51 protein-coding genes (2 of these 51 only partly in view) are annotated in these 56,532 nt (G+C 71.6%); 27 read left to right on the top strand and 24 right to left on the bottom strand.

Features of this window, described 5'->3' with window-relative positions; genetic code table 11:
• Positions 1–823 carry the 5' portion of an MFS transporter gene (locus OG456_RS05625; protein ID WP_266557801.1) on the bottom strand. The gene continues 647 nt to the left of window position 1, outside the view, so only the first 823 of its 1,470 coding nucleotides appear in the window; the start codon lies at positions 821–823; the stop codon falls past the left edge of the window.
• Between the two features lie 333 nt (positions 824–1,156).
• Between OG456_RS05625 and OG456_RS05620 the strand changes: the two genes are divergently transcribed.
• Positions 1,157–1,747: a TetR/AcrR family transcriptional regulator gene (locus tag OG456_RS05620; protein ID WP_266557799.1), complete on the top strand. Its 591-nt coding sequence runs from the start codon at positions 1,157–1,159 to the stop codon at positions 1,745–1,747.
• Between the two features lie 82 nt (positions 1,748–1,829).
• On the opposite strand, the gene OG456_RS05615 is transcribed toward OG456_RS05620, so the two are convergent.
• Positions 1,830–2,870: a hypothetical protein gene (locus OG456_RS05615; RefSeq protein ID WP_266557797.1), complete on the bottom strand. Its 1,041-nt coding sequence runs from the start codon at positions 2,868–2,870 to the stop codon at positions 1,830–1,832.
• A complete protein-coding gene (locus OG456_RS05610; protein WP_266557795.1) occupies positions 2,867–3,913 on the bottom strand; it encodes a phosphatase PAP2 family protein in 1,047 nt (348 codons plus the stop codon). Before OG456_RS05610 ends, OG456_RS05615 begins: the two co-directional genes overlap by 4 nt.
• Positions 3,914–4,062: 149 nt before the next feature.
• Between OG456_RS05610 and OG456_RS05605 the strand changes: the two genes are divergently transcribed.
• Positions 4,063–4,683 (top strand): TetR/AcrR family transcriptional regulator, encoded by a 621-nt coding sequence (locus OG456_RS05605; protein WP_266557793.1) that lies wholly within the window; start codon positions 4,063–4,065, stop codon positions 4,681–4,683.
• 195 nt (positions 4,684–4,878) lie between these two features.
• Here OG456_RS05605 and OG456_RS05600 read toward each other — a convergent pair whose 3' ends face one another.
• Positions 4,879–5,949: a DUF2510 domain-containing protein gene (locus tag OG456_RS05600; RefSeq protein WP_266557791.1), complete on the bottom strand. Its 1,071-nt coding sequence runs from the start codon at positions 5,947–5,949 to the stop codon at positions 4,879–4,881.
• A gap of 174 nt (positions 5,950–6,123) precedes the next feature.
• Here OG456_RS05600 and OG456_RS05595 point away from each other — a divergent pair, with 174 nt between their 5' ends.
• On the top strand, positions 6,124–8,796 hold the full coding sequence (locus OG456_RS05595) for an AAA family ATPase (protein WP_266557789.1): 2,673 nt from the start codon (positions 6,124–6,126) through the stop codon (positions 8,794–8,796).
• A gap of 17 nt (positions 8,797–8,813) precedes the next feature.
• Here OG456_RS05595 and pcaD read toward each other — a convergent pair whose 3' ends face one another.
• From pcaD to OG456_RS05560, 7 genes are read right to left on the bottom strand one after another with little or no spacing between them, the layout of a single operon-like run.
• Complete coding sequence (gene pcaD, locus OG456_RS05590; protein ID WP_266557787.1) at positions 8,814–9,977, bottom strand: 3-oxoadipate enol-lactonase; 1,164 nt, start codon at positions 9,975–9,977, stop codon at positions 8,814–8,816.
• Entirely contained in the window at positions 9,974–11,320 is a 1,347-nt protein-coding gene (gene pcaB, locus OG456_RS05585; protein WP_266557785.1) for a 3-carboxy-cis,cis-muconate cycloisomerase, read from the bottom strand. Before pcaB ends, pcaD begins: the two co-directional genes overlap by 4 nt.
• Positions 11,317–11,895: a protocatechuate 3,4-dioxygenase subunit alpha gene (gene pcaG / locus OG456_RS05580; protein WP_266557783.1), complete on the bottom strand. Its 579-nt coding sequence runs from the start codon at positions 11,893–11,895 to the stop codon at positions 11,317–11,319. Before pcaG ends, pcaB begins: the two co-directional genes overlap by 4 nt.
• Entirely contained in the window at positions 11,892–12,662 is a 771-nt protein-coding gene (pcaH, locus tag OG456_RS05575) for a protocatechuate 3,4-dioxygenase subunit beta (RefSeq protein WP_266557781.1), read from the bottom strand. Before pcaH ends, pcaG begins: the two co-directional genes overlap by 4 nt.
• An 18-nt stretch (positions 12,663–12,680) precedes the next feature.
• Entirely contained in the window at positions 12,681–13,922 is a 1,242-nt protein-coding gene (locus OG456_RS05570; RefSeq protein WP_266557779.1) for a thiolase family protein, read from the bottom strand.
• The gene (locus tag OG456_RS05565) at positions 13,919–14,563 is read right to left on the bottom strand and encodes a CoA transferase subunit B (protein ID WP_266557777.1); all 645 of its coding nucleotides are present in this window, start codon (positions 14,561–14,563) and stop codon (positions 13,919–13,921) included. The genes OG456_RS05570 and OG456_RS05565 overlap by 4 nt, the downstream gene beginning before the upstream one ends.
• The gene (locus OG456_RS05560) at positions 14,563–15,345 is read right to left on the bottom strand and encodes a CoA transferase subunit A (RefSeq protein WP_266557775.1); all 783 of its coding nucleotides are present in this window, start codon (positions 15,343–15,345) and stop codon (positions 14,563–14,565) included. The genes OG456_RS05565 and OG456_RS05560 overlap by 1 nt, the downstream gene beginning before the upstream one ends.
• Positions 15,346–15,627: 282 nt before the next feature.
• Here OG456_RS05560 and OG456_RS05555 point away from each other — a divergent pair, with 282 nt between their 5' ends.
• Positions 15,628–16,089: a MarR family winged helix-turn-helix transcriptional regulator gene (locus OG456_RS05555; protein WP_100591650.1), complete on the top strand. Its 462-nt coding sequence runs from the start codon at positions 15,628–15,630 to the stop codon at positions 16,087–16,089.
• 28 nt (positions 16,090–16,117) lie between these two features.
• Here OG456_RS05555 and OG456_RS05550 read toward each other — a convergent pair whose 3' ends face one another.
• Positions 16,118–17,059, bottom strand: coding sequence for a DUF3048 domain-containing protein (locus OG456_RS05550; RefSeq protein WP_266557770.1), 942 nt, complete (start codon positions 17,057–17,059; stop codon positions 16,118–16,120).
• 171 nt (positions 17,060–17,230) lie between these two features.
• Entirely contained in the window at positions 17,231–18,292 is a 1,062-nt protein-coding gene (locus tag OG456_RS05545) for an ATP-dependent DNA ligase (RefSeq protein WP_266569070.1), read from the bottom strand.
• Between the two features lie 80 nt (positions 18,293–18,372).
• Here OG456_RS05545 and ligD point away from each other — a divergent pair, with 80 nt between their 5' ends.
• Complete coding sequence (gene ligD, locus OG456_RS05540; RefSeq protein WP_227298320.1) at positions 18,373–19,398, top strand: non-homologous end-joining DNA ligase; 1,026 nt, start codon at positions 18,373–18,375, stop codon at positions 19,396–19,398.
• A gap of 39 nt (positions 19,399–19,437) precedes the next feature.
• Here the strand turns inward: ligD and OG456_RS05535 are convergent, their stop codons facing one another.
• Positions 19,438–21,639 carry a family 16 glycoside hydrolase gene (locus tag OG456_RS05535; protein ID WP_266569068.1) on the bottom strand — a complete coding sequence of 734 codons (2,202 nt, stop codon included), beginning with the start codon at positions 21,637–21,639 and terminating at the stop codon, positions 19,438–19,440.
• A gap of 2 nt (positions 21,640–21,641) precedes the next feature.
• Complete coding sequence (locus OG456_RS05530; protein ID WP_266569066.1) at positions 21,642–24,074, bottom strand: ThuA domain-containing protein; 2,433 nt, start codon at positions 24,072–24,074, stop codon at positions 21,642–21,644.
• A 295-nt stretch (positions 24,075–24,369) separates the two neighbouring features.
• Here OG456_RS05530 and OG456_RS05525 point away from each other — a divergent pair, with 295 nt between their 5' ends.
• Positions 24,370–25,326, top strand: a complete 957-nt coding sequence (locus OG456_RS05525) for a multicopper oxidase domain-containing protein (protein WP_266557766.1) — start codon at positions 24,370–24,372, stop codon at positions 25,324–25,326.
• A gap of 20 nt (positions 25,327–25,346) precedes the next feature.
• Here OG456_RS05525 and OG456_RS05520 read toward each other — a convergent pair whose 3' ends face one another.
• Positions 25,347–26,126, bottom strand: coding sequence for an IclR family transcriptional regulator (locus tag OG456_RS05520; RefSeq protein ID WP_266557764.1), 780 nt, complete (start codon positions 26,124–26,126; stop codon positions 25,347–25,349).
• A gap of 243 nt (positions 26,127–26,369) precedes the next feature.
• Between OG456_RS05520 and OG456_RS50440 the strand changes: the two genes are divergently transcribed.
• From OG456_RS50440 to OG456_RS05485, 8 genes are all read left to right on the top strand, one after another.
• Positions 26,370–26,483, top strand: coding sequence for a putative leader peptide (locus OG456_RS50440; protein WP_323136301.1), 114 nt, complete (start codon positions 26,370–26,372; stop codon positions 26,481–26,483).
• A gap of 111 nt (positions 26,484–26,594) precedes the next feature.
• Positions 26,595–27,641, top strand: coding sequence for an ABC transporter substrate-binding protein (locus OG456_RS05515; protein ID WP_266557762.1), 1,047 nt, complete (start codon positions 26,595–26,597; stop codon positions 27,639–27,641).
• 10 nt (positions 27,642–27,651) lie between these two features.
• On the top strand, positions 27,652–28,650 hold the full coding sequence (locus tag OG456_RS05510; protein WP_266557760.1) for an NrtA/SsuA/CpmA family ABC transporter substrate-binding protein: 999 nt from the start codon (positions 27,652–27,654) through the stop codon (positions 28,648–28,650).
• Positions 28,647–29,507 (top strand): ABC transporter permease, encoded by an 861-nt coding sequence (locus OG456_RS05505; RefSeq protein WP_266557758.1) that lies wholly within the window; start codon positions 28,647–28,649, stop codon positions 29,505–29,507. Before OG456_RS05510 ends, OG456_RS05505 begins: the two co-directional genes overlap by 4 nt.
• Positions 29,504–30,223, top strand: coding sequence for an ABC transporter ATP-binding protein (locus OG456_RS05500; RefSeq protein ID WP_266557756.1), 720 nt, complete (start codon positions 29,504–29,506; stop codon positions 30,221–30,223). The genes OG456_RS05505 and OG456_RS05500 overlap by 4 nt, the downstream gene beginning before the upstream one ends.
• Complete coding sequence (locus tag OG456_RS05495) at positions 30,224–31,090, top strand: ABC transporter substrate-binding protein (RefSeq protein WP_266557754.1); 867 nt, start codon at positions 30,224–30,226, stop codon at positions 31,088–31,090. It abuts the gene before it with no gap.
• Positions 31,091–31,095: 5 nt separating this feature from the next.
• Positions 31,096–32,178 (top strand): LLM class flavin-dependent oxidoreductase, encoded by a 1,083-nt coding sequence (locus OG456_RS05490; RefSeq protein ID WP_266557752.1) that lies wholly within the window; start codon positions 31,096–31,098, stop codon positions 32,176–32,178.
• 95 nt (positions 32,179–32,273) lie between these two features.
• Positions 32,274–33,863 carry a GMC family oxidoreductase gene (locus tag OG456_RS05485; RefSeq protein ID WP_266557750.1) on the top strand — a complete coding sequence of 530 codons (1,590 nt, stop codon included), beginning with the start codon at positions 32,274–32,276 and terminating at the stop codon, positions 33,861–33,863.
• A 12-nt stretch (positions 33,864–33,875) separates the two neighbouring features.
• Here the strand turns inward: OG456_RS05485 and OG456_RS05480 are convergent, their stop codons facing one another.
• A complete protein-coding gene (locus OG456_RS05480) occupies positions 33,876–35,102 on the bottom strand; it encodes a glycoside hydrolase family 64 protein (RefSeq protein WP_266557748.1) in 1,227 nt (408 codons plus the stop codon).
• Positions 35,103–35,403: 301 nt separating this feature from the next.
• Between OG456_RS05480 and OG456_RS05475 the strand changes: the two genes are divergently transcribed.
• Both OG456_RS05475 and OG456_RS05470 read left to right on the top strand, forming a co-directional pair.
• A complete protein-coding gene (locus OG456_RS05475; RefSeq protein WP_266557746.1) occupies positions 35,404–36,195 on the top strand; it encodes a VOC family protein in 792 nt (263 codons plus the stop codon).
• 104 nt (positions 36,196–36,299) lie between these two features.
• Entirely contained in the window at positions 36,300–36,548 is a 249-nt protein-coding gene (locus tag OG456_RS05470; RefSeq protein ID WP_266557744.1) for a WhiB family transcriptional regulator, read from the top strand.
• Between the two features lie 74 nt (positions 36,549–36,622).
• On the opposite strand, the gene OG456_RS05465 is transcribed toward OG456_RS05470, so the two are convergent.
• The 3 genes from OG456_RS05465 to OG456_RS05455 form a co-directional block, all read right to left on the bottom strand.
• Positions 36,623–37,600, bottom strand: a complete 978-nt coding sequence (locus OG456_RS05465; RefSeq protein ID WP_266557742.1) for an acyl-ACP desaturase — start codon at positions 37,598–37,600, stop codon at positions 36,623–36,625.
• Positions 37,601–37,764: 164 nt separating this feature from the next.
• Positions 37,765–38,541, bottom strand: a complete 777-nt coding sequence (gene ddaH, locus OG456_RS05460; RefSeq protein ID WP_266557740.1) for a dimethylargininase — start codon at positions 38,539–38,541, stop codon at positions 37,765–37,767.
• A 186-nt stretch (positions 38,542–38,727) separates the two neighbouring features.
• Positions 38,728–40,362: an ABC-F family ATP-binding cassette domain-containing protein gene (locus OG456_RS05455; protein WP_266557738.1), complete on the bottom strand. Its 1,635-nt coding sequence runs from the start codon at positions 40,360–40,362 to the stop codon at positions 38,728–38,730.
• 304 nt (positions 40,363–40,666) lie between these two features.
• On the opposite strand from OG456_RS05455, the gene OG456_RS05450 reads away from it, so the two are divergent.
• Both OG456_RS05450 and OG456_RS05445 read left to right on the top strand, forming a co-directional pair.
• Positions 40,667–41,392: a GPP34 family phosphoprotein gene (locus tag OG456_RS05450; protein ID WP_266557736.1), complete on the top strand. Its 726-nt coding sequence runs from the start codon at positions 40,667–40,669 to the stop codon at positions 41,390–41,392.
• 80 nt (positions 41,393–41,472) lie between these two features.
• Positions 41,473–42,318, top strand: coding sequence for an isocitrate lyase/phosphoenolpyruvate mutase family protein (locus OG456_RS05445; protein ID WP_266557734.1), 846 nt, complete (start codon positions 41,473–41,475; stop codon positions 42,316–42,318).
• 27 nt (positions 42,319–42,345) lie between these two features.
• On the opposite strand, the gene OG456_RS05440 is transcribed toward OG456_RS05445, so the two are convergent.
• Positions 42,346–42,762: an SsgA family sporulation/cell division regulator gene (locus OG456_RS05440; protein WP_266557732.1), complete on the bottom strand. Its 417-nt coding sequence runs from the start codon at positions 42,760–42,762 to the stop codon at positions 42,346–42,348.
• 248 nt (positions 42,763–43,010) lie between these two features.
• Between OG456_RS05440 and OG456_RS05435 the strand changes: the two genes are divergently transcribed.
• Positions 43,011–44,159: an oxidoreductase gene (locus OG456_RS05435; protein WP_266557730.1), complete on the top strand. Its 1,149-nt coding sequence runs from the start codon at positions 43,011–43,013 to the stop codon at positions 44,157–44,159.
• Between the two features lie 10 nt (positions 44,160–44,169).
• On the opposite strand, the gene OG456_RS05430 is transcribed toward OG456_RS05435, so the two are convergent.
• On the bottom strand, positions 44,170–44,469 hold the full coding sequence (locus OG456_RS05430) for a YciI family protein (protein WP_266557728.1): 300 nt from the start codon (positions 44,467–44,469) through the stop codon (positions 44,170–44,172).
• A gap of 54 nt (positions 44,470–44,523) precedes the next feature.
• On the opposite strand from OG456_RS05430, the gene OG456_RS05425 reads away from it, so the two are divergent.
• On the top strand, positions 44,524–45,228 hold the full coding sequence (locus OG456_RS05425; RefSeq protein WP_266557726.1) for an endonuclease V: 705 nt from the start codon (positions 44,524–44,526) through the stop codon (positions 45,226–45,228).
• A 225-nt stretch (positions 45,229–45,453) separates the two neighbouring features.
• Here the strand turns inward: OG456_RS05425 and OG456_RS05420 are convergent, their stop codons facing one another.
• Entirely contained in the window at positions 45,454–46,656 is a 1,203-nt protein-coding gene (locus OG456_RS05420) for a trans-acting enoyl reductase family protein (protein ID WP_266557724.1), read from the bottom strand.
• Between the two features lie 211 nt (positions 46,657–46,867).
• Between OG456_RS05420 and OG456_RS05415 the strand changes: the two genes are divergently transcribed.
• The 6 genes from OG456_RS05415 (at position 46,868) to OG456_RS05390 (ending at position 54,201) form a co-directional block, all read left to right on the top strand.
• Entirely contained in the window at positions 46,868–47,188 is a 321-nt protein-coding gene (locus OG456_RS05415) for an MmcQ/YjbR family DNA-binding protein (RefSeq protein WP_266569064.1), read from the top strand.
• 188 nt (positions 47,189–47,376) lie between these two features.
• Positions 47,377–48,513, top strand: a complete 1,137-nt coding sequence (locus tag OG456_RS05410; RefSeq protein ID WP_323136300.1) for a CaiB/BaiF CoA-transferase family protein — start codon at positions 47,377–47,379, stop codon at positions 48,511–48,513.
• Positions 48,513–49,538: an LLM class F420-dependent oxidoreductase gene (locus tag OG456_RS05405; RefSeq protein WP_266557722.1), complete on the top strand. Its 1,026-nt coding sequence runs from the start codon at positions 48,513–48,515 to the stop codon at positions 49,536–49,538. The genes OG456_RS05410 and OG456_RS05405 overlap by 1 nt, the downstream gene beginning before the upstream one ends.
• A 20-nt stretch (positions 49,539–49,558) precedes the next feature.
• On the top strand, positions 49,559–50,701 hold the full coding sequence (locus OG456_RS05400) for an acyl-CoA dehydrogenase family protein (RefSeq protein WP_266569060.1): 1,143 nt from the start codon (positions 49,559–49,561) through the stop codon (positions 50,699–50,701).
• Between the two features lie 67 nt (positions 50,702–50,768).
• Positions 50,769–51,983 carry an acetyl-CoA C-acetyltransferase gene (locus OG456_RS05395; protein ID WP_266557720.1) on the top strand — a complete coding sequence of 405 codons (1,215 nt, stop codon included), beginning with the start codon at positions 50,769–50,771 and terminating at the stop codon, positions 51,981–51,983.
• A 37-nt stretch (positions 51,984–52,020) separates the two neighbouring features.
• Positions 52,021–54,201: a 3-hydroxyacyl-CoA dehydrogenase NAD-binding domain-containing protein gene (locus tag OG456_RS05390; RefSeq protein WP_266557718.1), complete on the top strand. Its 2,181-nt coding sequence runs from the start codon at positions 52,021–52,023 to the stop codon at positions 54,199–54,201.
• A 26-nt stretch (positions 54,202–54,227) separates the two neighbouring features.
• Here OG456_RS05390 and OG456_RS05385 read toward each other — a convergent pair whose 3' ends face one another.
• Positions 54,228–54,968 (bottom strand): MerR family transcriptional regulator, encoded by a 741-nt coding sequence (locus tag OG456_RS05385; RefSeq protein WP_266557716.1) that lies wholly within the window; start codon positions 54,966–54,968, stop codon positions 54,228–54,230.
• 344 nt (positions 54,969–55,312) lie between these two features.
• On the opposite strand from OG456_RS05385, the gene OG456_RS05380 reads away from it, so the two are divergent.
• Positions 55,313–56,532, top strand: the 5' portion of a protein-coding gene (locus OG456_RS05380) for an amino acid permease (RefSeq protein WP_266557714.1). It continues 253 nt past the right edge of the window; only the first 1,220 of its 1,473 coding nucleotides appear in the window; its start codon is at positions 55,313–55,315; its stop codon lies beyond the right edge, outside the window.

The following is a 56,532-nucleotide window of genomic DNA, read 5'->3' as shown; positions in this document are numbered from 1 at the left end:
GCAGCGCGGCCGTGTTCGTGGTCCACACGGCGGGCAGCCGCATGACGCGCAGGTCGATCAGCGGGCTCGCGGAGCGGGCCTCGGACAGCACCCACGCGGCGAACAGGACCACGGCGGCGGCCAGCAGACCGACGACCTTGATCGATGCCCAGCCCCAGGACGTGGCCTGGCTGATGGGCAGCAGAAGGGCGACGAGCCAGCCGGAGAGCAGCACGGAGCCGAGCCAGTTCACGCGTCCCGTGCCGCGCGTCGGCGACTCGGGCACGTAGCGGTGCGCGATCAGGGCCGTCACCGCGACGACGGCCGCGGGCAGCCAGAACAGCCACCGGTAGTCGAGCGCGCCCACGATCGGTCCGGCCGCGACCATGCCCACGCCGCCGCCCGCCGCGATGACGGCGGACAGGTTGCTGATGCTGGGGCTGACCCGGTGGCCGGGGAACTCGTCGCGGATGATGCCGAACGACAGCGGGAAGAGCGCGCCGCCGATGCCCTGGACGACCCGGGCGACGATGAGCACGGTGATGCTCGGGGCGAGGGCCGCGAGGAGACAGCCCACGGTCAGCGCGACGAGCGCGGCGACCATGGTGCGCTTCTTGCCGACGAGGTCGCCGACCCGGCCGAGTATGGGCGTGAAGATCGAGGCGGACAGCAGATAGGCGGTCATCACCCAGGTCGAGGTGGCCTGGCTGGTGTGCAGCGCGTGCTGGACGGTGGGCAGGGCCGGGGCGACCAGCGACTGCATCATCGAGAAGACGCCGGCACCGGTCGCGAGGACCGCGAAGGTGAGGCGGTTGGAGCTTCTGGGTGCCGGGCTCGGTGCCATGGGGATCCCGGACGTGGGATTCCCGGGCAGAGGTTTCCTGGTCGTACGGCGAGAGGGCGTGCGATTCCGGTTCAAGGCGGTGTCTCTCTGAACGGAAGGTGGCCGGGCACGCCGGCGTGACCTGTGGCAAGGGCCGTGGTCACGGGCGCGCACGAGCTGGGAGGATGTGGGATCCGGCCGTTTCGGCCGGTCTGCCCGCAGCGCTGTGCGGCGGGGCGCGGGGTGCGTCGACTGTTAAAGTGGAGGCACCCCTCGACTTGGATAACGATAGCGGAGGGAAGCCTCCGGTACAACCTCGGCAGCCCGCGCTGCCTCACCCCGGGAGTGGCACGCATGACGGACAGGGAACTCGTCGGCGGGATCGTCGCGGCACAGCGCCCGCGCCGCGCGGACGCGCGCCGCAACTTCGACGCACTCCTGGCCGCGGCCCGCGACGCGTTCGCCGAGAAGGGCGCGGAGGCGTCGCTGGAGGACATCGCCCGCCAGGCCGGCGTCGGCATCGGCACCCTGTACCGCAACTTCCCCACGCGCAGGCACCTCTTCGAGACGGTCTACGCGGAAGAGGTCGACGCCCTGTGCCGGCTAGCCGACGAACTCGCGGACGCCCCGCCGTGGGACGGGCTCGCCACCTGGCTGCGCCGCTTCGTGGACTACACCGTCACGAAGCGCGCCATCAGGGACGCGCTCAGCGGGGAGTCCGACATCTTCGTCGCCTGCCGCCGCGCCATGCTCGACGCCGGCGAACCGCTGCTGCTGCGCGCGCAGGCCGCCGGGGAGGTCCGCTCGGACATGTCGTTCGACGACCTGCTCCGCCTGATCTCGGGCGTCACCGGCGCGGCCTACGTGGACACCGAGCAGCGCGACCGGGTCTTCGGGATCACGCTCGACGGGATGAGGACGCGTCCCGCGCCCGGCAAGCCGTGACGCGGAACCCGTGATGCGGAACCCGTAAGAAGGCGCTAGTCATGCGGAAATCGTCATCCGGACCCCTTAAAAGGGATCGCGCTCAGGATGCCTGGAGCGCGCCCGGCGCCGGCTCCGACTGCGTCGGGATCGACGGCAGAACGACCACCGTGCCGGGCAGTACGGGCATCGGGGGAAGTCCCTGAAGGTCCGGCGGGGTCGCGATCGGCCCCGTCTCCGTCACCCGGGACGTCAGCTCGGGCCGGCGCCCCGCCGCGATGAGCGACGGTTGCGGTCGGGGCTCCTGCGTCTCCTGTGTCTCCGGCGACGTACGCGTGAGGAGCAGGACACCCCGGGCCGCGAGCGTCGCCCCCGCCGCCGCGAGCAGGATCCCCGTGATCCCGCCCTGGAGCCGCTCGCCGAGCAGCGTGACGCCGATGATGGCCGCGGCCACCGGGTTGGAGAGAGTGACCAACGCGAGCGGGGCGCCGAGGCCACCCCGGTAGGCGATCTGGGACAGGAGCAGGCCGCCCGCGGCGAACGCCGCGATCAGCACCGCCACGACGATGACCTTGACGCTGAGCAGCGGCCCCGTCCGGTCGGTGACCGCGACGGTCACGGTCTGGGCGAGCGCCGAGGCGATGCCCGAGGCCAGACCGGAGGCCGTCGCGTGCCGCAGTCCCGGCTTCGCGCCGCGCCGCGACAGGAGGCCGATCAGCGCGGCCGTCGCACCGGCGACGGTGAGCGCCTCGCCGAGGCTGAGTGTGTCGTCGGGGGCCGGGCCCGAGGCCGTGAGCAGGAGCGCGCCGAGCCCGGCGAGCGTGAGCGCGGTGCCGCGCCATTCGACGGACAGGACGCGCCGCCCGGCCATGCGCGCCCCGAGGGGCACCGCCGCGACGAGCGTCAGCGCGCCCAGCGGCTGTACGAGGGTGAGGGGGCCGTACTTGAGGGCCGCCACATGCAGCAGCGCGGCGGACGCGTTGAGCAGGACCGACCCCCACCAGGCGCCGGTGCCGAGCAGGCGCAGGATGCCGGATTCGGTCCCCGCGGTGCGTGACGCGAGGCGTTCCTGGGCGACGGCGGCAGCCGCGTAGGCGACCGCCGAGACGAGGGAGAGCGCGACGGCGAGGAGGGTGGCGTTCACCGGTGTGCTCCCGTCGCCGTGAGGACCGTGCGGCCCGGACCCACCGCTCCCGACGTGACCGGAGCGTCGACGGCGGACGCCGAGCCCGCGGCCACCGACACCGGGATGCGTGCGAGCACTTCGGACGCGGAGAGGGATCCGCCGCGCTGGTGCGCCGGGGTCCACGGGGCGGGCAGTACCGCGCCCATGGTCTCCGCCGTCGCCATGAGCGAGGCGGCGGAACGCGGGGCGGGCAGCAGACGCCGGCCGATGGACTGTCCGGGCTTCGCGGCCGGTGTGATGCCGGGCAGCCGGATCACCGCGAGCACGATGCCCAGCAGAGCCGTCGCCACGATCGTGTCCAGCCAGTAGTGGTTCGCCGTGCCGACGACGACGAACAGGGTGAGCGCCGGGTGCAGCAGCCACAGCCAGCGCAGCCGGGAGCGGGTCGCGGCGATGAGGCCGACGGCGACCATCAGGGCCCAGCCGAAGTGGAGGGACGGCATCGCGGCGAACTGGTTCGCCATCGAGTCGGTCTGCGGGGTCGCGCCGTAGACGGTCGGCCCGTACACCTGCCCGGTGTCCACGAGGTGCGCCGCGGCCAGCATCCGGGGCGGCGCCAGCGGGAAGGTGAGATGCAGCACAAGGGCCGCGGCGGTGAGGGCGGCCAGTGCCCGGCGCGTCCATATGTAGTGCCGTGGCCTGCGCAGATACAGCCAGATCAGAAAGGCGGCCGTCGCCGGGAAGTGCACCGTCGCGTAGTAGGTGTTCGCGATGTGTACGAGGTCTTCGCTGTGCAGCAGCACGTGCTGGACAGCGCCCTCGCCCGGCAGGTGGACGGCGCGTTCGAGGTCCCACACGCGGTGCGCGTTGTGGAACGCCTCGTCGGTGTGGCCATTGGCCAATTGCCTGCCGAACTTGTAGACGAGGAACAGTCCGACGACCAGCAGGAGCTCCCGGACCAGGGGCGGGCGGGCGACGACGTCCGGCTGGTGGCCGACGGCGTCCGTCTCGCGGCCGGCTGTGTCCGGCTCCGGTTCGGCAGGCTCGGTAAGGGAATTCATCCCCCGGCCCCTTTTCATGACGACTGGGTGGTGCGGTGATGCGGAGGTGAGCACGGCGTGAACCGCGCTCATCGATACGCCAGTGTACCGAAACGCTGGCGTACCGGTACACTGGCGTATCGATAGCGAAGATCGCGAGGAGAAGAGCCATGACATCCCAGGAGCAGGCAGGCACATCAGTGACCACTTCGCGCCGCTCCAAGATCACTCCAGAGCGCGAGCGGGAGTTCTACGACGCGGTCCTCGACCAGCTCCGGGAGAACGGCTACGAGGCGCTCACGATGGAGGGCGTCGCGGCCCAGGCGTGCTGCAGCAAGTCCACGCTCTACCGGCAGTGGAAGACGAAGCCGCAGCTCGTGGCCGCCGCACTGCGGGCGGGGCGCTGCGTGAAGTTCGCCAGTGTCGACACGGGTACGCTCGCCGGGGACCTGCGCTCGGCCGCCCGCGCGGCGGCGCAGCAGGCAGGACGTGACACTCAGCTGGTCCAGGCCCTGGGCCACGCGGTCCTCAGCGACGAGGAACTCCAGGGGGCGCTGCGCGAGGCCCTGGTCGAGCCGGAGCTGGCCGCGCTCGGGGAGATGATCGACCGGGCCGTGGCGCGCGGCGAGATCGCCGCGGACCATCCGGCCGTCGAGTTCCTGGCCGCCCAACTGCTCGGGGTGCAGCGCATCCGCCCGGTCATCGAGGGCCGGTACGCGGACGCGGACTACCTCACCCGCTTCGTCGACGCCGTGGTGCTGCCCGCACTCGGTCTGAGCGAAGCCACCTGAACGGGAGACCGCCGTCTGTCGGGATGACCGGACGGCGGTCTGCCCGCGCCGCACCGTGGGGACGGGCGCGGCGCGCACCCCCGGGCCGGGCGGGTCCCTCCTTGAGCGGAGGGGGACCTGCCCGGCCCCTGGGCTTTCTCCCCGATGACGCCCCCGCGTGGTTCACGGGGGTCCCGCACGTCTTGCCGCGGGGTCCTACACGTTCTGCCCGTTGCCGCCGCCCTCGGCGATCGCGGACTTCTTGATGCCCTTGGTGATCTTGTCCATCGACGTCACGTCCGGCGCCTTGTCGTTCACGTCGATGCCGAAGCGGACGACGACGAGCGACTTGGGGTTGGCGGGCGCGGGGAAGACCAGCGACTCGACGTAGCCGTCGTCGCCCTTGGCCGTGACGACCTGCCAGCGCACCAGGTAGCCCTTCTGGCCGGCCACGGTGACGGCCTCGGACGCCAGTTCCTTGTGCGAGGTGATCTTTCCGTAGATCGCGCCGCCGTACGACGCCTGCGCGTTCTTGGAGATGTCCTCCTTGGCCGCGGCCTCCGCGCCCGTCGCCTTCAGCTTCAGCGCCTCGGCCGACGCCGAGAACGCGCCGCCGCGCACACACTGCTGCTTCGTGTCGCCGGGGCAGGCGTACGGGCCGGTCGTCACCCCCGCGTTGCCGCCCTTCGTCGTGCCGCCGGTCCAGCCGTCGAGCACGGGCATCGACACCCCGTTGACGAGGTCGGCGGCGAAACCGCCGCCCGGACCCGGCGCCTGCGGAGCGCCGCTCTCCCCACCGGAACCGCCGGAGCCGCCGGTGTCACCACTGCCCCCGCTCCCGCCAGGGCCGTCACCCGGCGCCTGGGGAAGTCCCGGAGAAGCAGAGGGACTTGACGACGAGTCGGCCCGGTCGCCCTTCCCGTCGCCGTCACCGGAGGTCAGCGCGTACACCCCGCCGACGATGCCGCCGAGCACCACCACGGCGACACCGGCGGCGATGGCTATCTTGAGGCCGCGCCTCGGCTTCGGCTCCGGGTACGCGGGGTAGCCCGGGTATCCGGGGTGGCCGAACTGCCCCGGATACTGCGAGGTCTGAGGATAGCCGTACGCCTGCGGATGCGCGTCGGGAGCTGCCGGCGCGTACGCGGGCGGGCCCGGCGCGGCGCCGGTCCCGGCGGCACGGGTCTGCTCCGTCCACACGCTGCCGTCCCACCAGCGTTCGGTGCGGGGGCCTTCGGGCTTCTGGCCGGGATCGGGGTACCAGCCGGGGGGAGTCACCTGGGTCATGGGCGCCACAGTATGAGGCGCGCGTGAAAGAGGCATGAGAGGGGGCAGGTCCGGTTCCGGACGGGCACCCTCCCACTTACGGCGAAGACCTGCGCAGACCCCCACCCGCAACCCCCCGGCTCCGGCTACTCTCGACATCTGTACGTCGATTGAGCGACTTCGGGAGGATGCGGGATGACGCAGAGTCGGCCTGAAGGAGCCGCCTCGGCCGCCCTGTGGGAGCGGGACAAGGAGATCGCGGACGTCGAGCGGGCGCTCGGCGAACTCTGCGGGGACGCGGCGTCGTCGGGCAGCCTCGTCGTGTTCAGGGGCGAAGCGGGCATCGGCAAGACCGCCCTCCTCGAAGAGGTGCGCCGCATCGCGGCGGGACGGGCCACGGTCTGGTCGGCCCGCGGTGGTGAGACCGTCACCTCCGTCCCCTTCAACGTCGTACGCCAGTTGTTGCAGCCCGCCCTCCTCGCGCTCTCGCAGGAGGAGGCCCGCGAGTACTTCGGCGACTGGTACGAGATCGCCGGCCCCGCCCTCGGCATAGCCGAACCGGGCGGCCGCCAGGCCGACCCGCAGGGTGTGCGCGACGGACTCGTCGCGGCCGTGTCCCGGCTCGCCCGGCTGCACTGGCCGCTCGTCCTGCTCGTCGACGACGCGCAATGGGCCGACGAGGAGACCCTCCACTGGCTCTCCGCGTTCGCCGAACGCCTCGACGACCTCCCCGTCCTCGTGGTCGTCGCCCACCGCGACGGCGAGGCGACCGCCGCCTCCACCGGACACCTCGAAGCCGTCGGCGCCGCCGCCCGGCCCCGCACCACGCTGTACGCCCTCACCCCCGACGCCACCGCCGGACTCACCCGCGCCACCCTCGGCGAGCACGCCGACGCCCCCTTCTGCCGCGAGGTGTGGGCCGTCACCGGCGGCAACCCGTACGAGACGGTCGAGCTCCTGGCCAAGGTCCAGGACAGCGAACTCGAACCCGCGGAGGGCTCGGCCGGCGAGCTGCGCGCCCTGAACAAGTCGGCGCGCGGCCGCGGCCTCGTCGACCGCCTCGAAGGCCTCGGCACCGACGCGACGCGCTTCGCCTGGGCCGCCGCCATCCTCGGCACCCGGATCGCCCACGACCTCGCGGCGCGACTCGCCGGGATGACGCCGGGCGAGGCCGGCCGCTGCGCCGTGCGGCTGCGCGCCGCCCGCATCCTCACCGACGCGACGTACGAAGACGGCTCCGTGAGGCTGGAGTTCGTGCACCCGCTGATCGCGAGCGCCGTGTACCGCTCCATCCCGGCGGCCACCCGCACCGCCATGCACGGGCAGGCCGCCTGGGCCGTCACGGCCTCGGGCCACGGCGCCGCGGCAGCCTCCAGGCATCTGCTCCAGGTTCACCCGGACGACGACCCCGAACTCGTCGAGCAGCTGCGCACGGCGGCCGGTGAACACCTCGCGGTCGGCGCCCCGGAGGCCGCCCGCCGCTGTCTGGAGCGCGCCCTCCAGGAGCCGCCGCTGCCCGACGTACGGTCCGAACTCCTCTATGAGCTGGGCTGCGCCACCCTCCTCACCTCGCCCGCCGTCACCATCGGCTACCTGCGCCAGGCCCTCGACACCAACCCGGGGCTCGACGGGGACGCGCGCGTGGACGCCGTGTGCCGGCTGTCCCAGGCCCTCGTCCACAACAACCAGCTGGAAGAGGCGCTGCGCGCGATCGACGCCGAGGCCGCGCGGCTCGACCCGGGTCCGGCCCGCCTCCGGCTCCAGGCCATGCGCTACATGTGGGAGGGCATCCACGCCGGCGAGGAGGACTCCCCGGGGCGCTCCCGCAGCCTCGCCGCGCTGGCGGGCTCCCTCACCGGCCGGGACAACCCCGAGCGGGTCCTGCTCGTCCTGCGCGCCTTCGACGCGATGACGCGCGGCGAGAACGCGGAGGTGGTGGTCGAACTCTGCGACCGCTCCCTCGTCAACGAACGCCTCGCGCCGGGCCTCGGCTGGACCGACCCCGAGTGGGGCTTCGAACTCCTCGCGATGCTCGGCAGCGCGTATCTCTTCTCCGACCGGCTCGACCGCGCGGAGAGCCTGTTCACCGAGGCCGTACGCGCCTACGAGACCGCCGGCTGGAGCGGCGGCCATCTGGCGCTCGCGCACGCCTTCGTCGGCTACGTCCACCGCAGGCGTGGCCGCCTCACCGACGCCGAGGCCGTCCTGCGTGAGAGCCTGCGCCTGGCCGACCGCGTCGGCCGCGGCCTGCCCATGCACTGGGACGCCGCGTGCATGCTCATCGACACACTCGTGGCCCGCGGGCGCATCGGCGAGGCCATGGAGATCGCGGAACGCTACTCCTTCCGCCCGCCCTACCCCTCCACGATCGTCCTGCCCGACGCGCACTCCGTCCGCGGCCGCCTGCTGATCGCCGCGGGCCGCACGGAGAAGGGCGTCAGCGAGCTGGAGGCGGCGGCCAAGGCGGCCACCACCCGCGGCGGACACAACACGATCATGGCGCCCTGGGCCTGCGACCTGGCCCGCGCGCTCGCCACCGAGGACCCCGAGCGCGCCAGGGAACTCGCCGCCGACGCCCGGCTCCAGGCCGAGCGCTTCGGGACGGACACGGCGATCGGGGAGGCCCTGCGCTGCGAGGCGGCGCTGGAGACCGGTCAGCGCTCCCTCACCCTGTACGCCAAGTCGGTCACGTACCTCGAAGCGTCACCCTGCGCGTACGAACACGCGGCGGCCCGCGTCGAGTACGGCATCGCGGCCCGCTCGGTCGCGGAACTCACCCGCGGCCTCACCCTGGCCAAGTCGTGCGGCGCCGACGGTCTGGCCGCCCGCGCCCGCGAGGTACTCGACACGGGACGCGGCCTGCGCTGACCGTCGGCGCGCGGGGTTCAGCCCGCGGCCGGGTCCTCTCCGGTCTCCTCGGCGAGGACCCGCTGAGCCACCGCGAACGCCGAATTGGCCGCGGGGACACCGCAGTACACCGCGGTCTGCAGCAGTACGGCGCCGATCTCGTCGGGTGTCAGGCCGTTGCGCAGCGCGGCGCGCACGTGCATCGCCAGCTCGTCGTAGTGGCCGTGGGCCACCAGCGCGGTCATCGTGATCATGGAGCGTTCGCGGCGCGCCAGCGTCGGGTCGGTCCAGATCTCGCCCCACGCGTAGCGCGAGATGAAGTCCTGGAAGCGGGCCGTGAAGGGGCTCTGCCGGGCCTGGGCGCGGTCGACGTGTGCGTCGCCGAGCACCTGCCTGCGCACCTCCATCCCGCGTTTGGCGCCCCCGCCGAGCTGGGCGCGCAGCGCCGTGATCACGGGTTCGGGGCACTGGGCGGGGGCCAGGTGCGAGGCGCCCGCGATCTCGAGGAGCGACGAGCCGGGCACCGCGTCGGCGATCTCCCGCAGATGCGCGGGCGGCGTCGCCGGGTCCTCGCGGCCCGCGATCAGCAGCGTGGGAGCCGTGATCAAGGAGAGGTCCTCGCGGATGTCGAACGCGGCGAGCGCGTCGCAACAGGCCGCGTACGCCTCGGAGTCGGCGGTGCGGTGGTCCTCGACGAGGGCCGGCACGGTGAACCCGGGGGTGAACCAGCGCCGGTCGGCGGTCTCGGCGACCGGGCCGAGCCCCTCGCGGCGTACCAGCGCGGCCCGCTCCTCCCAGGGCTTCGAGCCGCCGAAGTGCGCCGACGAGCAGATCACCGCGAGGCTCGTGACCCGGTCCGGGTGGTGGACCGCGAGGTACAGGCCCACCGCGCCGCCGAGCGACACCCCCGCGTACGCGAAGCGCTCGATGCCGAGGGAGTCGGCGAGGTCCAGGACGAGACCGGCCAGCTCGGCGACGGTCGCGCCGGGGCCGATCAGCGCGGCCGGGGACTTGCCGTGCCCCGGCAGGTCCCAGCGCACCACCCGGTGGGTGACGGACAGTTCGGGGGCGACGGCGTCCCACAACGCGGTCGAGGTGCCGAGCGAGGGGCCCAGGAGGAGCGGGGGCGCGGTGGCGGGACCTTCGGCGCGGTGATGCAGCAGCTCGCCGTGCGTGACGTGGTCGGGGGATGCAGTGCTCAACGTCGCTCCAGAGCGCGGTCGGTGAGGGCTCCGGCGGAGCCGGTGTAACGGATGGGGTCGGTGAGGTCGGCCAGGTCGACGCCCTTGAGGTCGGGCTCGTCGGCCAGGATCCCGGCCAGCGTCCTGCCCTCGGCGCGGGTGCGCCGCGCCGCCTCGGTGAGCAGGGCCTTCGCGCGGGCACGCCCGAGGAGGGGCGCGAGCTCGGCGGCCAGGCGCTCCGAGACGATCAACCCACGGGTGGCGAAAAGGTGTTCACGCATCACGTCCGCGTGGACCTGAAGCCCTTCGGCGAGCTCGGCCGCGTCGCGTGCCGCGCCGCCCACGAGCCGCAGGAGGTCGCGCAACGGCTCCCACTCCGCGTGCCAGGCGCCGGCCGGGCGCTCGTCCTCGGCCGCCATCGAGGCGTACAGCGTCGCGGCGAGCGCGGGGGCGCGGCGGGCGGCCGCCGCGACGAGCGTGGCCCTGACGGGGTTCGCCTTGTGCGGCATCGCGGAGGAGCCGCCGCCAGCACCCTCGCCCAGCTCGCCGATCTCGGTACGGGACAGGGTGAGCACGTCCGCCGCCGGCTTGCCGAGTGCGCCGGCCGTGAACGCGAGCGCGCCCGCGAGGTCGGCGACCGGGGTGCGCAGGGTGTGCCAGGGCAACACGGGTGCGACCAGGCCGAGTTCGGCCCCGTACGCCTCGGTCAGCTCACCGGCGTGCGTGGCACCGAACACGCCGAAGGCCGCCAACGTGCCCGCCGCGCCGCCCAGTTGGACAGGAAGTGAGGCCCGTACGGCGCGCAGCCGGTCGCGTGCGTCGAGGACGAGGGAGCGCCAGCCCGCCGCCTTCAGGCCGAACGTCGTCGGCACGGCGTGCTGCGTGAGCGTACGGCCCGGCATGACGGTGTCCCGGTGCGCGGCGGCGAGCCGCCCGAGCGCACTCTCCGTGCGCGCCAGGTCGCCGAGCAGCCCGTCCAGCGTCCGGGCCGCGACCAGCATGAGCGCCGTGTCCAGGATGTCCTGGCTGGTGGCGCCCCGGTGGACGTACGGGGCGTGCTCCCCGGCCACCGCGGCCGTCAGGTCGGCGACCAGCGGGATCACCGGGTTCCCCCCGGAGCGGGCGCGCAGCGCGAGGTCACGGGCGTCGAAGCGCCCCTCGTCCGCGGCGGCCCGCGTCACCGCGTCCGCCGCGGCCGCGGGCGCCAGGCCCAGGGCGGCCTGCGCCCGGGTGAGCCCGGCTTCCGCGTCGAGCAGGCCGCGCAGGACCGCCGAGTCCGAGGTGGCCGACTCGGCGGGGGAGCCCGCCCGGCCGGGGGAGAGCAGCCCGGCGTCGGGATCGGCGTCAGGATCGACGTGTGTCACTGGAACTCCAGGAAGACCGTTTCGCCTTCGCCTTGAAGGCGGATGTCGAAACGGTACGTGCGGTGCGCGTCTTCCTGCGGCTGCGCGAGCAGCGTCGCGCGCCGCTCTGCCGGCAGGGCGGCGAGCAGCGGGTCCGCGCCGTCGGCGAGGTAGGCGCGGGTGAACAGGTGGTGCAGCAGTCCGCGCGCGAACACGCACACGCTGATGTACGGCAGTCCCGCGTTGCCCGGCGGCAGTGTGAAGAGCGCGTAGTGCCCGTCGGCGTCCGTGGCGACCCGGCCGAACCCGGTGAAGTCCGTACCGTTGCGGCCGAGGTATCCGCCGGTCGTGGTGTCGCGGCGCAGCGAGCCCGGCGCCCCGGCGAGCGAGCCGTCGGGTCCTGCCTGCCAGAACTCGAGGATGGCGTCCGGCACCGGGTCGCCCTGACCGTCGAACACGTAGCCGTGCAGGGCGATCGTGTCGGGATGCCCCTTCGGCGCGACCTGCTCGCCCTCGGGGAAGGGCAGGGCGTAGCCGTAGAACGGGCCGACGGTGTGCGACGGCGTGGGGAGCAGCTTCTCGGGCACGGAGGTCATCGGCCTTCCTCGATCCAGGTGGCGGAGGGACCGTCGAGGACGATGTCCCACTCGTAGCCGAGAGAGAACTCGGGCTGCGACAGGTCGTGGTTGTACGCCGCGACCAGACGGTTGCGGGCTGACTCGTCCGTCACCGAGCGCAGGATCGGGTCGTAGCGGAACAGCGGGTCGTTCGGGAAGTACATCTGCGTCACGAGCCGCTGGGTGAACGCGTCGCCGAACAGGGAGAAGTGGATGTGCGCGGGGCGCCACGCGTTGGTGTGGTTGCGCCACGGGTACGCGCCCGGCTTGACGGTGGTGAAGGAGTACCGCCCCTGATCATCCGTCAGGGTCCGCCCCACGCCGGTGAAGTTGGGGTCGAGCGGTGCCGGGTGCTGGTCGCGCAGATGCGCGTACCGGCCGGACGCGTTGGCCTGCCAGATCTCCACGAGCTGGCCGCGCACCGGGCGGCCGTCGCTGTCGAGCAGCCGTCCGGAGACGGTGATGCGCTCGCCGAGCGGCTCGCCCGCGTGCTGACGCGTCAGGTCCTGGTCGATGTCGGTGATGTCCGTGGCGCCGAAGACGGGCCCGGACAGCTCGACGGTCTCCGGGTCGCCGCCGTTCACGGCGACGAGCGGCTGCTGCGGGTGGCGCAGCAGCGAGCTGCGGTACGGCGCGTAGTCACGCGCCGGGTGGTGCTGGACGGGCGCGCCGCCCGCGAGCGCCTTGTCGTACGCGCTCTGGAGGTCCGCGACCTCGACGTCGATGTCCGACTGGGTGAGTGCCATGGTGGGTTCCTGAGTCCTTCAGCGTTCGAGGACGAGCGCGAGGCCCTGTCCGACGCCGATGCAGAGGGTGGCGACGCCGGTCCCGGAACCGGCGGCCTTGAGCTGGTGTGCGACGGATCCGGCGAGCCGGGCGCCGGAAGCGCCGAGCGGGTGGCCGATCGCGATGGCGCCGCCGCGCGGATTGAGGATCGCGGGGTCGAACTCGGGCCACTCGGCGACACAGCCGAGGACCTGAGCGGCGAACGCCTCGTTCAGTTCGAGCGTGGTCAGGTCGCCGAAGCCCTTGCCGGCCCTGGCGAGCGCGCGGTCGACCGCCTCGACGGGGCCGAGCCCGAAGTAGTGCGGGTCGATCGCGGCGACCCCGGAGGCCGTCACCCGGGCGAGCGGCTCGCGGCCGGTGGCCTTCAGTCCCTCCTCGTCGACGAGCAGCAGCGCGGCGGCGCCGTCGTTGAGCGGGGACGCGTTGCCCGCCGTCACCGTCCCTCCCCCAGCCTCTGGCCGGAGGGACCCCCATCTCGCTTCGCTCGCGGTGCGGAACGACGGCTTGAGCTTGGCCATGGTCTCCAGCGACGCGCTCTCGCGCACACACTCGTCGCGTGCGACGACGAGCGGGTCGCCCTTGCGCTGCGGGACGGCCACCGGCACGATCTCGGCGTCGAACAGTCCGTTCTTCTGCGCGGCGGACGCCTTCACGTGGGAGGCGAGCGCGTACGCGTCCTGCTGCTCACGGGTGATCGCGTGCTTGTCGGCGATCAGCTCGGCCGACTCGCCGAGCGGCACGGTCCACTGCGGTTCCATCCGCGGGTTGACCATGCGCCAGCCCAGGGTCGTCGAGTACAGCTCCGCGTTGCCCGCGGGGAACGGCCGGTCGCTCTTGGGCAGCACGTAGGGGGCGCGGGTCATCGACTCGACACCGCCGGCCAGGGCGATGGAGACGTCGCCGAGCGCGATGGCCCGCGCGGCCTGGATGACGGCTTCGAGGCCGGAGGCGCACAGCCGGTTCACGGTGACACCGGGCACGGAGGTGGGCAGCCCGGCGAGGAGCCCCGCCATGCGGCCGACGTTGCGGTTCTCCTCGCCCGCGCCGTTCGCGTTGCCGAAGTACACGTCGCCGATCAGTGCCGGGTCCAACTGCGGTGTCCGCGCGAGCAGTTCACGGATGACATGCGCGCCGAGGTCGTCCGGGCGTACCGGGGCGAGGGAGCCGTTGTACCTGCCGAACGGGGTGCGGACGGCATCGACGACGTAGACGTCCTTCATCGGGCTTCCTCCGGGATGCGGACCTTGGCCGCGGTCCTCGCGGTGACGTCGGCGGCGGTGACGCCGGGGGCCAGCTCGACGAGTTCGAGCCCGTCGGCGGTGACGTCGAGGACGCAGAGGTCGGTGATGACGCGGTTGACGCAGGCCTTGCCGGTCAGGGGCAGCGTGCAGTCCTCGACGATCTTGGGTGTGCCGTCCTTGGCGGTGTGGGTCATGGCCACGATGACCGTCCGCGCGCCGTGGACGAGGTCCATGGCCCCGCCGATGCCGGTGATCATCTTGCCGGGGACGGCCCAGTTGGCGAGGTCGCCGCGGGCGGAGACCTGCATCGCGCCCAGCACGGCGACGTCGATGTGGCCGCCGCGGATCATGCCGAAGGAGAGCGCCGAGTCGAAGTAGGAGGCGCCGGGCAGGACGGTGACGGTCTCCTTGCCGGCGTTGATGAGGTCGGCGTCGACCTCGTCGTCGGCCGGGTAGGGGCCGACACCCAGGATGCCGTTCTCGGATTCCAGGATCACCTCGACGCCGGGCGGCAGGTGGTTCGGGATGAGGGTCGGCAGGCCGATGCCGAGATTGACGTACTGGCCGTCGCGCAGCTCGCGGGCGGCGCGCGCGGCCATCTCTTCGCGGGTCCAGGCCATCAGTTGCTCACCGTTCCTCGTGCCACAGGCGCGGAGACGGTGCGCCGTTCGATCTGCTTGTCGGTCGCCTGCTCGGGCGTCAGCGCGACGACGCGCTGGACGAAGATGCCGGGCAGGTGCACGGCGTCGGGGTCGATGTCGCCGGGTTCGACGAGTTCCTCCACCTCGGCGATGGTGATGCGTCCCGCCGTCGCGGCGAGGGGGTTGAAGTTGCGGGTGGACTTGTTGAACACGAGGTTCCCGTGGCGGTCGCCCTTGGCGGCGCGCACGAGGGCGTAGTCGGTACGGATGCCGTGTTCGAGGACGTAGTCCGTGCCGTCGAAGGTGCGGACCTCCTTGGGCGGGGACGCCAGCGCCACGCCGCCCTGACCGTCGTAGCGCCAGGGGAGCCCGCCCTCGGCGACCTGGGTGCCGACGCCGGCGGGCGTGTAGAAGGCGGGGATGCCTGCGCCGCCGGCCCGCAGGCGCTCGGCGAGGGTGCCCTGCGGAATCATCTCGACCTCGACCTCGCCGGACAGGTACTGGCGGGCGAACTCCTTGTTGGCGCCGATGTACGACCCGGTGACCCGGGCGATCCGTCCGGCCGCGAGCAGTACGGCCAGGCCCGAGTCCATCGCCCCGCAGTTGTTGGAGACCACGCTCAGGCCCGTGGTGCCGCGCTCGTGGAGCGCGCCGATGAGCACGTTCGGGACGCCGACAAGACCGAACCCGCCGACCGCGAGGGATGCCCCGTCCCCCACATCGGCGACCGCTTCCGCGGCAGTCGCCACCACCTTGTCCATCCGAGCCAGCCTCTCCACGTACGTCAACCGATCACTCGCCACCCAATTGCTCAGCGCACTGAGTATTTATGTGACTGGCGCTTACGGTGCCACCGCATGCCCGGACCGTCAATAGTCCAGGGTAATGACGGTTGATGTGGGGGAGTCGACTCGACACGGGCCACCCCATGGTCGAGTATTGGTCAGTACACACTCGAAAAGCGGGCCATGGATCAGACGCCCCTGCACGACGCGGGGGCGGCGCGACCGGGAAGCCCTGCCGACTCAGACCGGAGGACCGCGATGGCCGCGGTGGATCTGACCACCCACCCGGGGCACCTGGCCCGGCGCCTCCAGCAGGCGCACTACCTGCTGTGGAACACGATGGTCTCCGAGGAGATCACCTCACCGCAGTTCGCCGTCCTGAACGCGCTCGTCGCCGAGCCCGGCCTCGACCAGCGCACCGTGGGCGAGCGCGTCGGCCTCGACCGCTCGACCATCGCCGAGGTCATCAGCCGCCTCAGCCGCCGCGGACTGATCGACAAGGTGCGCGACCCGCAGGACGGCCGCCGCTCCCTGCTGCGTCTCACCGACGACGGGACGCGCGTCCACCGCAAGCTGACCGTGCGCACGGCCCGGATGAACCAGATCTTCCTCGCCCCGCTGTCGGCCGACGAGCAGGCCGTCTTCTTCGACCTGATCCAGCGCGTCTCGGACGCCGCTGAGGGACTCCGCAACCCGACGGAGCCGCTCGCGAAGGCCTGACGACGGCGTCCCGGGCGAGCCGGGTCTCTCACCGCTCGGCGAAGAGGACCCACACCTGTCCGGGCGCGAACGTCATGCGCTTGCCGTCGGCCGCCGTCGTGAACCGTGTGCCGTCGGCCGCCGAACGCCGCTCCCACCGCACGTCGTAGGACCGCCCGTCCCGCAGCACCGTCGCCTTGCCCGCACCCACGGTGTCGGAGAACGGCGACGTGCTCCCCGACCGGTCGTGGAACCGCGAACCGCGGACATCCACGTACTGGACCACGACGGTCGAAGCGTTCAGCGCCCCGCCGTCCGTGGTGCGCGCCCGGGTGCCGTCCATCGACACCTGCCAACTGCCGCTCTGTGCCGACCAGTTGAAAGTGAAACGGGCCGCGGGGAAGCGCACCGTGAGGGCGTTCTTCGCCTGCCCGCCCGCCGGGGGCGCCCCGAACGTGACCCCGGCCGCAGCCAGCGCGCCCGCCTTCGGCGTCACTCCCAGCTTGGCGGGGCGGAGGTAGAGGTTGTGCGGCGCCGGCCTGTCGCTGCCGCGGAAGTACGCCGCGGCCGGCGCCTTGCCGGGCGGGAGCGCGGTGAGCGGGGCCTCGGCGATCAGCGGCAGGAGCTTCGACTGGGCGCCGGAAAAGGCGAGTGCGGGGCGGTCGAACTGCCGCAGCAGTTCGAGATCGGTCTCACGGGCACTCCGCACGGGGCCGACCACGGGCGGCAGCCGGGTCGCGTACACGGCCATCAGCCGGCTCAGGCCGCTCTCCACCTGCTCGGCGTAGATGATGTCCGCCCGGCCGATGCCGGTCTGCGGGCGCGCCGGACCCACGTTGTCGATCTTCACCGCGAGGACGGGGCCACGGGCTTCCTCGACGGTGGGGTGGGCGGAGTGGCCGTCCGGCGGGTGCCCGTCGCCCACGGTGCATCCGGCGGCCGTGGCGGCCAGGACCGCCGCGACGATCGCGGCCCGCCGTACACGCGTCACCCGCATCCGTCGTATTCGCACGTGTGGGTGATACCCGCCCAGGGGCGGATCGATCAGGTCAGGTCGAACATGTTCGAAACAGTGCTCAGTGCTGGGCGGTGAGGTAGTCCGTGATCAGGGCACCCGAGTGCCCCCAAAACTGCCCTCAGACACAGCCGTCCAGCACAGACCTCAGCGCAGCACATCCGCCAGGTCGTACCGGACCGGCTCGTCCAGCTGTGCGTACGTGCAGCTCTCGGGCGTCCGGTCCGGGCGCCAGCGCCGGAAGCGGGCCGTGTGGCGGAAGCGCGCGCCGTTCTCCATGTGCTCGTACGCCACCTCGGCGACGAGCCGCGGTTCGAGCGGTACCCACGAGAGGTCCTTCTTGCCGGTCCAGCGGCTCGTCGCCCCGGGCAGCCGGGCCTTCTCGTGCGCCGACTCCTCGGTCCACGAGGCCCACGGATGGTCCTGCGCCGACTCGAGCCGCAGCGGCTCCAGCTCCGCGATCAGCTCCGTACGCCGTTTCATCGTGAACGCCGCGCACACGCCCACGTGCTGGAGCACGCCCTCGTCGTCGTACAGGCCGAGCAGCAGGGAGCCGACCACCGGGCCGCTCTTGTGGAAGCGGTAGCCGGCCACGACGCAGTCGGCGGTCCGCTCGTGCTTGATCTTGTACATCAGTCGTTCGTTCTCGCGGTAGCGCAGGTCGAAGGGCTTGGCGATCACCCCGTCGAGGCCGGCGCCCTCATACTGCTCGAACCACGTCTGCGCCAGCTCGGCGTCGGTCGTCGACGGGGCCAGGTGGACGGGTGGTGTCGCGCCCGACAGCGCCTCGGCCAGGCGGGCCCGGCGGTCCACCAGGGGCGTGTCCATCAGCGACTCGTCGCCGAGCGCGAGGACGTCGAACGCCACGAAGGACGCCGGGGTCCGCTCCGCCAGCGTCTTGACCCGGGACGCGGCCGGGTGGATGCGTTCGGTGAGCGCGTCGAAGTCGAGCCGGCCGTCCCGGGCGATCACGATCTCGCCGTCGAGGACGCAGCGCTCGGGCACCCGGTCGAGGAGCGCGGTGACCAGCTCGGGGAAGTAGCGGGTCAGGGGCTTGCCCGTGCGGCTGCCGATCTCCAGGCCGGCGCCGTCCCGGAACACGATCGCGCGGAAGCCGTCCCACTTCGCCTCGTACTGCATCCCCGGCGGGATCTTCCCGACGGACTTGGCGAGCATCGGCTTCACGGGCGGCATCACCGGCAGATCCATGACCATGAGCCGATTCTGACGCGATACGCCCCCGCCCGCCCGGTATGCGCAAGTCGGCCGATGCGCCTAGCGTGACCCGCATGGGCAAGTCGAACGGCGCGGCGGTGGAGCTGGAGGCTGGGGAGCGGACGGTACGCCTGTCCAGCCCGGACCGGGTCATGTTCCCGGAGCCCGGCTACACCAAGCTCGACCTCGCCCGCTACTTCCTCTCCGTCGGCGACGGCATCGTGCGCGCCCTGCGCGACCGCCCCACCACTCTCCAGCGCTACCCCGAGGGCCTGGACGGCGAGTCCTTCTACCAGAAGCGCGCCGCCAAGAACCTGCCCGACTGGATCCCCACCGGCACCATCACCTTCCCCAGCGGGCGCCACGCGGACGAGATGTGCCCCACCGAGATCGCCGCCGTCATCTGGGCGGCCCAGTACGGCACCCTCACCTTCCACCCCTGGCCCGTCCGCCGCGCGCACCCCGACCACCCCGACGAGCTGCGCATCGACCTCGACCCGCAGCCCGGCACCGACTACACCGACGCCGTCCGCGCCGCCCACGAGCTGCGCTCCGTCCTGCATGACTTCGGCGGCCTGCGCGGCTGGCCCAAGACGTCCGGCGGCCGCGGCATGCACGTCTTCGTGCCGATCGCCCCGCACTGGACGTTCGTCGAGGTGCGCCGCGCGGCCATCGCCTGCGGCCGCGAGCTGGAGCGGCGTATGCCGGACCGGGTCACCACGGCCTGGTGGAAGGAGGAGCGTGGCGAGCGCATCTTCGTCGACTTCAACCAGACCGCGCGCGACCGCACCATCGCCTCCGCCTACTCGGTACGGCCACGGCCGAACGCCCCCGTCTCCGCGCCGCTGCGCTGGGACGAGGTCGACGACGCGCGCCCGGCCGACTTCGACATCGGCTCCATGCCGGCCCGCTACGCCGAACTCGGCGACGTCCACGAGGACATGGACGAGCACGCCTTCCGGCTCGACGCGCTCCTCGAACTCGCCGACCAGGACGAACGGGACCGAGGCCTCGGCGACATGCCCTACCCGCCCGAGTACCCGAAGATGCCGGGCGAGCCCAAGCGGGTACAGCCGAGCCGGGCCAGACACGAGGACTGACCCGGCTCACCTGTTCAACTCACTAACCGATACTGCCTGTCACAGCTCCTTGACGCGGATGTCCCGGTACGAGATGACGTCCGTCGTGCTGTGGACCTGGAGCCCGACATAGCCGGAGGAGAACCGCCGGCCGTCCGTGCCCGGGTCGTCCCCGCGCGGCGGCTCGAAGACCTGCCCGCCCGTGTTGTCGAACTCGTTGATCAGGACGCCGTTGCGCAGGATCGAGAAGTGCTGGCCGACCACACGGATCTCGTAGTCGTTCCACGTGCCCTTCTGCGTGACGCCCGCGCCCGCGAGGCCCACCCGGTCGAAGCCGTAGATCGAACCCGTCTTGTACATGTCGCCGTCGGGCTTGTCGAGCACCTGCACCTCGTGCCCGTACTTGATGGCGACCCACTCCGGCCGCGACTCCTCCGGGTGGTCGTGGACCCACGGGAAGCGCACGAAGACACCGCCGTTGGCGTTGCCCGTGCCCGGCGCGTCGTCCCGCCACTGGAGCTTCAGCGAGAAGTCGCCGTACTTGCGCTGCGGGAACCACAGCATGCCCATGCCCTCGACCGTGGTGCTCGACGTGATCGAGCCGTCCGCGTTCAGGCCGAACCTGCCGCCGCCGACCTGCTCCCACTTGTCGAGCGAGCCCTGTGTGCCGTCGAAGATCTTGCGGTAGCCCTCGGTCTGGCCGGGCTTGCCGATCCCCGATTGCTTGGCGGCGCGGTTGATCTTGTTGTACTCGCGCTGGTCGATCACACCTTCCTTGAGGAGCTTGTCGGTGACGGTCTTGACGTGCTTGAGGAAGAGGGCCTGCGAGGTCCACTCGCGCTCGTCCTCGATCAACTCATTGATCCGGCATCGGTTGTTGGTGACCCGGTTCGGGATGCCCGTGTCCACCGTGCCGACGATCACCGTCAACCGCTCGTCGAACTCGGCGCAGTTGGGCGCCGGGACCCCGCCGCCGGTCGTGACCGTGAAGGCCTCCGACTTCGCCGCCGACGTGTTGCCGGCCTTGTCGCTCGCCCGGTACGCGACCGTGTGCGCGCCCGCCCGGTCCACCACGACCGGCGCCGTGTAGGCGAGGTAGGGTCCCGCGTCGAGCGAGTACTCGATCTTGTCGACACCCGAGTCGGCGTCCGTGGCGGAGACCGTCACCTTGGCGCTCTTGAGGTACGCGCCGTCGGAGTTCTTGTCGCCGTCGACCTTCGCCGACACCTCAGGCGGCGTCTTGTCCTGCACGGGCGGCGCGACCACGGTGAAGTCGACGGACTTCTCGGCGGCCACGTTCCCCGCCTTGTCCGCGGCCCGGTAGCGCACGGTGTGGGCGCCCACCTCGTGCACCATCACCGGTGAGGTGTACGGCTGCCAGGCGCCGTCCGAACCCACCGCGTACTCGATGGAGTTGACGCCGGATCCGGTGTCGGAGGCCGTCACCGTGACCGTCGCCATCGAGAGGTACTCGCCCTTGTCGTTCTTCTCGCCGCTGACCGTCGCCGAGGTCTCCGGCGGAGCCTTGTCGTCCGTCGGCGGCGCGACCACGGTGAAGTCGACCGACTTCTCCGCCGCCACGTTCCCCGCCTTGTCGGACGCCCGGTAGCGGATCTTGTGCGCCCCGACCTGGTCGACGACCACCGCGGTCGTGTACGGCTGCCAGGCGCCGTCGGCGCCCACCGCGTACTCGACCTTGTCGACACCGGAGCCCGCGTCCGTCGCCGTCACGCCGACCGTCGCCGAACCGACGTACTCCCCTTGGGCGTTCTTCTGCCCCTCGACCGTCGCCGAGGTCTCCGGCGCGGCCGTGTCCTCGCCGCCGCCCTCGGTCACGATGAGGATGCCCTGCATGGCCTCGTGGCCGGGGATCGAGCAGTGATAGCGGTAGCGGCCCGGGGTCAGGGTGACCTCGACCGAGTGCTTGCCGCCCTCACTGTCGTTCGGGTTGGCCAGGATGTTCACCGACACGTCGTTGTTGTACTCGGGGTCCGACGTGTCGAACGTCAGCGTGTGCGGCATGCCCATGGTGTTGCCGGTCGCCGCGCTGTTCTCGAAGACGATCGTCGTCGCGCCCGCGACCGCCGTCGTCGGCGCCGAGGCGTACTTGGTGATGTCGTCGCTGCCGGTCCAGTTCAGGACCTGCTGAGCGGCGGCGACCGGGGCGTCCTGCCCGAACGCGACGGGGGAGCCGAGTCCGAGCGTCATCAGCAGGGTGGCGAACAGCGCCGTCCACAGTCTTCGCCGGTTCATGCTGCGCATCCTCATCGCTGCGCCTTCCTGGCCAGGTCACCGGCCGCAGGGGTCGCCTCGCCGCCCAAGTAAGTCACCTTCCACAGGGCCGACTTGGCGTCCGAGGTGAAGAAGCCGCGGCCGTAGTCGAGGACGTAGAGCGCGCCATCGGGGCCGAACTTCCAGTCCATGAGGTTCTTGATGCCGTCGTTGCCGACCGGCACGATCTTCTTGAGGTTCTCGGCGTGCACCGGGATGCCGCCGTCGCCGGCCGTCTTCGGGTCGGTGATCACCGCGTGCCGCGGCTGCGTGGCGTCGTAGAAGTCACCGACGAACCACTTGCCGTCCCAGTAGCTCGGCCACTTGTCGGCGTTCGGGACGGACGCGTCGTAGCGGTAGACGGGACCGTCCATCGCGGCCTGACCGCCGCCCTTCAGCCACGGCAGGAGGTACTTGGCCTCCTCCTTCTTGTACGAGGGGATGCCGTTGGCGTCGCGCGGGTAGTCGGGCGCCCCGCCCTGCGGCGAATACCAGATGTTGTTGGCGGTCATCGGCGGGAGGTTGACGAGACCGTCGTTGTTCGGCGACTCGTTCTTCAGGTGGTCGCAGTCGTACCAGCCGAGCGGCTTCGTCGGGTCCGGCAGATTGCGGTCGCGGTAGGGCTGCTTGTTGCCCATGCAGTAGGGCCAGCCGCGGTTGGACGCCTTGGTGATGACGGCGAACGTGTCGTACTTGGCCGGACCCCAGGTCGTCGACGGCTCACCGGCGTCCGGGCCGACCCAGCCCGCGTACAGCGTGTCGGTCTTCTTGTCGACGGAGATGCGCGCCGGGTTGCGGACGCCCATCACATAGATCTCGCCGCGTGTCTTACCGCCGCCCTCGGCCGTCTCCTTGCCGGTGAAGAGGTTCCCCTCCGGCAGCGTGTACGTGCCGTCGGCCTCCGGGTGGATGCGCAGGATCTTGCCGTTGAGGTTGTTCGTGTTGCCGGCGGTGCGGCGCGCGTCCGCGAAGGAGACGCCCTTGTAGTTCGGCTGCGGGTTGTTGCCCGAGTAACCGTCGCTGAAGCCGGAGGAGTTGTTGTCACCGGTCGCGATGTACAGGTTGCCCTTGGAGTCCCAGGCCATCCCGCCGCCCGCGTGGCAGCAGCTGTGGATCTGCACCGGCCACTTGAGCACCACCTTCTCGCTGCCCATGTCCAGCTTGTTGGTGGTCAGGTCGAGCGTGAAGCGCGAGACGCGGCGCTCGGCCATCTGCTTGTCACGGTCGATCTGCGAGTGCGGCGTGTAGTGCAGGTACACCCAGCCGTTCTCCTCGAACTTGGGGTCGAGCTCGATGCCGAGCAGTCCCTCCTCGACCTTGGTCAGCTCGTCGCCCCCGCCCTTGTTGCCGAAGACGGTCAGCGCCCCGGCCTGGGTGACCTTCTTGGTCTTCGGGTCGTAGACGTGGATCTCGCCCTTGCCCTTGCCGACATCGGGGTTGTTCCAGTCGGTGATCACCGGCTGCGAGGAGTCGGCGCCGCCGCGGCCGATGTAGAGGACGCGCCCGTCGGGCGCGGTGACCAGGCCGTGCGGCTCGCCGATCTGGTCGTTCTGGCCCGCCTGGTTGGGCTGGGTGAGGCGCTCCGCCTTGTAGTTGGAGTCGATCGCGGCCTTGCAGTCGGCGCGCACGATGCGGCTCGTCCACAGCAGGGCGCCGCGCAGATGCGACTGGAAGTCCACCTCGTCGTAGCTGGAGGCCGTGCCGCCCATGCCCGTGTAGAAGGAGCGTCCGCCGTCGTAGTCGCGGCACCAGGACACCGGGTGGTCCGCGCCGTTGGCGCTCGCGCCCGGCTGGTACGTCGACTCGCGGACCCGGGCCACGGTGTGCACCGAGCCGGACGGGTTCTTCACCCAGTTCAGCCACTGGTCGGGCCGCTTCCACTGCACGGGAAGGTCCTTGGTGGCCGGATGCTGACGGTCACCGACCTCGACGGTGGCCCGCTGGACGTTCGCCGGGCTGTAGTCCGCCGGGCGCGCGCCGATCAGGCCGGTGAACCAGTCCGAGTACGGCTCGGCGCGGGCCGCGTCGTGGATGCCGACGAATCCGCCGCCGGCCTCCATGTACGACTCGAGCCCCGCCTCCTGGTCCGGGTCGAGCACGTCGCCGCCGCCGGTCAGGAAGACGACCGCGTTGAAACGGCCCAGCTTGGTGGCGTTGGTGAACACGGACGCGTCGTCCGTCGCCGTGATCTTGAAGCGCTGGGCGGCGGGGCCGCTCTGGCCGATCTTCTCGATGGCCGCGATGCCCGCGTTCACCACCGGTGACTCGTCACCGCCCGCGGCGGAGCCGTAGTACACCAGGACGCGCACGTTCGCCCCGCCGGGAGGTGACGGCAGGGACATCGTTGTCACGGATGGTTCGGGGAACGGACGCGCGTTGGCTGCGGGCCCGGTCAGGAGCCCGGCGGCGACCGCCCCGGACGCCAGGACCGCGGCAACGGCGCGCCGTCGTCTGCGTCTGTCTCTGTCCAACCCTCTTACGTCCAAGGGTTTTTGATGCGGCGTGGACCGCATGAGTTCACCCACCCCTCGTCGGTCACAGGTACGGCGCGGATGAAGCTAGACCTCTTTTCGCGGCTCGCCAATAGGTATGGCCGCAGTGGCGCGAACTTTGTCCTGAGTGTGGATAAACGAAGATCACCCGGTTACCGTCTCTCTGGCCGTCACGCGAGGCTCTGGTGGCACGTCCGCGTAAGTCCCGTACGAGAGTGGGGAGTTCGACATGGACAGACGCAGCTTCAACCGGCGGGTGCTGATGGGCGGGGCCGCCGCCGCGACGACGGCGACATCGTTGTCACTCATCGCGGCGACGGATGCCGCCCCCGCGGACGGCCCGGTGCGCACGGCCCCGGCCGGCGGTGAGGTCAAGCACATCAAGATGTACGCCGAGAAGCTCGCGGACGGGCAGATGGGCTACGGGTTCGAGAAGGGGAAGGCATCCGTACCCGGCCCCCTCATCGAGCTCAACGAAGGCGACACGCTGCACATCGAGTTCGAGAACACGATGGACGTGGCGGCCAGCCTGCACGTCCACGGTCTCGACTACGAGGTCTCCAGCGACGGCACCAAGCTCAACAAGAGCGACGTCGAGCCCGGCGGCAAACGCACCTACACCTGGCGCACGCACGCCCCGGGCCGGCGCAAGGACGGCACGTGGCGCGCGGGCAGTGCGGGGTACTGGCACTACCACGACCACGTCGTCGGCACGGAACACGGCACCGGCGGCATCCGCAAGGGCCTGTACGGGCCGGTGATCGTCCGGCGCAAGGGCGACGTCCTCCCGGACACCACGTTCACGATCGTCTTCAACGACATGACCATCAACAACGAGCCGGCGCACGAAGGCCCCGACTTCGAGGCCACGGTGGGTGATCGCGTCGAGATCGTCATGATCACGCACGGCGAGTACTACCACACCTTCCACATGCACGGTCATCGCTGGGCGGACAACCGTACGGGCATGCTCACCGGTCCGGACGACCCGAGCCGGGTCGTCGACAACAAGATCGTCGGCCCCGCGGACTCGTTCGGCTTCCAGATCATCGCGGGCGAGGGCGTCGGGGCGGGCGCCTGGATGTACCACTGCCACGTCCAGAGCCACTCCGACATGGGGATGGTGGGGCTCTTCCTGGTGAAGAAGGAGGACGGCACGATCCCGGGGTACGAGCCGCATCACTAGGTAGGCACACCGCGCTGTGCCTACTGGTCCTGCCGGCGCTCCCCGGGCGGCAGCAGCAGCACCTCCAGGGCGCGGGCGCAGGTCCGCGCCCGGTCGAGGAACCACTCGGTGCGCCCGTCCGTGATCAGCTCGGGCGTCGCCCGGACCGCGAGGGCGAACCGGGCGTGCCCCGCACGGTCGAGAACCGGCACGGCCAGGGTGCGCACGCCGTGCGCCGACTCCCCGTCGTTGAGCGCGTACGCCTCGCTCCGCACGCGCTCCAACTCGGCTGCCAGCGCGGCCGGTTCGACGATCGTGCGGTCGGTGAAGGCGCGCAGCGGCGGCAGCGAGTCGAGGTCCGACCCCCCGGGCCGCCCCCAGGCGAGCAGCACCTTGCCCAGTGCCGTGGAGTGCAGCGGCCGCCGCAGGCCGACCTTCGGCGTGACCGAGCCGCCCGCCACGATCACGGCGTGCGGCCCGCTGCGCAGCGCCAGATCCGCGGTCGCGCCGGTGCGCTCGGCCAGATCGGCCAGTTCCGGAGCGGCGAGGTGCAGCCCGCGCTGGTGGTAGGAGAGCCGCCCGAGCTCCGTCACGGCCGGGCCGAGCCGGTAGCGCGCCGTACGGAAGTCCTGCTCGAGGAAGCCCGCGCCCAGGAGGGTGCGGGCGAGACGGTGCGCGGTGGAGACGGGCAGGGTGAGGCGGCGCGCCAGGTCGGACGCGCTGAGGTCGGGCCCGTTGTCGTGGAAGCAGTGCAGGACGTCCAGAGCGCGCTGAACTGCCTGCGCGCCGCCGGGAGTGCGGGGCGCGGTGGGGGCGGTCACGGTGGGGGCTCCCTACGGGTCGTACGTGCATGTGCTCGGGCTCCGGGTTCCCACATTACGGCAGCCTCGACGGGCCCCAACGGCAGTCGTGGCGGACCCAAATGGCTATCAGAAACACTCCGTTCACGCTCGTTCCCACATGATGGGAAGCGGCTTGCCGGTCCGGCCGACGGCGTGCCACTGTGCACCCGTCACCACCGCGCCACGAGCACGGACCGCACGAACGCAGAGGGGAGCAGAGCCATGACCGGTCGCCTTCGCCGCGCCGCCGCGCTCGCCCCGCCCCTGGTCGCGTCCCTGTTCACGCTGCGCCGGCACATCGACCTGGCGCGCGTGTCCAGCGCCACCTGTCGCTGACACCGCAGACCCTCACCGGCAGGACCGCGAGCCTGCCTCCCCGCGCGGCGCCCGCACGCCGCCGCGGCCCGCGCTCCCCGCCTCCATGCCTCTCCACCCCGGGAACCCGCCATGACGCATGCCCACGCCCGGACGTCGACCGCCACGACCGCCGTCCCGGACACCCTCTGGTTCACCCGCTGTCCCGTGCCCACCGCGACCGGTATCGCCGCCGACCAGCAGTGGCTCACCGCCGAGTTCGCGCCGGACGGCATCGCCGTACGGTCCCTTCAGGACGCCGACCGGGATGTCGACCGCCGCACGCACTACACGCACGCGCTGCCCGGCCTCTTCCGCGAGGGCGGCAACGTCCCCGCCCTGTGGGCCCGTTCGCGCGGCGAGGAGACACGACTCGTCGGCCTCACCTGGATCGAGGAGCGCCAGACGATCCTGGTCGCGCCCGGCTCGGGCATCAGGGGCGCCGCCGCGCTGCGGGGCCTGCGCATCGCCGCGCCCCGCCACCGCGTCGCCATCGACTTCTGGCGGGCGATGGCCCTGCGCGGCTTCGAGGGCGCGCTCGCCTCGGCGGGGCTCGGCCTCGACGACGCCATCCTCGTAGACGTGCCCGCAGAGGGGCACACCGGACAGTGGGCCGCGGAACTCGCCGCTCTCCAGCGCGGCGACGTCGACGCCGTCTACGTCAAGGGAGCGCTCTCCGTCGAGGCGGCCCGCCGGATCGGAGCCGAAGTCGCCCTGGAACTAGACGAGTTGCCCGACCGTAGGCACCGCGTGAACAACGGCACACCGCGGCCCATCACCGTCCACCGCCGTCTCCTCGACGACCACCCGGACCTCGTCGACCGGTTCCTCGCCGTGCTCCTGCGCGCCGCCGACTGGGCCGCGGACCGGCCCGACGACGTGGCACGCATCCTCGGCGCCGAGACCGGCGCGGGCGCCGAGGGCGTTGCCGGCGCCTACCGCACCGGCACCCACCGCACCCTGCACCCCGACCTCTCCGAGGACCGCCTCGCCCTGCTCGCCCAGCAGTCGGCGGCCCTGCACGCCCACGGCTTCCTGCCCGAGCCCGTCGACGTACGGGACTGGGCCGACCCCGCTCCGCTGCACCGCGCCCGCCTCCTCCACCCCACCCCGCCCGCCTCCAGCCGGCCCGCCCTCTAAGGACCCCGTCATGCGTATCCCGAAGACCCTGTCGGCGCTCGCCGCACTCGCCGCGCTCACGGCCGTCGCCGGCTGCGGCACGTCCGAGGCGGACTCCGGTTCCGGCGCTGCGGCCGAGGTCACCGTCCGCATCCCCGACCCCGGGAACTCCGGAGTCCTCGCCCTCGGCAAGAAGGACGGCTCCCTCGCCAAGGCGCTCGCCACGGTGCACGCCAAGGTCGAATGGACGGGCAGCGCCGGTCCGTTCGCTCCCGCGGCTCAGGCGATGAACGCTGACCAGCTCGACATCGCGACCGGCTCGATCACCTCGGGCATCACCTCGCTCGCCCAGACCCCCGGCTTCAAGTTCTTCACCGCTACGGCCCCCGACCCGGTCGGCGAGGGCATCCTCGCCAAGAAGGGCTCCGGGATCGAGAAGATCGAGGACCTCGTCGGCAAGAAGGTCGCCGTCAATCAGGGCGGCACCGGCGAGTACCTGCTCCTCAAGGCCCTGGCCGACCACCACATCCCGGCCGGCAAGGTCGAGCGCGTCTACCTCCGCCCCGACCAGACCGCCGCCGTCTTCAACACCGGCAAGGTCGACGCCTGGGCGGTCTGGTCGACGTACGCGGTGGCCGAACTCGGCAGCGGGAAAGCGGAGTTCATCGCCGACGGCAAGGAGATCGGCTCCGACAACTACAGCCTGAACGCCGTCCGTACGGGCTTCGCCGACAAGCACCCCGAGGTCGTCAAGGCGCTCTACGCCTACCTCCACGAGGGCAGTGTCAAGGAGAAGAAGGACCCGGCCGCCTATCTGAACGTGAACACCGACGCCGGACCGCAGGCCGTAACCGGTGAAGCCAGGCGCATCCAGACCGGGTTCACCGCCGAGGGCGGCACCGTCGAGCCGATCACCGACGCCGACATCAAGCGCTTCGAGGAGGTCGCCCGGTTCTACGCCGATCAGAAGGTGACCAAGACGAAGGTCGATGTCGCGGCACACCTCATCGACGTGGAGAAGATGTCGTGACGCTCACCGACCGGCGGGCGCGGAGCACGGAACAGGCGGCACCGCACGGTCTCGTCACCCCGCGCCCGCCGTCCGGCAGGCACCGTCCCCGCGCCTACTCCGTCACCGTGAGGGCCCTCGGGCCTGTCGTCCTCCTCGTTTTGTGGTGGGTGGCGTCCGCGACGGGCCTGCTGACTCCCGATGTCCTCGCCTCACCACCCCAAGTCGTCGATGCGGTCGGTGAGTTGTGGGGGAACGGCCAGCTGCCCGACGCGCTCACGACCTCCCTCACCCGCTCCGGACTCGGCCTCGCCCTCGGGCTCGTCACCGGCCTCACCCTCGGCATCACGACCGGCTTCACGCGGCTGGGGGACGAGCTCCTCGACTCCTCCCTGCAGACCCTGCGCACCATCCCGTTCCTGTCCCTCGTGCCGCTGTTCATGGTCTGGTTCGGCATCAACGAGACCGCGAAGATCCTCCTCATCGCCGTCGCCACCACCTTCCCCATGTACGTCTCCACGTCCAGCGGCGTCCGCAACACCGACCGCAAACTCGTCGAGGCCATGCGCAGCTTCGGCATGAGCAGGCTCGGCATCGTCGGGGAGGTCGTCCTGCCCGGCGCCCTGCCGTCGCTGCTCGCGGGCCTGCGCCTGTCGATGACCCTCAGCGTCATCGCGCTCATCGCCGCCGAGGAGATCAACGCCACGGCCGGCATCGGCTACCTCATGTCCCAGGCGCAGAGCTACGCGCGCACCGACATCCTGGCCGTCTGCATCCTCGTCTACGGCCTGCTCGGCCTGATCGCCGACGGGGTCGTACGGCTCCTCGAACGCGGACTCATGCCGTGGCGCCGCGCCGTACAGGGGGCCGCCCGATGAGCACAGCGGTCAGCATCACCGGCCTGCGCCGCGCCTTCGGTGACCGCGCCGTCCTCGACGGGCTCGATCTCACCATCCACCGGGGCGAGTTCGTCGCCCTGCTCGGCGCCAGCGGCAGCGGCAAGACGACGCTCCTGCGCATCCTCGGCGCGCTCGACGGGGCCGACGGGGGAGAAGTCCTCGTCCCGGAGGCCCGCACGATCGTCTTCCAGGAACCACGCCTCGTACCGTCCAAGAAGGTCCTCGCCAACGTGACGGTCGCGCTGCCGCGCGGGCAGTCCGCACGCGGACTCAAGGCCCTGTCGGAGGTCGGCCTCGAACGCCACGCGGACGCCTGGCCCGCCACGCTCTCCGGCGGCGAGGCCCAGCGCGTCGCGCTCGCCCGGGCCCTCGTGCGCGAACCCGAACTCCTCCTGCTGGACGAGCCGTTCGCCGCCCTGGACGCCCTGACCCGCCTCAAGATGCAGGACCTGGTCGGCGAGCTCTGCCGCGCGCACCGGCCGGCCGTCCTCCTCGTCACCCACGACGTCGACGAGGCCGTACGCCTCGCGGACCGCGTCTGCGTCCTGCGCGACGGGCGCCTCGTCACCGACGAACCCGTCGGCGTCGACCACCCCCGCGACCCCGGGGACCCCGCCTTCGCCGCCCTCCGCCGGCGCCTCCTCGCCGATCTCGGCGTCCACAGCCGCACCCCCGCAGAATCCGGAGTGATCTGAATGACCGTCATCATCGGTGTCCACAACAGCAATCCGTCGCTCTACTACCTCTCGCGCCTGGACTTCGCGCAGCAGGAGCTGGCCGCCGTCGGTGAGAGCGCCGTCTTCCACTCCTACGTCAACGGCGTCCGCACCGGCGAACTGCTGACCCAGGGCGTCATCGACTTCGGCGGCACCGGGTCGACCCCGCCTGTCACCGCCCAGGCCGCCGGCCACGACATCGTCTACACGGCCGTCTCGGCGCCCCGCCCCGACCACGGCGCGCTCCTCGTCCCGGAGGACAGCCCGGTCCGCACGGTCGCCGACCTCAAGGGCGGCACCGTCCACCTCGCCATCGGCTCGTGGCAGACCCACCTCATCGCCAAGGCCCTGGACGACGCGGGACTCTCGTACGCCTCCCACATCACCCCGGTCCGCGGCGACGAGAACAGCGAGAAGCTGCTGCGCTCCGGCGAGATCACCGCCTGGGTCGCGCAGGGCGCCCAGCTCGTCGCCGCCCTGCGCACCGGAGGCGTCCGTGTCGTCGTCCGCACCGGCGACGTCATCTCCGACCGTTCCGTCTTCTTCACCCGCCGCGACCTGGCCGAGCAGCGCCCCGAGGTGATCGACGCCCTGACCCGCGCACTCCAGCGCGCCGACGACTGGGCGAAGGAGAACCCGCGCGAGGCCGCCGAGATCGCCGCCGAGCACCAGGGCGGCACCGCCGACGACTGGGAGACCGCACTGCGCGCGCTGCCGTGGCGCATCGAGGCGGTCACGGACGAGTTCCTCGCCGAACAGCAGCAGGGCGCGGACATCTTCCACCGCACCGGCTTCATCGAGCACCCCGTCACGGTCGCCCACGCCGTGGCGCGAAAGGCGGCCTGAACGCCATGGCCGCCGCACCCGAAGTCCTCTGGTACATCATCCCGCGCGAGGGCGCCTACCCCTGGGAGCCGGAAGGCCGAAGGCAGGTCGACCTCGGCTACCTCAGCGGCCTCGCAGGAACCGTCGAGCGCCTCGGCTTCTCCGGCGCGTTGCTGGCCACGGACCTGTATGACGTCTGGCCCCTGGGCAGCGCGCTCGCGGCCTCGACAAGCACGGCGTTCAAACCGCTCCTCGCGGTCCACCCCGGCCTGATCTCGCCGACGCTCCTCGCGAAGATGGCGCTGAGCTTCGACACGCTCTTCGGCGGCCGTCTGCGCTTCAACGTCGTCAACGGCTCGACGAAGTCCCTCCAGGAGTACGGCCTCCACGTCGAGCACGACGAGCGCTACGAACTGAGCGCCGAGTACTGGTCGATCGTGAAGCGCCTCACCGCCGGCGAGATCTTCGACCACAAGGGCCGCTTCTACGACCTCAAAGACGCCGGCGCCTCCTTCCGTGACCTGAAGCCTGTCCAGGACCCGCACGTCCCGCTCTGGTTCGGCGGCTCGTCCGCGCCGGGCATCGAGATGGCCGCCGAACACGTCGACGTCTACCTCACCTGGGGCGAGCCTCCCCACCTGCTCAAGGAGAAGCTCGACCGCGTCCGCGAGCGCGCCGCCGTCCACGGTCGCACCCTGCGCATCGGCCTGCGCCTCCATCTCATCGTCCGCGACACCGAGGACGAGGCATGGGCCGCCGCCGACCGGCTCCTCGACGTCACCTCCGAGGCCACGTACCGGCGGCAGCTCGGCGAGCGCGCGGGCGAGGACGGGGTCGGCTGGCAGCGGCAGTTCCGCCAGCACGGCGGCCGCGTCCCGGCCAGGGCGCGCGAGCTGGAGACCCATCCGAACCTCTGGCCCGGCATGAGCCTGTTCCGTCCGGGACCCGGCACGGCGGTCGTCGGATCGGCGGCCCAGGTCGTCGAACGTCTCAAGGAGTACCAGGACCTGGGCGTCGACACGTTCATCCTGTCCGGTAACCCGCTCCTGGAGGAGGCGTACCGGGTGGCCGAGACGGTCCTGCCTGCGTTGGGGGTGGTGAGGGGGTAGTGCGAAGGACCTATCGAGGAGTACATCGCGGGTGTACACCTCCAGGGACGGCGGGGATCACTGCATAGCCCCAACCACCGACACCTGGAGTCGAGTTGAGCAAGGACAGCGGGTACGACTACGTCATCGTCGGGGCCGGGTCGGCCGGCTGTGTGCTGGCCGCGCGGCTGTCGGAGGATCCGGCCGTGCGCGTCGCGCTCGTCGAGTCGGGCCCGCGCGACCGCAAAACCGAGATCCGCATCCCGGCGGCGTTCCCGAAGCTGTTCAGGACGCCGTACGACTGGGACTACTCGACGTCCAAGCAGTCCGCGCTCGACGGCCGCGAGCTGTACTGGCCGCGCGGCCACACACTCGGCGGATCCTCCTCGATGAACGCCATGATGTGGGTGCGCGGCCACCGCGACGACTACGACGCGTGGGGCGAGGCGGCCGGCGAGGAGTGGTCGTACGACCAGCTCGCGCGCTACTTCCAGCGCGCCGAACGCTGGGCGGGCACCCGGAACGCAGACTCCCCGCACGGCACCCAGGGCCCGCTGTGGATCTCCCCGCCCCGCGACCCGAACGTGACGACGTCCGCCTTCCTCGACGCCTGCCGCGGCGCGGGGCTGCGCGAGCTGCCGGAGCTGAACCACGAGGACCACGGCGGCTTCGCGCTCACCCCGCTCAACCAGCGCCGCGGCCGCCGGTGGAGCGCGGCCGACGGCTATCTGAAACCTGCCGCGCGCAGGCCCAACCTGCACATCCACACCGACGCCCGGGTCACACGCCTCGACTTCGACGGCACCCGCGTGGCCGGCGTCGTCGCCGAAGGAGTCCCCGGCATCCTGCGCGCCCGCCGTGAGGTGATCCTCAGCGCGGGCGCGATCGGTTCACCGCAACTGCTCCAGCAGGCGGGCGTCGGTGACCCCGAACAGCTCGCCGAGGCCGGGATCGACGTCCGGGTCGAGTCCTCCGATGTCGGCCGCCACCTCCAGGACCATCTCTCCTTCGCCGTCACGATGCGCTGCCCCCGGCCCGTCACCCTCACCGGCGCGGACTCCCTCGCCAATGTCGGCCGCTTCCTCCTGGCCGGCCGCGGACCGCTCACGTCGAACGTCGGAGAGGCGGTCGCCTTCATCAGGACACGCCCCGAACTGGCCGCCCCCGACATCGAGTTGATCTACGCGCCGGTGCCGTTCGTCAACCACGGGCTCACCCCGCCCGTCGAGCACGGCATCACGATCGGCGTCGTCCTGCTCCAGCCCGCGAGCGAGGGCCGCATCACCCCGGGCGGGGCGGACGCCTCGGCGCGGCCCCTGATCGACCCCGGATATCTCGCCCGCGACGAGGACCTGCGCACGCTGATGGCCGGAGTGCGCCGCGCCGAGGAACTCCTCGCGGCCAAGTCGCTCGCCCCGTACACCGACGGGCCCCTCGGGCCGTACCCGGGGGCCGTCGGCGACGAGGAGCTCGCGCAGATGATCCGCGCGGGCGCCGAGACGCTCTACCACCCCGTCGGCACCTGCCGCATGGGCGCCGACGAGAGCTCGGTGACGGACCCGCGCCTGCGGGTCAGGGGCGTCGAGGCCCTGCGCGTCGTCGACGCCTCAGTGATGCCGCGCATCACCCGCGGCCACACCCACGCCCCGACCGTCGCCCTCGCGGAGAAGGCGGCAGAGCTCATCCGCGAGGACGCCGGGGCATGAGCCGTCCGGGACCTACGATCCGACGCTGACGGTGAAGCGCCGCGGATTCCCGTCGTGCGCCGCGCCGGACACGTCGGGCTGCCCGTCGGGACGCACGTCGTCGTACGGGAAGGCGTACCCGATGGGCGAGTTGGCGTGCACGACCCGCGACCAGTGGTTGGTGACGTCGCCCTGGTAGTAGTCGGCCGTCGTGGTGCCGTTCGGCTGCTCGGGGTGGGTCAGCATGATGCTCCGGTTGAACCCGGCGGCGAGACGGGCGAGGAGGCCCTTCTTGTCGTCCGGGTCGCCCGGGTTGTTGGTGAACGGGCCGTGATTGCAGGTGAAGATGTCCTTCGAGGCGGGCTTGGGGAAGCTGTGCCCGCCGTTGAAGGTGAGCGTGTCGCCGCTGACGCGACCGGTGAACACACCCCGGCCGCCCTGGAGGTCGATCTTCAGGTCGGTCGTGCGGTACTTCTCCCAGACCTGGTCGACGTAGCTGTCCCAGACGTCCCTGAACGGCATCTGGTCGGGGCGGTCGAAGTACGGGGCCATCAGGTTCTGCGGCGAGATGACGCGCAGGACCTTGCCGTCGCCGCCGCGGATGACGAGCTTGTCCCAGGGCTGCCCGTCCTTGGCGGTCTGGGCCGCGAGATCCGCGGCGATCTTCTCCACGGCGCCGTCCGGGAGCGGCGCGACGGTGTGCGTGGCGTCGCCCTCCAGGGTCAGGCCGATGGGCAGGGCGGTCACCAGGTCGACGTAGCTGATGTTCGCGTACAACTGGTCGGAGTTGAAGGTGAATTCGCAGAACGACCAGGTCTTCCCGTAGTTCGCGTCGGCGGAGGTCGCGAAGGCCGGCTCGACGAGCGAGGGGCCCGGGTTGAGGAAGAAGTCGAGCGTGTTGTCGCGTACGAAGTAGACGCGGGCGCCGTACATCTGAGGGAGCGTCAGGACCTTCGGCGCCGAACCCGCGGCGCCCAGGGGGATGGCGCAGTCGACGGGCAGCGGGGTCTGCGGCGCGGCCGGTGAGTCGGGGTGGTACACCCCGCCGTCGGGCTTGAGCAGCACCCAGCGGTCGGTGCCCTGCTCGTGGCCGGTGACGTAGGCGCGCACGGTGCCGGGCAACGACGTGTTCTGCAGGGCGAGTTCGCAGGTGGCGGGTGCCGCCTTGGCCTCCGGGCTGAGGGCGCTGCCCCAGGCCGGGTAGGTGAGTGCGGTGGCGGCCGTGGCGGCGCCGGTCAGGAACAGTCTGCGCGATATCACGGAGGACTCCTGATGTGTGGGGGAGCCCTACTGTTGCGAGTGCGGCGCGACGGGTCAAGACTTGTGACGGGGAGCGCTCCCATTTCTGTGGACCGTTCAACTCTTGGCGGTGGCTGACGGGGTGGCTGAGGCGATGGGTGGGCGGTGACCGGGCGATGGCCGCGGTGGCTCGGCGTCGGCCAGGCGGCCGTCCGGGGCGGTGGCGGCGTTTGGAACGGCCATTGTCAGTGGGCGGTGCCAGACTCGGTGAGGCAGACAGCGGGACCCCTGCAAGGGGGGCACCCTCAACGAGGAGGGCACCATGCTCACCACCCGTTTCGTCGACGGCTCGCCGAACTGGCTGGATCTCGGAACCCCGGATCTCGACGCCGCCGTCTCCTTCTACAGCGGACTCTTCGGCTGGCAGTTCCAGACGGGCGGCCCCGAGGTCGGCGGCTACGGCCTGTTCCAGCTGGACGGCAGGAGCGTCGCTGGCGGTGTGCAGGTCACGCCCGACCAGGGCCCGCCGTCCTGGACCGTCTATTTCCAGACGCAGGACGCGGACGCGACCGTGAAGGCAGCCGAGCGGGCCGGCGGATCCGCGCCGTTCCAGACCATGGATGTGTTGGACCTGGGCCGCATGGCCGTCATCGCCGATCCCGCGGGGGCGACGTTCGGCCTCTGGCAGCCAGGACGGAACAAGGGCCTGGATCTCGCCACCGACGACGGCTCGCTCAACTGGATCGAGCTGTACACCCCGGACGTCGCAGCGGCGAAGGACTTCTACGGCTCGGTGCTCGGCTGGGGCACGTTCGACGTGTCGTTCCCCGGCGGCACGTATGTGACGGTGAACCCGGCCGGCACGAGCGAGGACGACATGTTCGGCGGCATGGTCACGCTGGGCGACGACCCTTCGGAGTCCGACATCGGGGCGCACTGGTCGCCGTACTTCCATGTGCCGGACGTCGACGCGATCGCCGCCCGGACCCAGGGGCTCGGCGGTAAGGTGCGCTTCGCGCCCACGAACCTGCCCGGCGTCGGCCGCATCGCCAAGCTGACCGACCCGCAGGGCGCCCGCTTCGCGGTGATCAAGGGGGACCCGGACCAGACCTGAGCCGGGTCGGACCGATCCGGCGGGCACAGGTCGCGATCCGCCCGGCGCGCCGCGTTGATCAGTCGTTGATCGTCTGTTTTTCGCCACGCGGCACGATCAGCGGCATGTACTCGAACCACACGCTGCGCCCCGTGGCACCCGTCCCCTCATGGCAGGACGAGGCGCTGTGCGCCCAGACGGGCGCCGACTTCTTCTTTCCCGAGCCCGGCAGCTCCGTGCGCGAGGCGAAGAGCATCTGCGGCCGGTGCGAGATGCGCTCCGCCTGCCTGGAGTACGCGCTCGACAACGACGAACGCTTCGGCGTCTGGGGCGGCCTCTCCGAGAAGGAGCGCCTCCATCTGCGTCGCGGGTGAGCGGGCCACACGTCCGTGACGCGGCACGCCCCGGGCTTGTGGCCCGGGGCGTGCTTGCGTGAGGGGGGGGCGGGTCAGCCGGCGGCGCGGGCCACCATGCGGGCCTTGCGGGCCGCCAGCTTCTCGTCGAACTTGGCGGCCTCGCTGTCCAGGCCGCCCATGTACAGACCGAGCTCCTCCTGGGCCTTGAGACCCTCCGGGCCGAGCCCGTCGATGTCCAGGACCTTCAGGAAGCGCAGCACGGGCTGGATCACGTCGTCGTGGTGGATGCGCATGTTGTAGATCTCGCCGATGGCCATCTGGGCGGCGGCGCGCTCGAAGCCGGGCATGCCGTGTCCGGGCATGCGGAAGTTGACGACGACGTCGCGCACGGCCTGCATCGTGAGGTCGGGGGCGAGCTCGAAGGCCGCGCCGAGCAGGTTCCGGTAGAAGACCATGTGCAGGTTCTCGTCGGTGGCGATGCGCGCCAGCATGCGGTCGCAGACCGGGTCGCCCGACTGGTGGCCGGTGTTGCGGTGCGAGACGCGGGTCGCGAGCTCCTGGAAGGCGACGTACGCGACCGAGTGCAGCATCGAGTGCCGGTTGTCGGACTCGAAGCCCTCGGCCATGTGCGCCATGCGGAACTGCTCGAGCTGGTCCGGGTCGACGGCGCGGGAGGCCAGCAGGTAGTCGCGCATCACGATGCCGTGGCGGCCCTCCTCGGCGGTCCAGCGGTGCACCCAGGTGCCCCAGGCGCCGTCGCGGCCGAAGAGGGAGGCGATCTCGTGGTGGTAGCTGGGGAGGTTGTCCTCGGTCAGCAGGTTCACGACGAGCGCGATCCGGCCGATCTCGGTGACCTTGGACTGGTCCTTCGCCCAGGCCTCGCCGTCCTCGAAGAAACCGGGGAAGTTACGGGCGTCGGCCCACGGCACGTACTCGTGGGGCATCCAGTCCTTGGCCACCTTGAGGTGCCGGTTCAGTTCCTTCTCGACCACTTCCTCCAGCGCGTACAGCAGCTGGGCGTCGGTCCAGGTGGAGGACGAGCTGCCGAGGTGGGGAGAGGTGATGGTCACGAGGGCTCCAGGGGGGACGGGAGTAGTGCGAGGAGACGAATCGCAGGCACGAGCGGTTGTACCTACGGTGTCGTAGGTTACGTTGCCGTAGGTTAAACCCTCTGTAAAGGGCCGCCCGGAACTGACCCCTCCGGTCTCAGTGGCCTCCAATGCTTCATTCCGCCTCAGGAGTGCAGCTCGCGGAGCCTGACTGAGAGGCACGTCACACAGCCTTCGAGCTTTTCGAACTCGCCGATGTCCACCAGAACCGGCTCCAGACCGAGATCCGAGTAGAGCTCCGCAGTCCTCGGCGCGCTCGCCGCCATCAGGAGCTTCCCGCCGCCCATGAGCACCACATGCGCGCCGGCCTCCTCCGGGACGGGCAGGAAGCGCAGGAAGAGGGACGGCACGTCCACCATCGGCTCGTGCCCGACGACCGTGCCGTCGGGCAGGGCCGTCACCGCCGACTTCAGGTGCAGCACCTTGCTGACCGGTACGGCGACGACCTTCGCCCCGAGCGGCTCGAACACGGCCCGCAGCTGCCGCACGCCGTCCGCGTTCGTGCGTCCGCCCCGGCCCACATAGATCGTGTCGCCGGCCTTGAGGACGTCGCCGCCGTCGAGGGTGCCCGGTTCCCGCACCCGGTTCACGGAGCAGCCGAGCCGGGTCACGGCCTCCTCGACGCCCGCCGTCTCCCCGCGCCGGGATGCGGCGCCGGGCCGGGTGATCAGCGCGACGTTGCGGTACATGACCACCGCGTCCTCGACGAAGACCGCGTCGGGGCAGTCGTCGGCGGCCCCGACCTCCACCGTCTCCCAGCCGTGCTCCCGCAGCGCCGCGACGTAGGCCTCCCACTGCGTGAGGGCCCGCTCCGGATCGACGGGCGTGCGCTCGACATGCGTGACGAGCCCGTCCGCGAGGCGGGGTCCCGGGCGGCGGATCAAGGCCTTCTGGCTGGGCACGGGCGGCACTCCTCGGGACTCGGGCGGCGCTTCCACGGGGGCTCGGAAGGCTCGTGGGCGGACTTGGGCGGGCTTTTCGGAGGGGCCGGCGCGCGACGTTCCGGCGCGGACATCATGCACATCCCGGCCCCGGCGACGGAATCCCCTGCCCGCACCCCGTTCCCGCCCCGCCGCCCCCCGGCGCGGCTACCCGCCGTATCCGACCTCCCCCTTCGTGATGTCCCGGAGCCGGCCTCCCTCCATGAGCAGCGTCCGCGTGACCCCGATGGACTTCAGGAACGGCAGGTCGTGGCTCGCCACGAGCAGCGCGCCCTCGTAGGACTCCAGGGCCGTGGTCAGCTGCCGGACGCTCGCCAGGTCGAGGTTGTTCGTCGGCTCGTCGAGCATCAGCAGCTGGGGTGCCGGCTCGGCGAGCATCAGCGCCGCCAGGGTCGCCCTGAACCGCTCGCCGCCCGAGAGAGTCGCCGCCGCCTGATCGGCCCGCGCCCCCTTGAACAGGAAGTGGGCGAGGCGCGCCCTGACGCGGTTGTTCGTCGCCCCGGGAGCGAACCGCGCCACGTTCTCGGCGACGGTCAGGCCCTCGTCGAGCACGTCGAGCCGCTGTGGCAGGAAGCGCAGCGGGACATGCGCCACCGCCTCGCCCGCAACGGGATCGAGGTCCCCGGCGATCGTGCGCAGGAGCGTCGTCTTGCCCGAACCGTTGCGCCCCACGAGCGCGATCCGCTCCGGTCCGCGCACCTCGAACTCGCCCTTCACGCACGCCCCGTAGGCCATCCGCAGCTGACTCAGCGTGAAGACGCAGCGGCCGGGCGGCACCGCCGTGTGCGGCAGATCGACGCGGATCTCGTCGTCGTCGCGCACGGCGTCCACCGCCTCGTCGAGCCGCTCCTTCGCCTCGGCGAGCCGGCCCTCGTGCAGTTGGCGGTGCTTGCCCGCGGAGACCTGGGCCTGCCGTTTGCGCTGGGCCATGATCGCCTTGGGCTCGCGCTTGGTGTCCCACATCTTCTGTCCGTAGCGCTTGCGCCGGGACAACTTGACCTGGGCGTCCGCCAGTTCGCGCTTCTGCTTCTTCAGGTCGGCGTCGGCGACCCGCACCATGCGCTCCGCCGCTTCCTGTTCGGTCGCGAGCGCCTCCTCGTACGCGGAGAGGTTCCCGCCGTAGCGGACGAGGCCGCCCGGACGCAGATCGGCGATCTGGTCCACCCGTTCGAGGAGTTCACGGTCGTGGCTGACCACGACCATGATGCCCGGCCACGCCTCGACCGCCGCGTACAGGCGCCCGCGGGCGGCCAGGTCGAGGTTGTTCGTCGGCTCGTCGAGCAGCAGGACGTCGGGGCGGCGCAGGAGCAGCGCGGCGAGGCGGATCAGTACGGACTCGCCTCCCGAGAGCTCGCCGACGGTGCGGTCGAGACCGATGCGGCCCAGGCCGAGCCCGTCCAGGGTCGCGACGGCGCGCTCCTCGACGTCCCAGTCGTCGCCGACCGCGGTGAAGTGCTCGTCGCGTACGTCGCCCGCCTCGATGGCGTGCAGCGCGGCCCGGGCGCGTGCGATACCGAGCGCCTCGTCCACACGGAGCGAGGTTTCGAGGGTGACGTTCTGCGGCAGGTAGCCGATCTCACCCGCCACCTTCACCGTGCCGTCGGTCGGGACGAGTTCCCCGGCGATGAGCTTCAACAGCGTTGATTTTCCGGCACCGTTAAGGCCGATGAGGCCGGTCCTGCCGGGGCCGAACGCGGCCTGAAGGCCGTCGAAGACCCGTGTGCCGTCGGGCCAGGCGTAGGTGAGGGAGGTACAGGTGACGGAAGTGGGGGAGGTAGACATACGGCCTCGCGGTCGCTCGGAGGGAACGGTGGGCGGCGTGTCGGGACACCGCGCGCGACGACAGCCGGAAGGAACGAGAGCGCATGGGGCGCGAAGGAAAGTCCTGCACCGGATTCCGGCAGGAGGACGGCTCGGTCATCCGAGGTCGCACACGCTGGACACGTGGCGCACCAGGGGGTGCGGCCGCGTGACGCGGTGTCTCAGAACCTCAGAAGAGCAACGTCCTACTCCGATCGACGACAACAGGATCAACGGGAACGCTCAACACCGTACGAAGGCGGATGTGGGCCGTCAACGAATTATCTTGAACCCCGGCGCCCCCGCCACCACCCTCCAGGAGGAGGCCCCCGTGCCCCACGGCTCGCTCTCGCTGCCCGCCCGTCTCTTCCTGCTGGGCTTCGACACGGAGAAGGGCAGGGTCTCCGGCGCCCCGGACCTCGCGCTCTCCGTCCGCGCCGCCGCACTCGTCGAACTGGCCCGGCGCCGCATCATCAGCGACGTGGACGGGGTCGTCACCCCGGTCTTCGACGCGCGCACCGGCGACCCCGTCCTCGACGAACTGATGGAACTCGCAGAGGAGTCGAGGCCGCGCTCATGGCGTACCTGGATCGGCTACCGCTCCGGCGCCACCCTCGACACCGTGCGCCGTCAACTCGCCTCCGAGGGCTATCTGTCGGCCGAGCGCAAGCGGGTCTTCGGGCTCTTCCCCGTGACCCGGTACGGCCTGGCGCGCGCCGGATACGTGGAGGTGCTGCGGGCCGAGGTGCTGGGCGCGCTGGAGGGCGCCGAGCCGGTCGGCCGGGTGGACGAGGACGACGCGGTCCTCGCGGTGCTCGCCGCCACGGGCAAGCTGCGCCGGCTGATTCCCGGCAAGGCCCGGCGCACGCACAAGGACCGCCTCGACGACCTCGCCGCGCGCGCCGGCGGCCTGTCCCCCGAGCTGGGCCAGAGCCTGGGCGACATCCGCGCCGCCCTGGCCGCGGCCGTCAAGGCGTCGGAGGCGGCGCGGGCCTCGGCGGGCGGGGGCTGAAGAGAGGCTGAGCGGGAGTGACACGTACGTGTCGGATTTTCGCCAGCCGTGCGCGGGGGCCGGATGGTTGGGTCTACGGCATGACGAACCGTACGCACCTCAATGACCGGGCAGTGGCCTTCCGTTCGCAGCACATCGCCGGCCGCCCGCTCGTCCTGCCCAACGCCTGGGACGTCGCGAGCGCCCGCATCGTCGCGGACGCCGGAGCCGCCGCCGTCGCCACCACCAGCGCCGGGCTGTCCTGGGCCCTCGGCGTGGCCGACGGGGACCGGCTCGGCAGGGACGAGGCGCTCGACGCCGTCGCGCGGATCGCCGCCGCCGTGGACGTACCGGTGACCGCCGACATCGAGAGCGGTTACGCCGACGCGGCCCGGGACGTCGCCGCCACCGTGCGCGCCGTCCTCGACGCCGGAGCGGTCGGCGTCAACATCGAGGACGCCTGGCACGGCGGGAGCGCCCCGCTGCGGCCCGTGCAGGCGCAGGCGGAGCGGATCGCGGTGGCCCGGGCGGCGGCGGACGCGGAGGGTGTGGCGCTGTTCGTGAACGCCCGTATCGACACGTATCTGATGGGCGTGGGGGAGCCGGAGGAGCGACTCGCGACGACGCTGGAGCGGGCCGCGGGCTACCTCGCCGCGGGAGCGGACGGGATCTTCGTGCCCGGAGCCGTCGACCCGGTGACCGTGGAGGCGCTCGTCGCCGGCGTCGACGGGCCGCTCAACGTGATGGCGTGGCCCGGGGCGCCGTCCGTGCCCGAGTTCGCCGCGCTCGGGGTGGCCCGGATCAGCGTCGGCGGGGGCATCGCGCAGGCCGCGCACGCCCTCGTCCGCAGGGCGGCCCGGGAACTGCTCACCGAGGGAACGTACGGGAGCCTGGCCGGCGGGCTCGAGTACGGGGAGCTCAACACCCTCCTCGGCAGCGGGAGTTGAGCCCGGGGGGCCGAGCTCGTCGGCTGGTCAGTACGCGTCCCGCATCAGCTCCGCCAGATCGCCGTCCAGGTCCACGTGCAGATGCTCGTCGCCCACCGGCACCATCGCCGCCGTGCTGCTGAGGAAGCGGCGCAGCTCGCCCGTCCGGATGTGCACGATCGCCGTGCCTTCGTGGGCGTGGAACTCCAGGACCGTGCGGTCGAAGCCGTACGGCCGTAGCCGGACGTCGCCCGCACCGGCCGGCTCCCGCACTCCGGCCGAGAGCAGCTCGCGGGCGAACGTCCAGCTCACGTCGAAGCCTTCGAGCGTGGCCGGCGCGGGGAACGACATGCGCACGGCGAAGGGGTCCTGCATGTCGTAGCGCAACGTCGCGGGAATGGTCGACATCCGCGGCGCGGCGGCGACGAGACGGGCCTCTACGGCTTGCTCGATGACGGTGGACAACGCCTGCTCCCTTGTGACGGCTGAACGGACGGCGGTTCGGGCAACAGCTCGGACGGCGAGTCGGACGGCATGTCGGACGACGGGTGGGACGGCGGGTAGGACTCCCCGCCACTTGAAGAGACGGCGGAACGAGGGAATCCGTGCACCGGGCCGCCCAGGAAGGTGAGTGACCTCGGTCACCGGTAGGCGTCGTTCCGGTCGGCAGGCCATCTGGACGGGGCCGGGGGAGTGGGCTAGCTTCGCCCGCCATGAGGGGCATGGGGAAGTCGCGACGCATGGTGTCCATGGGGCTGGCCGGGGCGGCACTCGCCCTCGCGTTCGCTCCGGCGGGTCCGGCGCAGGCCGCCGGTGCACAAGCCGCCGGTGCACAAGCCGCCGGTGCACAAGCCGCCGGTGCGCAGGCCGGTGGAGGGCGCGCACAGGCGAAGCCGCATTGGGCACTGAAGGCATCCGGCACGGACGCGCGGTTCCGGGGGCTTGCCGCGGTGAGCCGCGACGCGGCGTGGGTGGCGGGGACCAAGGGCACGGTGCTCCGCACCTCCGACGGCGGCGCCCACTGGCGGAACGTGTCCCCGCCCGGCGCGGGCGAGTTGGAGTTCCGCGACATCGAGGCCTTCGACAGCCGGCACGCGGTCGTCCTCGCTATCGGTGAGGGCGACGCCTCGCGGGTGTTCCGCACGGACGACGGCGGGGCCACCTGGACCGAGTCCTTCCGCAACCCCGACCCGAAGGCGTTCTACGACTGCCTGACGTTCTTCGACGCCCGCCACGGCCTCGCGATGAGCGACCCCGTCGACGGCAAGTACCGGATCCTGTCCACGCGCGACGGAGGACGCTCCTGGGACGTCCTGCCCAGCGACGGCATGCCCGCGGCGCAGGAGGGCGAGGCCGGGTTCGCGGCGAGCGGCCAGTGCCTGGTCAGCTCCGGTCCGCGCGACGTGTGGCTGGCCACGGGCGGGGCCGCACGCGCGCGCGTGCTGCACTCGTCGGATCGTGGCCTGACCTGGCGGGCGACCGACGCCCCGGTCCCGGCGGGCGACCCTGCGCGCGGCGTCTTCGGCCTCGCGTTTCGCGACCGCACGCACGGCATCGCGGTCGGCGGTGACTACCGCGCGGATCAGGCGTCCCTCCGGGCCTCGGCCACGACGCGCGACGGCGGCCGCACCTGGACACCGTCCGCCGCACCCGTCCCCGCCTACCGCTCGGGCGTCACCTGGCTCCCGCACAGCCGCACGAGCGCCCTCGCGGTCGGCCCGACAGGGACCGACCTCACGCTCGACGCGGGCCGCACCTGGCGCACCGTCGACACGGGCTCGTACGACACGGCGGACTGCACCGACGACGGCGCGTGCTGGGCGTCGGGCGAGAAGGGACGCGTCGCCCGGCTGGAACGGTGACCGGGGCTGTCTAGCCGGCCAACTGCTGCCGGAAGCGCTCCAGTTCGGGTGCCGTCTTCCTCGCGATGAACTCCGTGACGCGGTACGCGCACACGTCGCCGGTGACGAAGGGGTCGGCCGCCGTGATCTTCTCGATCTGCGCGCGGTCGTCCCCGACGGCGAGGATGATCCCGCCGTCGCGCGGGTTCTTGCGGCCGGAAGCGATGAAGACACCGGCTTCGTACTGCTCGTCGAGCCAGGCGAGGTGCGCTTCGTGAAGCGCGTCGACGCGCTCGACCGGGGCCGTGTAGGTCAGCTCAAGTACAAACATGATCGCCAGGCTACCCGTGGCCCGCCGGCGCCGCGCCCTATGGTGGTCGCCACCATGAGCCACCAACAGATCCTCGCCGACTGGCCCACCGACGAACGCTCCGCCCGCGCGGTCCAGGACGAGCTGCGCGCCCGCGTCGTCCTCGACGAGCCGGGGCCCCCGCCCGGCACCGGATTCGTCACCGGTGTCGACGTGGCCTACGACGACGAGCGCGACCTCGTCGCCGCGGCGGCCGTCGTGCTCGACGCGGCGACCCTCGACGTCGTCGAGGAGTCCACCGCCGTCGGCCGGATCTCCTTCCCGTACGTGCCGGGCCTGCTGGCCTTCCGGGAGATCCCGACCGTCGTCGCCGCCCTGGAGGCGCTCAACTCCCGCCCCGGTCTCGTCGTCTGCGACGGGTACGGGCTGGCCCACCCGCGCCGCTTCGGCCTCGCCAGCCACCTCGGCGTCCTGACGGGGCTGCCCACGATCGGCGTCGCGAAGAACCCGTTCACCTTCACGCACGAGGAGCCGGACGCTCCGCGCGGCAGCTCGGCGCCCCTGCTGGACGGCGACTTGGAGGTCGGCCGGGCCCTGCGCACCCGCGACGGCGTCAAACCCGTCTACGTCTCCGTCGGCCACCGCACGAGCCTCGACACCGCGTGCGCCCACACCCTGAGCCTCACGCCGAACTACCGCCAGCCCGAAACGACCCGCAGAGCGGACGCGCTGTGCAGGCGAGCGCTGGCGGAGGCCCAGGAGGACGCCACGCGCGCGTAGCCACCTGCCGCGTCTTCGGCGAAGCAAGCCCAGGGCGCGTCGACCGCGAGCGCGGTGACCCGCTACCGCGTCGCGGCCACCCGCTGCCGCGGCGCGCGCACCGGCCACTCGTACTGGCCACGCGCACCAGCCACTCGCGAAGGCCCCGGAGAGCGCCCCGCGCGCGTGGTCACCAGCTGGGGACGGCCTCGTTCTGTCGCCTGGTCACCGCCGCGCGCGTAGCCCCTATCGCGTAGCCGCCACCCGGAATCCGATTCCCGCATCCCGCAGGCGGGTCGTCAGGGCGTCGCCCATCGCGACGGCCGTGGTGACCTGGCCCGCGGTCTCGGGCAGGTCGTCCAGGGCCAGGCACATCGCGGACTCGCCGAGCATCTTCGCCGTCTCGTCGTAGCCGGGGTCCCCGCCCGAGACCTCCGTGTACACGCGGCGGCCGCCGCCCTCGCCCACGAAGCGCACCGAGAACCAGCTCGCCGCGCGCCGCGCCTCGTCCGGCCCGTCACCCGGCTTGAGCCGTCCCGACAACCACCTGCGCGCGGGCGGCAGTTGGGCGGCGGCGAACAGCGCGCCCGTAGCCGCGACGCCGCCGAACGCGACGGGCAGGTGCCGCACCGCCGCGTAGTGCCGGTAGCGGAAGTCGGGACCGTAGCGCTCCAGCGCCCGCGCGGAGCGCTGCACGACCTGCGGGTCGATCGTCGGGAGCGGCAGCGCCCACGCGTCGACCTCCTTGGCGTAGCGCGGCGCGCCCGTCGGAGCGTACGCCCTGCGGCCGACGAGACGCGGCTGGTGCCGCCGCCGGTCCTGCTGCGCGGCCAGCATCTGCCGGCCCCGCGAGAACTGCGTCAGCGCGGACGCGAACGTGCCGCCCGAGAACGTCGCGTTCGACCGCACGTACCCGTCGATGCGCAGCGGCACGCCCTCGGGGAGCTGTCCCACCGTGAAGTGCACGCCCAGGTCGTGCGGGACCGAGTCGAAGCCGCACGCGTGGACGAGGCGCGCCCCGGTCTCCCGTGCACGGGCGTCGTGCCGTACGTACGTGACGTCGACGAACTCGGGCTCGCCGCACAGGTCCGTGTAGTCGGTGCCCTCCTCGGCACACGCGGCCACGAGGTCCTGGCCGTAGGTGACGTACGGGCCGACGGTCGTGGCCACCACGCGCGTGCGTGCCGCGAGGGCGCGCAGGGACGCCGGGTCGGCGACGTCGGCGCGGACCAGCGGCAGCACCGCGCACGCGGGGTCGATCGCGGTGAGGCGCTCGCGCAGCCGCTCCAGCTTCCCCGTGTCGCGCCCCGCGACGGCCCACCGCAGCCCCTCGGGTGCGTGTGCCGCCAGATACTCGGCGGTGAGCGCGCCGGTGAACCCGGTCGCCCCGAAGAGCACGATGTCGTACTCGCGGCCTGTCCTGTCGGCTCTGCCGGGCCTGTCCCGCATGTCCCGATCCTTGCCGTGCCCGCTGCCCTGCCTGGTCATGACACCCCTCAGCCCTGCGCCCCGCGCCGTTGTCGGTGGCCGAGGCTAGCGTGAGGGGTGAGCGGAGGTTCAGGGGCCCCGCCTGGAGCGGGAGGTCGTCGTGGCCGAGCCGAGGAAGCCGTCGCAGCGGGCGCTCAAGACGTGGGCGCGCGTACGGGAGTTCGCACTCGGGATGCCGGGTGCCACGGAGGACTTCCCCTGGGGCGAGACGGTCGCGAAGGTGAACAAGAAGGTGTTCGTGTTCCTCGGTGTGGACGACGGCAGCTGTCCGATGGGGCTCACGGTCAAGCTCAGGGACGAGGCGGCCCACGCGCACGCGCTCACGACTCCCGGCGCCGAGCCCGCCGGATACGGCCTCGGCACGGCGGGCTGGGTGCAGATCCCCCTGGAGGTGAAGGGCGCCCCGGGCGCGGAGCTGCTCTGCGACTGGGTGGAGGAGAGCTATCGGACGGTGGCCACGAAGAGACTCGTCGCCGAACTGGACGCGCGATGAGCGTCGCCCCGGGAGGTGATGGCGTGCCGTTTCACGCCTGTGCCCCCGAATCCATACGCGCCTCCTGGCGACACGGCAGCAGCGCGTCGTAAATTACTAAGCGCTTGCTCTCCAGGGGTTGTGCTGAGTGGAACACGTTCTTAGCATCGCTGGTGTTACATCAGTTGTGTCACAGTGCTGGGGGCTTGATGGCAGTGGCAGGGATGGCGAACAGCGGCCCGCTCGCCGGGGTGCGCGTGGTCGAACTGGCGGGCATCGGCCCGGGCCCGTTCGCCGCGATGCTCCTCGCCGACCTGGGCGCCGATGTCGTGCGCGTGGACCGCCCCGGTGGCGCCGGGCTCGCGATCGACCCCGAGTACGACATCACCAACCGCAACAAACGCTCCGTGATCATCGACCTCAAGGCGGACGACGGCCCGGCGCGCGTCCTCGACCTCGTCGCCAAGGCGGACGTCCTCATCGAGGGCTACCGCCCCGGGGTCGCCGAGCGGCTGGGCGTCGGCCCCGACGCCTGCCACGCCCGCAACCCGCGCCTCGTCTACGGACGCATGACCGGCTGGGGCCAGGAAGGCCCCCTCGCGCAGCGCGCCGGACACGACATCGCGTACATCGCCCTCACCGGCACCCTCGGCATGATCGGCAAGCCGGACGAGCCGCCGACCGTCCCCGCGAACCTCGTCGGTGACTTCGCGGGCGGCTCGCTCTACCTCGTCGTCGGCATCCTCGCCGCCCTCCACCACGCGCGTGACACCGGCGCGGGCCAGGTCGTGGACGCCGCCATCGTCGACGGCGCCTCGCACCTCGCCGCGATGATCCACGGCATGCTCGCGGCCGGCGGCTGGCAGGACCGGCGCGGCAGCAACCTCCTCGACGGCGGCTGCCCCTTCTACGGGACGTACGAGACCTCCGACGGCCAGTACATGGCGGTCGGCGCCCTTGAGCAGCAGTTCTACGACGAGTTCATCGCGCTCCTCGGCATCGACGGCACGGCGCCCGCCCGCAAGGACCTCGCCCGCTGGGGCGAGCTGCGCGACGCCGTCGCCGCCCGGTTCAAGACCCGTACCCGCGAGGAGTGGACGGCCGTGTTCGAGGGGTCCGACGCGTGCGTGGCGCCGGTCCTGTCCCTGCGGGAGGCGCCCGGCCACCCCCACCTGGCCGCGCGCGGCACCTTCACCGACCACGGCGGCATCACCCAGCCCGCCCCCGCACCCCGCTTCTCCGTGACTCCCACCGCTGTCCGCAGCGGCCCCGCGCAGCCGGGCGCCGACACCGCCGATGTGGCCCGCGACTGGGACGTACCGAGCCTGACGAAGGAAGAGAACTGATGGAGCTGTCCGCACCCCTCGCCTACGCAGCCGACCCCCGGCAGGCGGCCGACGACGCCGCCGCGCTCGAGTCGGCGGGCCTCGACGCCGTCTGGGTCGCGGAGGCCTACGGCTTCGACTCGCCCACGATCATGGGCTATCTCGCCGCCCGCACCGAGCGCATGAAGATCGGTGCCGCGATCCTCAACGTCTACTCGCGCACCCCCGCCCTCATCGCCCAGACCGCCGCCGGACTCGACGCCGTCTCCGGCGGCCGCGCCGTCATCGGCCTGGGCGCGTCGGGCCCGCAGGTCGTCGAGGGCTGGCACGGGAAGGCGTACGACAAGCCCCTCGGCCGTACCCGCGAGACCATCGAGCTGACCCGGCGCATCCTGCGCCGCGAGGTCATCGACCACCACGGCATCACGGACATGCCGCTGCCCCCCGAGAAGGGCGGCAGGCTCGGCAAGCCCCTGAAGATCCTTTCCAGGCCCGTGCGCCCCGAAGTCCCGCTGTACGTCGCCTCGTTGGGCCCTGCCAACGTCCGGATGACGGCCGAGATCGCGGACGGCTGGCTGCCCACCCTCTTCATCCCGGAGAAGGCCCACCAGGTGTGGGGCACCCCGCTCGCCGAGGGCGCCGCCAAGCGCGCCCCCGAGCTCGGACCGCTCCAGGTCGTCGCGGGCGGCCTGCTCGCCATCGGCGAGGACGCGGCGGCCGCCCGCGACCTCGCCCGCCCCAACATCGCCCTGTACGTGGGCGGCATGGGCGCGGTCGGCAAGAACTTCTACAACGACCTCGCCGTGGCCTACGGCTACGAGAAGGAGGCCAAGCTCATCCAGGAGCTCTACCTCTCCGGGAAGAAGAAGGAGGCGGAGGCCGCCGTTCCGGACGAGTTCTGCGAGCTCATGAGCCTGTGCGGGCCCGAGAGCTACGTGCGCGAGCGTGTCGAGGCCTTCCGCGCCGCGGGCGTCACCATGCTGAACGTCATCCCGGTCGGCCCCGAGCCCGCCCGGCTGGTCGAGACCGTCAAGAGCTGGCTGTAGAGGAGGGCACCACGATGGCAATGGAACGGCAGATCTTCACCGGGGAGCACGACGCGTTCCGCGAGACCGTGCGCACCTTCCTCGCCAAGGAGGTCACCCCGCACTACGAGCAGTGGGAGAAGGACGGCATCGTCTCGCGCGAGGCCTGGCTCGCGGCCGGACGCCAGGGCCTCCTCGGGCTCGCTGTGCCCGAGGAGTACGGGGGCGGCGGCAACGCCGACTTCCGCTACAGCGCCGTCATCGCCGAGGAGTTCACGCGCGCGGGAGCCGCCGGCCTCGCGATCGGTCTCCACAACGACATCATCGGGCCGTATCTGACGTCACTCGCCACGGACGAGCAGAAGCGCCGCTGGCTGCCCGGTTTCTGCGACGGCTCGCTGATCACCGCCATCGCGATGACCGAGCCGGGCGCCGGATCCGACCTCCAGGGCATCCGCACCTCGGCCGAGGACCGCGGCGACCACTGGGTGCTCAACGGCTCCAAGACGTTCATCTCGAACGGGATCCTCGCCGACCTCGTGATCGTCGTCGCGAAGACGACGCCCGACGGTGGCGCCCACGGCCTGTCCCTCCTGGTCGTCGAGCGCGGGACGGAGGGCTTCGAGCGCGGCCGCAACCTCGACAAGATCGGCCAGAAGTCCCAGGACACGGCCGAGCTCTTCTTCAACGACGTACGTGTTCCGAAGGAGAATCTCCTCGGCGAGCTCAACGGCGCCTTCGTCCACCTGATGACGAACCTCGCGCAGGAGCGCATGGGCATCGCCGTCGCCGGGATCGCCGCCGCGGAGCACCTCCTGGAGATCACCACGACCTACGTCAAGGAGCGCGAGGCCTTCGGCCGGCCGCTCGCCAAGCTCCAGCACATCCGGTTCGAGATAGCCGAGATGGCCACCGAGTGCGCCGTCACCCGGACCTTCCTGGACCGCTGCATCGTCGACCACTCGAACGGTGAGCTCGACGCGGTGCACGCCTCGATGGCCAAGTGGTGGGCGACCGAGCTCCAGAAGCGTGTGGCGGACCGCTGCCTCCAGCTCCACGGCGGCTACGGCTACATGGCGGAGTACCGGGTGGCCAAGGCCTTCACCGACGGACGCATCCAGACGATCTACGGCGGCACGACCGAGATCATGAAGGAGATCATCGGGCGCTCCCTGCTCGGCTGACTCCCCACCGACCTTCCGGCCCGGCCCACCCTCGACGCCCGGCCCACCCTCATTGAAAGGCAAGCGAGTGAGCACCGAAGCGTACGTGTACGACGCGATCCGCACCCCGCGCGGACGCGGCAAGGCGACCGGCTCCCTGCACGGGACCAAGCCGATCGACCTCGTCGTCGGCCTCATCCACGAGATCCAGGCCCGCTTCCCGGACCTCGACCCGGCCGCCATCGACGACATTGTGCTCGGCGTCGTCGGCCCGGTCGGCGACCAGGGCTCCGACATCGCGCGGATCGCGGCCATCGCCGCCGGACTGCCCGACACCGTGGCCGGTGTGCAGGAGAACCGCTTCTGTGCCTCGGGCCTCGAAGCGGTCAACCTGGCCGCCATGAAGGTCCGTTCGGGCTGGGAGGACCTCGTCCTCGCCGGCGGCGTCGAGTCGATGTCGCGCGTCCCGATGGCCTCGGACGGCGGCGCCTGGTTCGCCGACCCGATGACCAACTACGAGACGGGCTTCGTGCCGCAGGGCATCGGCGCGGACCTGATCGCCACCATCGAGGGCTTCTCGCGGCGCGACGTCGACGAGTACGCGGCGCTCTCGCAGGAGCGCGCGGCCGCCGCAGTGAAGGACGGCCGCTTCGCCCGCTCCGTCGTGCCCGTCACGGACCGCAGCGGCCTGACCGTCCTCGACCACGACGAGTTCCTGCGCCCCGGCACGACCGCCGACTCGCTCGCCAAGCTGAAGCCGTCGTTCGCGGACATCGGCGACCTCGGCGGCTTCGACGCCGTCGCGCTGCAGAAGTACCACTGGGTCGAGAAGATCGACCACGTCCACCACGCGGGCAACTCCTCCGGCATCGTCGACGGCGCGTCCCTCGTCGCCATCGGCACCAAGGAGGTCGGCGAGCGCCACGGCCTGACCCCGCGCGCGCGGATCGTCTCCGCGGCCGTCTCCGGCTCCGAGCCGACGATCATGCTCACCGGCCCCGCGCCCGCCAGCCGCAAGGCCCTCGCCAAGGCCGGTCTGACCATCGACGACATCGACCTCGTCGAGATCAACGAGGCCTTCGCCGCCGTCGTCCTGCGCTTCGTCAAGGACATGGGCCTCTCCCTCGACAAGGTCAACGTCAACGGCGGCGCCATCGCGCTCGGCCACCCGCTCGGCGCCACCGGCGCGATGATCCTCGGCACCCTCATCGACGAGCTGGAGCGTCAGGACAAGCGCTACGGCCTCGCCACACTGTGCGTCGGCGGCGGCATGGGCATCGCCACCATCGTCGAGCGTCTCTGACCGTCCTTCCCGCACTGGCATCTACGGAGCAGCAGAAATGACAGCACTTTCGGCGAGTACCACCATCCGCTGGGAACAGGACGAGACCGGCATCGTCACCCTCGTCCTCGACGACCCCAACCAGTCCGCGAACACGATGAACCAGGCGTTCAAGGACTCGATCGCCGCGATCGCCGACCGCGCCGAGGCCGAGAAGGACTCGATCCGCGGCATCATCTACACCTCCGCGAAGAAGACGTTCTTCGCCGGCGGTGACCTCAAGGACATGATGAAGGCCGGCCCCGAGAACGCCCAGCAGGCGTTCGAGACCGGCACCGGCATCAAGAACTCCCTGCGCCGCATCGAGACGCTCGGCAAGCCCGTCGTCGCGGCGATCAACGGCGCGGCCCTGGGCGGCGGTTACGAGATCGCGCTCGCCTCCCACCACCGCATCGCCCTCGACGCGCCCGGCTCCAAGATCGGCCTCCCGGAGGTCACGCTCGGCCTGCTCCCCGCGGGCGGCGGCGTGACCCGCACCGTACGCCTCATGGGCATCACCGACGCCCTGCTGAAGGTGCTCCTCCAGGGCACCCAGTACACCCCGAAGCGCGCCCTGGAGAACGGCCTCGTCCACGAAGTGGCCGCCACCCCCGAGGAGATGCTCGCCCAGGCGCGCGCCTTCATCGACGCCAACCCCGAGTCGCAGCAGCCCTGGGACAAGCCCGGCTACCGCATCCCGGGCGGCACCCCGGCCAACCCGAAGTTCGCGGCGAACCTGCCCGCCTTCCCGGCCAACCTCAAGAAGCAGCTGAACGGCGCCCCGTACCCGGCCCCGCGCAACATCCTCGCCACGGCCGTCGAGGGCTCCCAGGTCGACTTCGAGACGGCCCTGACCATCGAGGCGCGCTACTTCACCGAGCTCGTCACCGGCCAGACCGCGAAGAACATGATCCAGGCGTTCTTCTTCGACCTCCAGGCCGTCAACTCCGGCGCGAACCGGCCCAAGGGCATCGAGAAGCGCACCGTCCGCAAGGTCGCCGTCCTCGGCGCCGGCATGATGGGCGCGGGCATCGCCTACTCGTGCGCCCGCGCGGGCATCGAGGTCGTCCTCAAGGACGTGACCGCCGACGCCGCCGCCCGGGGCAAGAACTACTCCGAGAAGCTCTGCGCCAAGGCCGTCTCCCGCGGCCGCACCACGCAGGAGAAAGCGGACGCGCTCCTCGCCCGCATCACACCCACCGCCGAACCGCAGGACCTCGCGGGCTGCGACGCCGTGATCGAGGCCGTCTTCGAGGACCCGGCGCTCAAGCACAAGGTGTTCAAGGAGATCCAGCACGTCATCGAGCCCGACGCGCTGCTGTGCTCCAACACCTCGACCCTGCCGATCACCCTGCTCGCCGAGGGCGTCGAGCGGGCCGAGGACTTCATCGGACTGCACTTCTTCTCACCCGTCGACAAGATGCCGCTCGTCGAGATCATCAAGGGCGAGCGCAGCGGTGACGAGGCGCTCGCCCGCGCCTTCGACCTGGTCCGCCAGATCAACAAGACGCCGATCGTCGTGAACGACTCGCGCGGGTTCTTCACCTCCCGCGTCATCGGGCACTTCATCAACGAGGGCGTCGCGATGGTCGCCGAGGGCATCGAGCCCGCCTCCGTCGAGCAGGCCGCGGCCCAGGCCGGCTACCCGGCCAAGGTCCTGTCTCTCATGGACGAGCTGACCCTCACCCTGCCCCGCAAGATCCGTAACGAGACGAAGCGAGCTGTCGAGGAGGCGGGCGGCACCTGGGCCGGCCACCCCTCGGATGTCGTCATCGACCGCATGGTCGAGGAGTTCGACCGTCCCGGACGCAGCGGCGGCGCGGGCTTCTACGAGTACGTGGACGGCAAGCGCGCCGGTCTGTGGCCGGGGCTGCGCGAGCACTTCACCAAGCCCGGGTACGAGATCCCGTTCAAGGACATGCAGGAGCGCATGCTCTTCTCCGAGGCGCTCGACACGGTGCGCCTCCTGGAGGAGGGCGTCCTGACCTCGGTCGCGGACGCCAACATCGGGTCCATCTTCGGCATCGGCTTCCCGGGCTGGACCGGCGGAGTCCTGCAGTACATCAACGGCTACGAGGGCGGTCTGCCCGGCTTCGTGGCCCGCTCGCGCGAACTCGCCGAGCGCTACGGCGAGCGTTTCCAGCCGACCGCGCTGCTCGTCGAGAAGGCCGGGAAGGGCGAGACCTTCACCGACGCCTGACGGTCACGGGGTTCCGCGCCGGGGGCTCAGCCCTCGGCGCGGAACGCCTCCCGCAACTGCTCCTTGAGCGACCGCTGGAACGCGGTCACGAGGGCCTGCACCACCATCGGCTGCATATGGGCCGACAGCGACTTCATCGCCGCCACGTGCGAGGGATCCTCGGGGTTCGACTCCCGCTCCCGGTAGGGCCCCCACACCTCGTCGCGGAACAGCCGCGTCAGCTCCTGGGCGGCGTCCCGCGTGTGCTCCATGAGGACGGTGCGCGCCGCGAGGATCGTCTCGTGCGCGATCGGCACCCCGAGCAGCTCCACCCCGAGCCGCAGCAGACCGGGGTCCACGCGGAAGCTGTCGCTGTCCTCCTGGTACGCGACGACGCCCATCGCGGCGAGCCGGTCCAGATCCTCCCGGGACAGGGCCCGCCCGGCCCGGCGCTCCAGCTCGGCCCGTGTGACGTCCTCCGCCGAGTCCGGGGCCCAGGTCGCCACCAGGGCGCGGTGGATCGCCAGGTCGTCCGCGCTCAGGTCCGGGGGCAGCTGCTCCAGATACCGCTCGATCGCCGCGAGCGTCATGCCCTGGTGCTGGAGCTCCTCGATGAGCGCGAGCCGGGAGAGGTGGTCCCGGCCGTAGTGGCCGACCCGGCGCGGCCCGATCACGGGCGGCGGGAGCAGGCCCTTCGTGCTGTAGAAGCGGATCGTACGGACGGTGACGCCCGCGCGCGCGGCCAGTTCGTCGACCGTGAGCGTCGGATCCTCGGTGTCCGTCGTCATGCTGCGCCTCGCTTCTCGGGTCCGCGACCTGCCGTGCTCCGGTTCCACGCCCGGTAGGTTCAACAGTATTGCTGACACACCAATGTTGTGAAAGCGCGCTGCGACGGAAAAGGCGGGCACCCAGGGGTCGTTCGGGAATGAGCGAGTGCTTATACGCCTCGCCGAACCCGCTGTACAGAGGCTGATCATCATGTGAGAAGTCCCGCTATGTGATCTCCGCCACCGCGTGCTGCTCGCCTCGTGGGGGAAGGTGCACAGTCGGTCCGCGCCATGTCAGGAATGTCGCGGGCCGCAGCACATCCGGACCCCGGAGCGATCCGGGCACCACAGAGGGATCCCCCCACGTGAGCAAGGAAGCCGCCAACACGGCGCTGGACGCATCCCGCACAGATGCGTCCCAGGCGCCCGCCGACGCGGGTGACGCCGGCTACAGCAAGGACCTCAAGGCCCGCCACGTCAACATGATCGCGATCGGTGGCGCGATCGGTACCGGACTGTTCCTCGGAGCGGGTGGCCGCCTCCACTCGGCGGGCCCCGCACTCGCCGTCGCGTACCTCGTCTGCGGAGTCTTCGCGTACCTGGTCGTGCGCGCCCTCGGTGAGATGGTCGTGTACCGGCCGTCCTCCGGTTCCTTCGTGTCGTACGCGCGTGAGTTCCTCGGCGAGAAGGGCGCCTACGTCGCCGGCTGGATGTACTTCCTGAACTGGTCGATGACAGGCATCGCGGACATCACCGCGATCGCCCTGTACACCCAGTACTGGAGTGCCTTCACGACCATTCCGCAGTGGGTGCTCGCACTGATCGCCCTCGCGGTCGTGCTCGGCGTGAACCTGATCTCGGTGAAGTACTTCGGCGAGATGGAATTCTGGTTCGCGATCATCAAGGTGGCCACGCTCGTCGCCTTCCTGTTCGTGGGCATCTTCCTGATCGCCACCCAGCACCCGATCGACGGCCAGACCCCGGGCCTGAGCATGATCACGGACCACGGCGGATTCATGCCGAGCGGCACCATGTCGGTGATCCTCGTGATGCAGGGCGTCGTCTTCGCCTACGCCGCCCTGGAGCTGGTGGGTGTCGCGGCGGGCGAGACCGCCGACCCGCAGAAGGTCGTCCCGCGCGCGGTGAACTCGATCATGTGGCGCGTCGGTCTCTTCTACTGCGGCTCGGTGGTGCTGCTCGCGCTGCTGCTCCCGTCCTCGGTGTACTCGTCGGACGAGAGCCCGTTCGTCACGCTGTTCAGCAAGCTGGGCGTCGGCGGCATCGGCGACATCATGAACCTGGTCGTGCTCACCGCGGCCATGTCCAGCCTCAACTCCGGCCTCTACTCCACCGGCCGCATCCTGCGCTCCATGGCGATGTCGGGCTCCGCGCCGAAGTTCACCGCACGCATGAACCGCAGCCAGGTGCCGTACGGCGGCATCCTGCTCACCGCCGGTGTCGGCGTCCTGGGCGTGGGCCTCAACTACCTCCTCCCGCACGACGCCTTCGAGATCGTCATCGAGGTCTCCTCGATCGGCATCATCGGCACCTGGGTCATGATCATGGTCGCCCACCTGGCGTTCGT

Origin of the sequence: Streptomyces sp. NBC_01446, assembly GCF_026340095.1 — a bacterium.
In the GTDB taxonomy this organism is placed as follows: domain Bacteria; phylum Actinomycetota; class Actinomycetes; order Streptomycetales; family Streptomycetaceae; genus Streptomyces; species Streptomyces aureus.
Note: the sequence above shows the minus strand (reverse complement) of the source record. Positions and strands in the feature narration are given on the sequence as shown.

Excerpts from the sequence above, each read along its gene's own strand:
- OG456_RS05620 (WP_266557799.1), top strand. The coding sequence starts at position 1,157 with ATGACGGACAGGGAACTCGTCGGCGGGATCGTCGCGGCACAGCGCCCG.
- OG456_RS05610 (WP_266557795.1), bottom strand. The coding sequence starts at position 3,913 with ATGAATTCCCTTACCGAGCCTGCCGAACCGGAGCCGGACACAGCCGGC.
- OG456_RS05605 (WP_266557793.1), top strand. The coding sequence starts at position 4,063 with ATGACATCCCAGGAGCAGGCAGGCACATCAGTGACCACTTCGCGCCGC.
- OG456_RS05600 (WP_266557791.1), bottom strand. The coding sequence starts at position 5,949 with ATGACCCAGGTGACTCCCCCCGGCTGGTACCCCGATCCCGGCCAGAAG.
- OG456_RS05595 (WP_266557789.1), top strand. The coding sequence starts at position 6,124 with ATGACGCAGAGTCGGCCTGAAGGAGCCGCCTCGGCCGCCCTGTGGGAG.
- pcaG (WP_266557783.1), bottom strand. The coding sequence starts at position 11,895 with ATGACCTCCGTGCCCGAGAAGCTGCTCCCCACGCCGTCGCACACCGTC.
- pcaH (WP_266557781.1), bottom strand. The coding sequence starts at position 12,662 with ATGGCACTCACCCAGTCGGACATCGACGTCGAGGTCGCGGACCTCCAG.
- OG456_RS05570 (WP_266557779.1), bottom strand. The coding sequence starts at position 13,922 with ATGAAGGACGTCTACGTCGTCGATGCCGTCCGCACCCCGTTCGGCAGG.
- OG456_RS05565 (WP_266557777.1), bottom strand. The coding sequence starts at position 14,563 with ATGGCCTGGACCCGCGAAGAGATGGCCGCGCGCGCCGCCCGCGAGCTG.
- OG456_RS05560 (WP_266557775.1), bottom strand. The coding sequence starts at position 15,345 with ATGGACAAGGTGGTGGCGACTGCCGCGGAAGCGGTCGCCGATGTGGGG.
- OG456_RS05555 (WP_100591650.1), top strand. The coding sequence starts at position 15,628 with ATGGCCGCGGTGGATCTGACCACCCACCCGGGGCACCTGGCCCGGCGC.
- OG456_RS05545 (WP_266569070.1), bottom strand. The coding sequence starts at position 18,292 with ATGGATCTGCCGGTGATGCCGCCCGTGAAGCCGATGCTCGCCAAGTCC.
- ligD (WP_227298320.1), top strand. The coding sequence starts at position 18,373 with ATGGGCAAGTCGAACGGCGCGGCGGTGGAGCTGGAGGCTGGGGAGCGG.
- OG456_RS05535 (WP_266569068.1), bottom strand. The coding sequence starts at position 21,639 with ATGCGCAGCATGAACCGGCGAAGACTGTGGACGGCGCTGTTCGCCACC.
- OG456_RS05525 (WP_266557766.1), top strand. The coding sequence starts at position 24,370 with ATGGACAGACGCAGCTTCAACCGGCGGGTGCTGATGGGCGGGGCCGCC.
- OG456_RS50440 (WP_323136301.1), top strand. The coding sequence starts at position 26,370 with ATGACCGGTCGCCTTCGCCGCGCCGCCGCGCTCGCCCCGCCCCTGGTC.
- OG456_RS05515 (WP_266557762.1), top strand. The coding sequence starts at position 26,595 with ATGACGCATGCCCACGCCCGGACGTCGACCGCCACGACCGCCGTCCCG.
- OG456_RS05510 (WP_266557760.1), top strand. The coding sequence starts at position 27,652 with ATGCGTATCCCGAAGACCCTGTCGGCGCTCGCCGCACTCGCCGCGCTC.
- OG456_RS05500 (WP_266557756.1), top strand. The coding sequence starts at position 29,504 with ATGAGCACAGCGGTCAGCATCACCGGCCTGCGCCGCGCCTTCGGTGAC.
- OG456_RS05495 (WP_266557754.1), top strand. The coding sequence starts at position 30,224 with ATGACCGTCATCATCGGTGTCCACAACAGCAATCCGTCGCTCTACTAC.
- OG456_RS05490 (WP_266557752.1), top strand. The coding sequence starts at position 31,096 with ATGGCCGCCGCACCCGAAGTCCTCTGGTACATCATCCCGCGCGAGGGC.
- OG456_RS05475 (WP_266557746.1), top strand. The coding sequence starts at position 35,404 with ATGCTCACCACCCGTTTCGTCGACGGCTCGCCGAACTGGCTGGATCTC.
- OG456_RS05470 (WP_266557744.1), top strand. The coding sequence starts at position 36,300 with ATGTACTCGAACCACACGCTGCGCCCCGTGGCACCCGTCCCCTCATGG.
- OG456_RS05455 (WP_266557738.1), bottom strand. The coding sequence starts at position 40,362 with ATGTCTACCTCCCCCACTTCCGTCACCTGTACCTCCCTCACCTACGCC.
- OG456_RS05445 (WP_266557734.1), top strand. The coding sequence starts at position 41,473 with ATGACGAACCGTACGCACCTCAATGACCGGGCAGTGGCCTTCCGTTCG.
- OG456_RS05435 (WP_266557730.1), top strand. The coding sequence starts at position 43,011 with ATGAGGGGCATGGGGAAGTCGCGACGCATGGTGTCCATGGGGCTGGCC.
- OG456_RS05430 (WP_266557728.1), bottom strand. The coding sequence starts at position 44,469 with ATGTTTGTACTTGAGCTGACCTACACGGCCCCGGTCGAGCGCGTCGAC.
- OG456_RS05425 (WP_266557726.1), top strand. The coding sequence starts at position 44,524 with ATGAGCCACCAACAGATCCTCGCCGACTGGCCCACCGACGAACGCTCC.
- OG456_RS05420 (WP_266557724.1), bottom strand. The coding sequence starts at position 46,656 with ATGCGGGACAGGCCCGGCAGAGCCGACAGGACAGGCCGCGAGTACGAC.
- OG456_RS05415 (WP_266569064.1), top strand. The coding sequence starts at position 46,868 with ATGCCGGGTGCCACGGAGGACTTCCCCTGGGGCGAGACGGTCGCGAAG.
- OG456_RS05410 (WP_323136300.1), top strand. The coding sequence starts at position 47,377 with ATGGCAGTGGCAGGGATGGCGAACAGCGGCCCGCTCGCCGGGGTGCGC.
- OG456_RS05405 (WP_266557722.1), top strand. The coding sequence starts at position 48,513 with ATGGAGCTGTCCGCACCCCTCGCCTACGCAGCCGACCCCCGGCAGGCG.
- OG456_RS05400 (WP_266569060.1), top strand. The coding sequence starts at position 49,559 with ATGGAACGGCAGATCTTCACCGGGGAGCACGACGCGTTCCGCGAGACC.
- OG456_RS05390 (WP_266557718.1), top strand. The coding sequence starts at position 52,021 with ATGACAGCACTTTCGGCGAGTACCACCATCCGCTGGGAACAGGACGAG.
- OG456_RS05385 (WP_266557716.1), bottom strand. The coding sequence starts at position 54,968 with ATGACGACGGACACCGAGGATCCGACGCTCACGGTCGACGAACTGGCC.